Here is a 54657-nt window from a genome sequence, read left to right on the forward strand (position 1 = left end):
CCCGTTCCGCCCCTTGACGGAGGCATGTTCCGGCTCCACGGCCAAACAGTACAACTTCCCGCCATCTTGCGGCAGTTCAAGGAGAGATGGTTATAGGCCGCTTCCAAGCGGAAATAAGTACAGTGAAGTTGGCTGCCAACTTCCACAACATGGTCAAACTTCCAGACGGTTGGCCAGCCGGGCCCCCTTCCGGAGGGGAGCCGGGAGCCCGGACGGCCGACACCGACGCACAGCCACAACTTCAGAGCGCCGCACAGCCACAACTGAACAGCCGTACCAGCACAGCCACAACTGAACAGCTACGGACGCACGACCGCACAGCCGGCAGGGAGGAGCACTCAGAACATGTCCGGGCACCACGGGCGCCCGGACGTACGCAGCAGGGCGTCGGCCTCCAGGGCGGCGCCCGCTCGTTCTTCTCCCAGCCGCCCCAGCGCCGCCAGCCGCGACGCCGACGTGTCGCCCAGCCAGAGCGAGGCCAGCGCGGCCACGTCCAGGGTGAGATCGGCGCCGCGGCCGGTCGGCGTGCAGGACGCCCCGTCCGGACCGGCCTCCAGCAGGAAACGGCCCCCGGTGTACCCGGCGCGGTCGGTCACCTCCAGCACCAGCGACCCCGCCCCGGCGTACGTCCGCGCCTCCAGGGCCCGCACGACGTCCAGGATCCGCACCCACAGCCAGTCCGCCTGCGTGGTGATGCCCGCCGCCCGCGGGTCCGGCAGGAAGTGCGGGAGCAGGTCGTCGGGGGAACGCGGGCCCGACTTGACCCGCGTCACCCAGTCGATCGAGCAGAGGTAGCGCCACAGGGCGCGCTCCGCGGCCGGGGTGGTCGCGATCAGCCAGTCCACCGTCGCCGTGTTCAACGGCTGCTTGGCGTCACCCCAGTTGTCGTCCGACTTGTAGGAGACCAGCCCCTGCACCTCGCCGTCCACCGAGCGGTAGGCGGCGTAGAACGGCTCGGTCCAATCGCCGAACACGCGCAGCACGCCGGTGTCCGACTCCCACCACACGTCGGTACGGCTGACCGCGCCGGGCAGGCCGCGGCGCAGCCGCTCGTGCAGCTCGGGCCCGATCTTGCGGACCTCCTCCGTGTCGACGAGGTCGACACGGCCGCCGTCCTCGGGGCCCGCCCGGTTCGGGTCGAGACCGGTGCGGGGTACGTCGATCGTCCACTCGGCGGCGCTGGTCGCCGGCCCGAAACCGTAGCGGCCGTAGATGCGGTACTCGGCGGCGATGAGGGTGGCGACGACGTCACCGCGGTCCTTCGCGGCGGTCAGGTCCTCGGCCATCAGACGGCTGAGGATGCCGCGGCGCCGGTGGGTGGGGAGGACGGCGACGTTGGAGATGGCGTCGGCGGCGACGGCGGTGCCGCCGACCGCCGTCAGCTCCTGGGGGAAGGAGCGGAAGGTGGCCACACACCGGCCGGCGTCGAAGGCACCGTAGGTACGGGAGCCGACGTGGGCCGTGCGGCGGGCCGCGATGTCGGCCTCGGTGACGGTCGGGGGGCGGAGGAAGCCGGTCTTCGCGGTCCGCATCCAGGCGGGGAGTTCGGCGTCGGTGATCCGGCGTACGTCTATGCCGACGGGGGTGGTGGTCATGACGCCACGGTAGGTGGGGCGGCGCGGGGGTGCGGGGTATTTTCTCCGGCCCCCGCCCCACCCCTCCCGTCCCGCCTCGGCCACCGCGCCCCAGCCCCGCTCGCGGCGCTTCGCGCCGCGTCCCGCGAACGTCCGGAGAGGCGCGAACGGTCACACCAGGAGGTCGTCCACCTGGGCCTCGCCGTCCCGGTAGCGGCGGGTGATCTCCTTGCCGCACCTGTCGGCCGTGTGCTGGAGATGCTGACGGCGGCGGGAGACCTGGTGTTCGTAGCCGACGAGGCGGGCCATCGCCTCGTTCAGTTCGGGGTCCGTGCGGGCGCCGAGGTCGGAGAGTTCGACCTCGGAGAGCATCTCGGACGCCAGACGCCGGTACTCCTCGCTCTGCGGGGTGCCCAGCGTGACGTGGCGCGCGGAGGAGCGGTGCCGGGCCGGGGCGTCGGTGAGGATCTCCGGCAGGCGGTCCACGACGGACGCGGCACCGGCGGGAGAACGCCGGGCCAGCTCCGCGCGCAGGATGTCGATACGGCCCTGGAGCAGCCGTCGTACGTAGCTGAGATCGGCCTCGTCGCGCTGGGCGTCCCGGCGCAGGGTGCGCAGTTCGGGCAGGCTCAGCCGGGGCAGGTCGTGTGCGGGCGGCTCCGTGGGCGGCGGACAGGATGGACTGTCCGTGCGCTGCACGGGCGGACGCTGGGTGGTCAGGCCCAGCTGCCCGGTGGTCGGTGTGCTCATGTGCTCAACCCGTCCCCTCGACCGGCGTGTGGGAAGCATCGTGCCACCCCAAGTGGTCCCAAGGTGACCGAGTGCCCCCGAACGGCCCAGATGGTCGCTTAAGGAGCGAAAAAGAAGCCCCCTCAGGGGTCGGACGGCGGCACGGCATGATGGGGGGCATGCGTGCGGTGGTGCAGAGAGTGGACGGCGCGAGCGTCGTCGTGGACGGCGAGACCGTGGGGTCGATCGAGGGCGAGGGGCTGTGCGTCCTCGTCGGCGTCACCCACGAGGACACCGAGGAGAAGGCGGCGCAGCTGGCCCGCAAGCTGTGGTCGATCCGCATGCTGAGCGAGGAGCGGTCGTGCAGCGACGTCGACGCCCCGCTCCTCGTGATCAGCCAGTTCACGCTCTACGGCGACGCGCGCAAGGGCCGCCGCCCCACCTGGAACGCGGCCGCCCCCGGCTCCGTCGCCGAGCCGCTCGTGGCCGAGGTGGTCGCCCGGCTGCGCGCGCTGGGCGCGACGGTGGCGACGGGCCGCTTCGGCGCGCAGATGCGGGTGTCGCTGACGAACGACGGCCCCTTCACCGTACTCATCGAGATGTGACCCGGGCGCACATCGAGATGTGACCCGGGGGCTACGGCTCGACGACGACCTCCTGTGCCGCCGCCGTGGTGTCGGCGAGCAGCGGCGCGTCCAGCGGGACGTTCCGCTTCACCAGGGCCAGCGCCACCGGGCCCAGCTCGTGGTGGCGCGCGGACGTGGTGATGAAGCCGATCCTGCGGGCGTCGGGGCCCTCGTCGGCGCGACGCAGTTCGGTGCCGGCGGGCGGCAGGTGGACCTCGCTGCCGTCCAGGTGCAGGAAGACCAGCCGGCGTGGCGGCTTGCCCAGGTTCTGCACACGGGCGACCGTCTCCTGGCCGCGGTAGCAGCCCTTCTCCAGGTGCACGGCGGTGCCGATCCAGCCCAGTTCGTGCGGGATGGTGCGGTGGTCGGTCTCGAAGCCCAGGCGCGGCCGGTGCTGCTCGACGCGCAGCGCCTCGTGGGCGAGGATCCCGGCGGCGGGGCCGGACGCCGCCGCGTAGGTCTCCAGGTCCGCGCGCGGCAGGAACAGGTCGCGGCCGTACGCCGTCTCGCGGACGACGACCCCCTCGGGGACCTCGGCGATGGAGCCGGCGGGCAGGTGCACGACCGCGGTGTCGGCCGTCCGGTCGGCGACCTCGACACGGTAGAAGAACTTCATCGACTCCAGGTACGCGATCAGCGCCTCCTGGGTGCCGGGTTCGACGTGGGCCCAGACCGTCGCGCCGTCGTCCACCAGGTAGAGCGCGTGCTCGATGTGGCCGTTCGCGGAGAGGATCAGCGCCTCGGTGGCGCGGCCCGTGGGCAGATCGCTGACGTGCTGGGTGAGCAGGAGGTGCAGCCAGCTCAGCCGGTCGTCACCGGAGACGGTGACGACTCCGCGGTGCGAGAGGTCGACGAAACCGGTGCCCTCGGCGAGGGCGCGCTGCTCGCGGAACAGGTCGCCGTAGTGGCCGGCGACGCATTCGTCCACGCCCTCGGCGGGGACGGCGCCGGGCAGGGACAGCAGAGGGCTCTTCATGGGGTAAGCCTACGACTCGGCCGGCGGACTCTCTCCGGTCGCACCCTCGGCAGCCCCGGCCGCGCAGTCCTGGCAGCGGCCGAAGATCGCGAAGTGCTTCATGTCGGTGTCGAAGCCGAAGGTCGCGCGGAGCTTGGCCGTGAACTCTGCGGCCACGTCCACGTCCGCCTCGATCACATTGCCGCAGTCACGGCAGACCAGGTGGATGTGGTGGTGCCGGTCGGCGAGGTGGTACGTGGGCGCCCCGTGCCCGAGGTGGGCGTGGCTGACCAGCCCCAGCTCCTCCAGCAGCTCCAGCGTGCGGTAGACGGTGGAGATGTTGACCCCCGACGCCGTCTTCCTCACTTCCACGAGGATGTCGTCGGGGGTCGCGTGCTCCAGGGTGTCCACGGCTTCGAGCACGAGTTGCCGCTGCGGGGTCAGCCGGTAACCGCGCTGCCGCAGATCGCTCTTCCAGTCGGTGCTCACCACACCGGAGAGTCTAGGACCCTTTCGGCGCGGGCCCGCCTACTTGAAGAAGGCGATGCCGTCGTCCGGCATGTCGTCCGGGAGGGCCTTCGCCCAGCGTTCGACCTCCTCCGGGGTGACGACCTTCTTCAGGTGGGCCGACATGTACGGGCGCAGCTCGACCTCGGGGGTCTGCTTCTCGCCGACCCACATCAGGTCGCTCTTGACATAGCCGTACAGGCGCTTGCCGCCCGTGTACGGGCCGGAGGCGGCCGTGCGGGCCACCGCGTCCGTGACCAGGTCGATCTGGGGCTTCTTGTCGGCCATCTCGCCGTACCAGATCTCGACGACGCCGTCGTCGCGGACCATCGTCACCTCGACCTTGCGGTCGGCGTCGATCCGCCAGAAGCCGGACTCGGACTCCAGGGGGCGGACCTTGCCGCCGTCCTGGTCCAGGACCCAGGTGTGGGAGTGGTACTCCAGGAAGTCCCGGCCGTCGTGCGTGAAGGTGACCTCCTGCCCGAAGTTGCACTTCTCGGAGCCGGGGAAGTCGTGCACGCCCGCGCCCGCCCAGGTGCCCAGCAGGAAGGCGAGGGGGACGAGGTCCTTGTGGAGGTCGGACGGGATCTCGATCATCGATGGCACTTCCTAGACGTGGGTCAGCGCTGGCCCTGGTACAGCTTCTTCACGGTCAGCCCGGCGAAGGCGAGGACGCCGACGCAGACAAGGACCAGCAGGGCTTCGAAGAAGATCTCCACGGGGTGCTCCTCGGATGAGCGTGGTTCGGGATGGCGTACAACAGGGCCGGGCCCCAGCTTACGCGGCCGGGGACCGGCCCTCCTGGCGAGGTGGGCCCTCGCGGGCGTCACCCCAGCAGCTGACCCTGCAACGTCACCGTCTGCTGGAAGGGGACGGCCGCGGCGCCACCCTTGCGGGACTGGATGATCAACGCGTACACGTCACCGGCGGCCAGATGGGCGAACCGCACCTGCTCCGGCCCGTACGGCTTGTTCTCGGCGTAGGGGAAGCGCTGGACGCCCGACACCGCGGCCCGCTCCGGGAAGGTCTCGTCGTACACCGCCTCGGCGGCGCCCCGCACCTGGTGGACGGGATCGGCGAAGGCGACGGCCTCGGTCGCGATCAGCTTGTCCACGACGGCGGCGGTCCTGAACTGGAGCAGGTAGACACGGGTGCGGGTGCCGTCCTCGGTGGTCCAGCCGCGGGCGGCGATGTGCCGCAGCCCGCGGTCGAGGAGCTTCTGGTCCAGCTCCTCGCGGTCCTCCTTCAGTTCGTACTCCGCGAGGAAGTCCTTCGTCGCCAGCCAGCCGTCCCTCCCGCGCAGCGCCCGGTCCTCGGTGGCGCCCCGCGGCGCGGGCAGGAGAAGGGCGCGCAGGTCGGCGTGGTGGGCGCCGGCCACGTTGGTCGCGGCGAACGGTCCCGGGCTCCCCGACGGCAGCGGCGGCCTGCTGAGCACCGGATAGGGCCAGCGCCCGTCCGACCCGGTCGCCAGCCCCGGCACGTCCGTCCGCTCCATCCCGACGATCCCGTACGCCGACCCGGCACCGACCGCCGCGAAGACGGCGACGGCGGCGGTCCACCGCAGCACGGCCCGCAGGACCCGGCGGTCCTTGGGAGCCGGGACGCGGGGCGGGGTGGCGGACGCCCCGGTGGGTTCCTCGGGGACGCGCTCCGGCTCGGGGGGACCCAGGACCTCCGGGGCCTTCGGAGCCTCCGCTCCTTCCGGAAGCTGCTGTTGCTCGGTCATACCGCCTCCCCGGGCTCCGCGATGCGGTCGAGCTGCGTGCGCAGGAACTCCGCGACGTCCTTGGTGTCGAGCGGCTCCACTCCGTCCGCCGTGGCGCTGACCAGGATGTTCCCGACGTAGGCGGAGCAGAGCATGGTGGTGAGGCCGCTGTCGTGGCCCTTGGGCGGGAGGAAGCACTTGGCGTTCTTGTGCCCCTTGATCTCCGGGCCGTCGCGGAAGACGTCCAGGGCGTCCAGGAACTCGCTCTGGAACGTGGCCGTCTCGCGGACGGCGGCCCTGCTCTCCATCTGGGACAGCACGACGCTCACCGTGTAGATGTCCGCGTTGTCCGAGTAGGTGTCGGCCGCGTGGTTGTAGTAGCTGCGCATCGCCATGCCCTTGATGCGCTGCTTGTCGATCTGCTTCTCCAGCCGCCTGCGCTGGGACCGGGGCAGATCGCTCAGCGACTGCTTGCGCAGAGCCGTGGCCTGGGCCCCGCTGAGCTGGACGTCGGAGCCGAACTCGCCGAGGTCGGGACCCCGCCTCCAGCCTCCGGTGCCGCCGTACGGCACGAGCATCCCGGCGAGGCCCTGCCGGCGGGCCGCCTCGGGCTCGTCCGCCGTGGCCTCGGGGAACTCCCAGGTCGGCGTGCCCGCGTCCCGGTCGGCGTCCCGGACGACGACGACCGTGGTGCCGACACCGGCGACCACGGCCCCGGCGAGGAGCACGGACCCGGCGACCAGGGCGCCCCGACGCGGGCTCAGCCGCCGCCTGCCGGGAGCGGATGCCTCTGTCGGCGGTGCCGCCGGGACCGTCTCGGACGGCCCGCACGCCGGGGGCTCCACGGACGCGGCGGGCTCCACGGAGACGGCGGGCTGTCCGGACGGGGCGGGCTCCACGGATGCTACGGGCGGCACGGATGCCGCGGGCTGTCCGGACCCAGGGGTCGCCGTGGCCACGGCGGCGTCCGGCGACCCGGCCGCGTCCGGGGACCCGGATATCCCGGAGGGCCCGGCAGGTGCCGCGGACGTGGGCGTTCCGGCGGAGGCCGGGGTCGGCGCGCACGCGGGCGTTCCCGGGGACGCCGGGGTCTGCGGGGGCGTCTCCGGGGGCGGCTCCGTCGCAGACGTCTCCTGCTCGCTCACAGCTGCTCCATCTGTCTCTCGGCGAGGTCCATGACGAACTTCTTGGTGATGGGCTTGGAGCTGTAGATCCACAGCTCCATGGCGATGTCGCCCCGCCAGGCGTGCGCCGACGCGGACCGCAGGCGCGTGTCGTCGACCGCCTTGTAGACGTACGCCCTCCCGTCGCCGGTGCCCGGGATCACCCAGCTGTCGGACTCGCCCTCTTCCTCGGCCCAGTACTGGCCGTCGATGCTCGCGTCGGCGGCGGCCAGCTTCTCCTCCTGCCGGAACTGGACCAGCCGGATCTCGACGCTGTACTCGCTGTCCATCTCCCAGCCGGTGACGGCCGCCCGGCGGAACTCCTCGCCGACCAGGTTGGCGAAGGCGCCGTCGGGGCTCTTGAAGTTGTTGGCGTAACCGGGCAGGTTCTGCCACCCGTCGCCGTCCGTCCACGCGGCGTCCTTCGCCCCCTTGGGCTTCTTCAGCAGCAGCTTGCGCAGGTCACCGTCGGTCCGCAGGCCGCTGTCCCGCGCGGCGGAGAGCGGTTCCGGACCGGGCCCCTTCGCCTGGGCGAGCACCGGCTGGGACAGCGGCGGCAGCTTCGTCGGCTCCCGGCCGGCCTGGACCAGGTAGCCGGTGCAGGTGCCGGCGACGACGCCGAGCACGGCGGCGGCGGCGATCAGCAGCGTGGTACGGCCCCGGCGGCGGGGCCGGGGCGCGGGAGCGGCCTCGTCGGCCGGCTCTCCCTCCGGTTCCGCAGCCCCTACGGGTTCTTCCACAACGTCCCCCCTCAGAACGTGAAGCGCGCGTTCCGTATGCGCGCTCCACAGATGACTCGTCGTCAACACGGGGAGTTGTAGTGGGGGTGATTACGATTCGGGCATGGCCAAGAAACTCGTGATCAAGGTGACGGCGGGGGCCGATGCCCCCGAACGGTGTTCCCAGGCGTTCACGGTGGCGGCGGTGGCGGTGGCCAGCGGGGTGGAGGTCTCCCTGTGGCTGACCGGGGAGTCCGCCTGGTTCGCGCTGCCCGGCCGGGCCGCCGAGTTCGAACTGCCGCATGCCGCCCCGCTGCCCGACCTGCTCGACTCCCTCCTGCGGGGCGGCCGGGTCACGCTGTGCACGCAGTGCGCGGCCCGGCGGGACATCACCGAGAAGGACGTCCTGGAGGGCGTACGGATCGCCGGGGCGCAGGTGTTCGTGCAGGAGGCGCTGGCGGACGAGACCCAGGCGCTCGTGTACTGAGGCGTCTCCACCCACCGGCGGAACGGGGTGGCCCGAGGGGGCGAGCAGCACCCGTACGTCGTCCTGGGGCCGGTACTCGGCGAGCCGCGCGCCCTCGGCGCCGGCCCGCCCCGTCTCGGACCCCGTCGGGTGCCTCGGCGCACACCTCGTGTCCGAGCGGACGCGGGGAGCACCCGGTCGGCTCGTGCGCGTCGAGCAGCACGGTGGACGACCTCGTGGGGGGCAAGCCCGTCTGCCTACTGGTGCCGCTTCTTCCCGTCCAGCTCGTCCCACCACTCGTCGGACTTGGGATCGCCGGACGGGTCGTCCCACCAGCGGTCCTCGGGGCCGCGCCGGTTGGCGACGATCGCGGCGAGCGGCGGGATGACCATCGCGACCACGCACATCCCGACGGCCACGGGAACCGACCAGAGGCGTACGACGCCCCAGGCCAGGACGAACAGCGCGACGCAGGTGCCCATCATGGCGAAGTAGGCGTGCCGACGGCGGGCGTACATACGTCCAGGGTAGGTCGGACGGGGCGGTCCGGCACGGTTCGCACAGGTGTCGGGCAGGCCGCGGGGCAGGAGCCCGGACAGGCCGCAGGGCCGCACCCCAGGTGTCCAACCCGAGAGGTGCGGCCCTGCGGCCTGTCCGCGTGCGGCTGTGTCGCTCGCGTCCGTCTCAGACGGCGATCGCGACCTCCGCGAGGCCGCCCTGCTGGGCGACGACCGTGCGGTCGGCGGTGCCGCCGGGCACGAGGGCGCGGACGGTCCAGGTGCCTTCGGCCGCGTAGAAGCGGAACTGTCCGGTGGCGGAGGTGGGGACCTCCGCGGTGAACTCGCCGGTCGAGTCGAGCAGCCGGACGTAGCCCGTCACCGGCTCGCCGTCGCGGGTCACCTGACCCTGGATGGTGGTCTCACCGGGCTTGATCGTCGAGGCGTCCGGGCCGCCGGCCTTCGCTCCGCACATGTCTCTCTCCAGAGGGGGTCTGACCAGAAGGTCGGGTCGGTGGGGTTACTTGTTGGCGCCCAGCTCGATCGGCACGCCGACGAGGGAGCCGTACTCGGTCCAGGAGCCGTCGTAGTTCTTGACGTTCTCGACACCGAGCAGCTCGTGCAGCACGAACCAGGTCAGGGCCGAGCGCTCGCCGATGCGGCAGTAGGCGATGGTGTCCTTGGCCAGGTCCACCTGCTCGTCGGCGTAGAGGGCCTTCAGCTCCTCGTCCGACTTGAAGGTGCCGTCGTCGTTGGCGTTCTTCGACCACGGGATGTTGCGGGCGCTCGGCACGTGGCCCGGACGCTGCGACTGCTCCTGTGGCAGGTGGGCCGGGGCGAGCAGCTTGCCGGAGAACTCGTCGGGCGACCGGACGTCGACCAGGTTCTGCGAGCCGATGGCCGCCACGACGTCGTCGCGGAAGGCACGGATGGCGGTGTTCTGCGGCTTGGCCCGGTAGGTGGTCTCGGGGCGCTCGGGCACCTCTTCGACCAGCTCGCGGGCGTCCAGCTCCCACTTCTTGCGGCCGCCGTCGAGGAGCTTGACGTTGTCGTGGCCGTAGAGCTTGAAGTACCAGTAGGCGTAGGACGCGAACCAGTTGTTGTTGCCGCCGTACAGGATGACCAGGGTGTCGTTGCCGATGCCCTTCGCCGACAGGAGCTTCTCGAAGCCCTCCTGGTCGATGAAGTCACGGCGGACCGGGTCCTGGAGGTCCTGGGTCCAGTCGATCCGGATCGCGTTCCTGATGTGGTTCTTCTCGTACGCGGACGTGTCCTCGTCGACCTCGACGATGGCGATGTCCGTGTTGTCGAGGTTTGCCTCGACCCAGTCGGCGTCGACCAGGACGTCGCTGCGGCTCATGCTCGTTCTCCTCCGGGGCAGTTACGGCGGGGTGCAAGAAAGGAGGGTGCGCGGTCGGGACTCGCCGGCGGCCGACGCACGGACGCTCCTCGATGGAGGGCGTCGGGAGGGCGCGGAAGGCCGGCTGGGCTTCCGCTCAGACAGGGCGACAGAGCATGGCGGCGACGCGGCACAGGTCTACTGCCCGCCGCTTCGTGAGATCCGCCTGTCGCTGCTTCATGCGGTCGATCGTAGGGACGTAGGGGTGGACGTGTCACCAGTGCTCCGCATGGTGAGACGTCATCGTCCGCATAGTGAGAAACGCAGAGCGCCCGGGCCGTCACCGCACGGCTTCCGGGCGCTCCTGGTCATCGGTGTCGGTCAGCACACCTGTGCCACGGACGGGGCGTCTCGCCTGTCGGACACCGCCGTCCATCGGTGGTGGACTACCCGGCGAGACGGACGTGGGAACCCTTCACCGTGATCTCCACACCGTTCTTCGCGGCCTCGACCTTGTCGAGCTGGATGCCGCCGGGCAGGTCGTCGATCTTCTGCTCGAAGTCGGTGATGCCGCGCACCTCGTCCTCGGCGACCTGGAACGGACCGAAGCTGGGCAGCGAGTCGGCGTGCACCCGTACGGTGTCGCCCTCGGCGGTGACCGTGCTCAGCACGGAGACGGGCTGCGGCAGCTTGGTGCCGCCGATGCTCGCCTCGACGGTGACCTTGATCTTGCCGTTGCCGCCGTCGGAGAGACCGATGACCCGGGCCGTGGCCGGGCCGATCTCGGTGGGCTCGGACTTGGCGGTCTTCAGCAGCTCCGCGTAGCTGATCGACGCGGTGCCGGTGGCGCGGGACGCGGTGGCGGAACTGTAGTCGCCGGAGAACTCGACGCCCTTCATGTTCGCCTCGAGATCGTCGATGCGGATCTTCTGGCCGTCGGCGCCGGCGACGGCCTCGTAGCCGTCGATGCCGACCTCGACGTCGTCCAGCTCACCGCCGGCGACCTGGGTGAGGAAGGGGAAGCCCTTGATGGACACGTCCGGGGTGGTCGCCAGGTTCTCGTTGGCCCGGAGCTTGTCCGCGACCTCGCCCTCGGCGAAGTTCACGGCGAGGCGGTCGGCGAGCACGAACAGGCCGCCCAGGACCACGACGACGACCAGCAGTATTCGAAGCGCTCGCATGCGGTGGTTCCCCCACGATCATCGGACGGTCATTGACCACTCACGGTAACTCCGAACGCGGAGGGTGGCCGGAATTGTCGATCACCTGTGACACGGGCGGACGCCCGGGTCCCTACCCCAGCGCTCGTCCCAGCACGTACACCGCCGGTGCCGCGGCGGCCAGCGGCAGGGCCACACCCGCCGTGAAGTGCACGAAGCGCGACGGGTAGTCATAACTGGCCACCCGGTGGCCGATCAGCGCGCAGACCGCCGCTCCCGCGCCGAGCAGCGCCCCCTCGGCACCCAGTCCGGTCATCCCGCCGACCGCGATGCCGGCGCCCGCCGCCGCGAGCAGCGCGACGACCACCGAGGCGGGCGTCGGCAGCGGCAGCGCCCGGGCCACCACGGCGACGGCGACGGCGGTGGCGCCGACCGCCACGGCGTCCGGGTCGGCCCCGAGGTGGCCGGTGGCCAGGATCGCCAGGGCGGCCGAGACGACCGTCGCCATCAGGCCGTACATGCGCTCGTCGGGGTCGGCGTGCGAGCGGAGCTGGAGGACGAGGCAGAGCAGGACCCAGACGCCGAGGCTGCCCAGGATCGCGGCCGGGGCGTTGTCCCGGCCGGCCGCGAGGAGCGCCACGTCGGAGACCAGCGCGCCGAGGAAGGCCAGCGCGATGCCCTGCCGGGCGGGCCACATGCCGTTCAGCCGGAACCAGCCGGCCGCCGTGACGGCCTGGAGGACGACGAGCGGGACGGCCAGCGCGTAGGTGCCGATCGCCGCCGTACCGGCCAGGAGCAGGCCGAGGAGCGCGGTGAGCGCGGCGGGCTGCATGCCGGGTTCGATGATCGGCGAGCGGCCTTCGAGGCGGGCCCGCTGCGCGTCGGTGACGCGGGCGTTGCCGGCCATGGTGGCGGGCCCGTAGGACGGCCCGCCCTCACCCTCCGGCGGCGCCTCGGGGACGGCGGGCGCGGGGACGGGGGCGGGGGCCGGCACGGGCGGTGCGGCATGGGCCACCGGCTGCTCACCGTACGACGCCTGCTGACCGTACGAGGCCTGGTGCCCGTACGACGGCCGCGGGTCGTACGACTCCTGGTACCGCGCCTGCTGCTCGTGCGAGGGCTGCTGGTACTGGCCCTGCTGGTACTGGCCCTGCTGGTACTGGCCCTGCCCGTACTGATCCGGTGGGTACTGCTCCTGCTGGTACTGGCCCTGCCGGCCCTGCTCCTGCTCCTGCTGGGATCGGGGGGCCTGCTGCCGCCAGGCCGGGGCCTCGCCCGTCTGCGGGGGCAGGTAGGCCGTCTCCGCCGGGTCCGCCGCCGCGACGGGCGGCTGCACGCTGGTCTCCCAGGTCTGTCCCTGCCACTGCTGGGTGTGCTGGACATGGGCCTGCGGGTCCTCGTACCCGTGGTCCCGCCGGGCGGGCCACTCCTGCTGCTGCGGGGTCTGCTGCTGGTACGGGTCGTACCCCTGCGGGTACTGCCCCTCGTACGGCTGGTCGCTCATCTCACCCTCCTGCGAACGGCGGGAGCACCTCGACCGTGCCGCCGTCGGCCAGCCGTACCGTCTCATGTCCGCGGGTGCCCACGGGGTCACCGTCGACGAGGAACGAGCACCGCTGAAGCACCCGCGCGAGTTCGCCGGGGTGTCGCTCGCGCGCGGCCCGGAGCGCCTCGGCGAGGGTGTCCGCGTCGTGCGGCTCCTCGGCTACTCCGGCCGCGGCCTTGGCGGCCGCCCAGTAGCGCACCGTGACCTTCGCCATCTCGTCCCTCAGTCAGTCTCTTCGGTGGTCGACGGGATCAGGCTAGCCCGCCCGCGCGGCCGTCCAGGTACCGATGCGGGTGAGGAGGTCGTCGGTGGCGGCGTGCTCGGCGTGGCCCATGCCGGGCTCCACCCAGAGTTCGCCGTGGTCACCGGCGGCCTCGGCCAGCATGCGGGGGTGATCGAGGGGAAAGTAGCCGTCGCTGTCGCCGTGGACCAGCAGCAGGGGCGTGGGCGCGATCCTGGGGACCGCCTCCACCGGGGAGAGCGGAACCGGGTCCCAGTCCCGGTGGTGGATGCGGGTGCGGAAGCCGTAGCGGCCGACCAGGCGGCCCGCGGGGCGGGTGACCAGCCAGTGCAGCCGGCGCATGGGGGCCGTACCCCGGTAGTACCAGCGGGCGGGGGCGCTGACGGAGACCACCGCGTCGACCGTGCCGGTGTGCAGGGCCGCGTGCCGCAGCACCACCGAGCCGCCCATGGAGAAGCCGACGGTCGCCACGCGCGTGTGCCCGAGCCGGCGGGCCAGGGCCACGGCCGCGTCGAGGTCGAGGACCTCGCGGTCGCCCACGGTGGAGCGGCCGCCGGAGCGTCCGTGCCCGCGGAAGGAGAAGGTGACGACGGCCCCGTGGCGGGCGAGCGCCGAAGCGATCCGGCGCACGTGCGGGCGGTCCACGTCGCCGGTGAAGCCGTGCGCCACGACGAACACCAGGCCGCGGGAAGGGGACGCCGAGGTGTCGTCCACGGCCGCACCCGGGTCGTACACGGAATCGATGGAGACGCCGTCGGCCGTGGGCAGGAACGTCCGCGACGGTGTCCTCGTGCCCGTCTCAGCACTCGGACGAACGGTGGAACGTGCCACATGACCTGCCGGACCGTTGCTCATGTGGGCTATTCTGCTGGGCAGAGGACTCGGGCAGCGTAGCCCCCGGGTCCTTTTGTGCTTTCGGAAGCGTTGTATACGAAGCGGGAAACAGCAGGTGACCGCAGGTGTACGGGCCCCGGGACGCGCAGCGCAGTGCCGCAGTGCCGCAAACGTCCTCGCAGGGACCGAGGAGGAACCAGACGTATGAGTTCTCTGCTGCTCCTGACCAACGCCCTCCAGCCGTCGACGGAGGTGCTGCCCGCGCTCGGACTTCTGCTGCACAACGTGCGGGTGGCTCCCGCGGAGGGCCCCGCCCTCGTCGACACCCCGGGCGCCGACGTCATCCTGATCGACGGGCGCCGTGACCTCCCGCAGGTCCGCAGCCTGTGCCAGCTGCTGCGCTCCACCGGCCCCGGCTGTCCGCTCATCCTGGTCGTCACCGAGGGCGGCCTCGCCGCCGTCACCGCCGACTGGGGCATCGACGACGTCCTGCTCGACACCGCCGGCCCGGCGGAGGTCGAGGCACGGCTTCGGCTGGCGATGGGCCGCCAGCAGATCGTCAACGACGACTCCCCCATGGAGATCCGCAACGGCGACCTGTCGGTCGACGAGGCGACCTACTCCGCCAAGCTCAAGGGCCGCGTCCTCGACCTCACCTTCAAGGAGTTCGAACTCCTGAAGTACCTGGCGCAGCACCCGGGCCGCGTCTTCACCCGCGCCCAGCTCCTCCAGGAGGTCTGGGGCTACGACTACTTCGGCGGCACCCGGACCGTCGACGTGCACGTACGACGGCTGCGCGCCAAGCTCGGCCCGGAGCACGAGTCGCTGATCGGAACCGTCCGCAACGTCGGTTATCGATTCGTTACCCCCGAGAAGGTCGACCGCGCCGCCGAGGAGGCCAAGGCCGCGGCGGACCGGGCAAAACCGGAGGATGGGGACACCGAGGCGTCCGTGGGCGCCGAGGAGATCTCCGCCGAGGCGTAGCCGCCGCTCAGGCGGGGCGTCGCTTCCGCACAGGGAAGCCGTGAGACGCCCTGCCCCGGGCGGATCCATCCGCGTAGACTCCGCGCGTGGCCAAGGTAACCAGGGATGACGTGGCACGGCTGGCGGGGACGTCCACCGCCGTCGTCAGCTATGTCATCAACAACGGACCCCGGCCGGTCGCCCCGGCCACGCGCGAGCGTGTCCTCGCCGCCATCAAGGAACTGTCGTACCGGCCCGACCGGGTCGCGCAGGCGATGGCGTCACGGCGGACGGACCTCATAGGCCTGATCGTGCCGGACGCGCGCCAGCCCTTCTTCGGGGAGATGGCGCACGCGGTCGAACAGGCCGCGTCCGAGCGCGGAAAAATGGTGCTGGTCGGCAACTCCGACTACGTCGGCGAGCGCGAGGTCCACTATCTGCGCGCCTTCCTGGGCATGCGGGTCTCCGGCCTGATCCTCGTCAGCCACGCGCTGAACGACAACGCCGCCGCCGAGATCGACGCCTGGGACGCCCGGGTGGTGCTGCTGCACGAGCGCCCGGAGGCCATCGACGACGTCGCCGTCGTCACCGACGACCTGGGCGGCGCCCAGCTCGCCGTCCGCCACCTCCTGGAGCACGGCTACGACTACGTGGCCTGTGTGGGCGGCACCGCGGACACGCCGTCCGTCGGCGACCCGGTCTCCGACCACGTCGAGGGCTGGCGGCGGGCCATGGACGAGGCCGGCATCCCCACCGAGGGCCGGCTGTTCGAGGCCCCCTACAACCGTTACGACGCCTACCAGGTGGGCCTGGAGCTGCTGTCGGGCCCGGACCGGCCGCCGGCCGTCTTCTGCTCCACCGACGACCAGGCGATCGGCCTGCTGCGGGCGGCCCGCGAGCTGCGTATCGACGTGCCCGGCGAACTGGGCGTGGCCGGCTTCGACGACATCAAGGAAGCCGCGCTCGCCGACCCTCCGCTGACCACGGTCGCCTCCGACCGCTCGGCGATGGCCCGCGCGGCCGTCGACCTCGTGCTGGACGACGGGCTGCGGGTCGCGGGCTCGCGCCGCGAGCGGCTCAAGGTGTTCCCGTCCCGGCTGGTGGTCCGCCGCTCCTGCGGCTGCGAGTGAGCCCGTAAGGCCCTGATCAGCCTCCGGCCACCCCATGTGAGAGGTCTCCGAGAGCGACCGGCTTCCTGCCGGTAGCGTCTTCACATCGGGCGTACGAGGTTCTGCCGGGCTTCTCAGGGAGCACTCAGGCGGCTCTCATGGTCGGGGGGAAAGCTCTGTTCCATGACCGAGAGCTTCCGCCGCAGCGGCGAGTACGAGAACCACGAGAACCCGTACCAGGGCGCCCCGCAGCACGCTTCCGCCCCGGTGAACCCGGAGTGGCCGCCCCCGCCGGCGTACCGGCCGGCCGCGCCGCAGCCGGTCGGAGCGCAGCCGGTCGAGCCGGGCGCCGGGTGGGGGTCGCCGGCCCAGTCCGGCGGCGCCCGGGACACCGCGGCCGCCGGCGACGGCAACGGCGGCGGGACCGCTCTCCTGACCCCCGTGGCCGCCGAGCCCGCACCCGTTCCCCCGAGGAGGCGCGCGACGCGCGGCCCGATGGCGCTGCTCGCCGCCGTGGCGATCGTCGCCGCCGCGATCGGCGGCGGCACCGCCTACGGCATCCAGGAGCTGACCGGCAAGGACCAGGTCGTCGCCTCCTCCACGACCACCAGCGTGGTGCCGGCCAGCAAGAGCGGTGACGTGGCCAGCATCGCCGCCGCGGTCAGCCCGAGCGTCGTCGAGATCAACGCCACCCTCAGCGGCGGCTCCTCGACCGGCTCCGGCGTGATCATCACCAGCGACGGCGAGATCCTCACCAACAACCACGTCATCGCCGGCGCCTCCTCGATCAAGGTGTCCACCAGCGACGGCAAGGAGTACACCGCCAAGGTCGTCGGCACCGACAGCAAGAAGGACCTGGCACTGATCAAGCTGGAGAACGCCTCCGGCCTGAGGACGGCCACCCTCGGCAACTCCGACGGCGTCAAGGTCGGCGACACGGTCGTGGCGATCGGCTCCCCCGAGGGCCTCACCGGCACCGTGACCAGCGGCATCGTCTCCGCCCTCGACCGGGACGTGACCGTCTCCACCGACGAGAGCCAGGGCCAACAGCAACAGCAGCAGGGCGGCGGCTGGCCGTTCGAGTTCGGCGGCCGGCAGTTCAACGGCGACACCGGCTCGTCCACCACGACGTACAAGGCGCTCCAGACGGACGCCTCCCTCAACCCCGGCAACTCCGGCGGCGCCCTGATCGACGCCAACGGCGACATCATCGGCATCAACTCCGCGATGTACTCCGCCGCCGACGCCACCTCCTCCACCGCCGGCAGTGTCGGCCTCGGCTTCGCCATCCCGGTCAACACCGTCAAGGCCGACCTCGCCACCCTGCGGGCCGGCGGCTCCGACAGCTGAATCCCCTTCCAGCACTCAGGGAGTACGTCATGATCAAGCAGGTTTCGCACCCGGTGACCGGCGTCGGCCCGGCCGACCTCGCCCTGGCCCTCGACGTGGCGTACGCACTGCACGCCCCGACGGCACCGGCCCGCCCCGCCGAGGTCGCCGTCCCGCAGCTGATGGGTCTGCGTACCGGTGCCACCCGCCCGCACCGCCGCAAGGTGCCGTTGAACCGGCTCACTACGATGCGAGGCTGAGAGCGACACCGCCCGCAGCACCCGCCCCCCCCACCGCACCCGAGGATCCACGCCATGAGCCCCGCCGAAGGCGACCGTGACACCCAGCGCATCCTGATCGTCGACGACGAGCCGGCGGTGCGCGAAGCGCTCCAGCGCAGCCTCGCCTTCGAGGGCTACGCCACAGAGGTCGCCGTGGACGGCGCGGACGCCCTGGAGAAGGCGACCGCCTACCGGCCCGACCTGGTCGTCCTCGACATCCAGATGCCCCGCATGGACGGCCTCACCGCCGCCCGCCGCATCCGCGGCGCCGGGGACACCACCCCGATCCTCATGCTGACCGCCCGCGACACCGTCGGCGACCGCGTCACCGGGCTCGACGCGGGCGCCGACGACTACCTGGTCAAGCCCTTCGAACTGGACGAGCTGTTCGCCCGCGTGCGGGCCCTGCTGCGGCGCAGCTCCTACGCGGCGGCGGCCGGCGCGAACACCGACGACGACGCCCTCACCTTCGCCGACCTGCGCATGAACCTCGCCACCCGGGAGGTGACGCGCGCCGGACGGGCCGTGGAACTGACCCGTACCGAGTTCACCCTGCTGGAGATGTTCATGGCGCACCCGCGCCAGGTCCTCACCCGCGAGCAGATCCTCAAGGCGGTGTGGGGCTTCGACTTCGAGCCCTCGTCCAACTCCCTCGACGTGTACGTCATGTACCTGCGCCGCAAGACGGAGGCGGGCGGCGAACCGCGCCTCGTGCACACCGTGCGCGGCGTGGGATACGTGTTGCGGCAGGGCGGCGCGGAGTGAACAGGGTCGTACGACGGTTCCGGACCCTTCCCATCAGGGCCCGGCTGTCGATGCTGGTCGCCGCGGCGGTCGCGTTCGCGGTGGCGGCGGTTTCGGTGACCTGCTGGTTCATCGTGCAGGGGAAGTTGTACGAGCAGGTCGACGGCGATCTGCAGCACGGCATGCGGGCGCCCAAGATGGAACTTCTGAACGCCCTCAACAACTGCACGGACAGCCCGGAGGGCACCACCACCCCGTTCCGGAACAACTACATCCAGGTGGTCAAGGAGGACGGGACCGCCTGTCTCGTCCAGGACTCCATCGGCAAGGTCAAGGTCAGCCAGTCCGACAGGCGGCAGATCGAGGACGGCAACACCGACGAGCTGTACTTCCGTGACGGCACGGACTCCGACGGCGAATCCGTCCGAGTCATGGTCCAGCCCCTGGGCGGCACCACCACCGTCAGCGGGGAGCCCGGCCCCAACGTCGGTCTGATCGTCGCACTCTCCCTGAAGGGCACCGAGAAGACCCTCAACGAACTCGCCCTCGTCCTCCTCCTCGTCTCCGGGATCGGAGTCCTCGGCGCCGGCGCCGCGGGTCTGGCCGTGGCCCGCGCGGGTCTGCGGCCCGTGGACAAGCTGACCGAGGCCGTCGAGCATGTGGCCCGCACCGATGACCTCGGCATCCGCATCCCCGTGGAGGAGGACGCCGAGGACGAGGTGGCCCGCCTCTCCCGCTCCTTCAACTCGATGACGGCCTCCCTGGCCAACTCCCGAGCACTGCAACAGCAGTTGATCGCGGACGCGGGCCACGAACTCCGCACCCCCCTCACCTCCCTCCGCACCAACATCGAACTCCTCAGCCGCAGCGAGGAGACGGGCCGCCCCATCCCGGAGGCGGACCGCAAGGCGCTCCTCGCGTCCGTCAAGGCGCAGATGACCGAACTGGCCGCGCTCATCGGTGACCTCCAGGAGCTGTCCCGCTCGGACGCCCAGCGGGGTGAGCGGGTCCAGGTGGTCTCCCTGGAGGACACCGTGGAGTCGGCCCTGCGCCGGGCACGGCTGCGCGGCCCGGAGCTGACGATCACGGCCTCGCTGGATCCCTGGTACGTCCGGGCGGAGCCGGCCGCGCTGGAGCGGGCGGTGGTCAACATCCTGGACAACGCGGTGAAGTTCAGCCCGGTGGGCGGCTCCGTCGAGGTCGGTCTCGCCGACGGTGTCCTGACCGTCCGCGACCACGGCCCCGGCATTCCCGAGGACGAACTCCCGCACGTCTTCGACCGGTTCTGGCGCTCCCCGAGCGCGAGGGCCCTGCCGGGCTCGGGCCTCGGCCTGGCGATCGTCGCGCGCACGGTCCGGCAGGCGGGCGGCGAGATCACGCTGGCCGGCGCGGAGGGCGACGGCACGCTGGTGACCGTACGTCTGCCCGGGGCGCCGACGCCTCCGCCCGAGCTGCCGTAGGACGTGCGCGGCCGTACTCCCCGGGAGAGTGCGGGAGTTCGGCAACCTTTCCGCCGTGGGCGGCGACCATCCCGTGACCCGCATCTCTTCCGGGTGGTCCCCCTCCCACGGAAACGGAACCCCACACATGACCGACATCCGTCGCAAGCCCCGGCACCGCAGGCGCAGGACCGCCGTGGCGGTGGGCGTGCCCCTCGCCCTCACGGCCGCCGGCACCTTCGCCTACGGCACGGACCTCGGACTGTTCGGCGCGGACGCGCAGGCCAGCGCGTCCGCGGCCACCGCCGCACCCGCCTGGGCGACCGCCACCGCGGACGGCTTCGCGTCCGTGAACGCGCTCGGCCAGAACGGGACGTACGGCGGCCGGGACGGCAGGACCGTCACCGTGAAGACGCTCGCCGATCTGGAGAAGTACGCGACCGCCGCGGAGCCGTACGTCATCGTCGTCGCGGCGACGATCGACATGAAGCCGGTCGGCAAGGAGATCAGGGTCGCCTCCGACAAGACGATCGTGGGCTCCGGAACCTCCGGGCAGATCGTCGGCGGCGGGTTCTTCCTCGGCACCGGCGTCCACAACGTGATCATCCGGAACCTGACCATCCGGGACGCGTACCAGGGCGTGTGGAACGACAAGGAACACGACTTCGACGGCATCCAGATGGACGGCGCCCACCACGTCTGGATCGACCACAACGACATCCGGCACATGGCCGACGGGCTCATCGACAGCCGCAAGGACACCACCTACCTGACCGTCTCCTGGAACAAGCTCAGCCAGGAGAACAAGGCCTTCGGCATCGGCTGGACCGAGAACGTCACCGCGGACATCACCATCCACCACAACTGGATCCGCGAGACCGAGCAGCGCAACCCCTCCACGGACAACGTCGCCCACGCGCACCTCTACAACAACTTCCTGGAGGACGTGGCGGGGACGGACATCAAGTCCTCGTACGGCAACTACAGCCGCGGCGGGACGAACATGATCCTGGAGAACTCCTACTTCCAGGGCATCACCAACCCCGTCGTCCGGGACGCCACCGCCACCCTCGTCCAGCGCGGCAACGTCCTGGCCGGGACCACCGGCAAGAACGAGAGCGGCGGCACGGGCGCGGCCTGGGACCCGAAGAAGTACTACGCGTACACCCTCGACAAGGCCGCCGACGTGCCCGCCCTCCTCAAGTCGGGGGCGGGACCGCGCGCTTCCCTCGGCACGACGGCGGCCACGACCGCCACCACCAAGGCCGCCGCCACGACGCTCACCGTCGCCGCCGACGGCTCCGGGCAGTACAGGACCGTGCAGGCGGCCGTGAACGCCGTACCGGTGAACAACCCCTCGCGCGTCGTCATCTCCGTGAAGCCGGGGACGTACCGCGAACTGGTCAAGGTCCCCTCCAACAAGCCGCACGTCACCATCCAGGGCTCGGGCGGCAGCCGCAAGGACACGACGATCGTCTACAACAACGCGTCCGGCACGCCGAAGCCCGACGGCTCCGGCACGTACGGCACCGGCGGCAGCGCCACCGTCGCCGTGGAGGCGGACGACTTCCAGGCCCGCAACCTGACCATCTCCAACGACTTCGACGAGGCCGCCCACCAGGACATCGCCGGCCAGGCGGTGGCCCTGCGCACCGCCGCCGACAAGGTGCTCCTCGACGGCGTCATCGTCAGCGGCGACCAGGACACCCTGCTGGTGGACACCGCGTCCAAGGACAAGCTGGGCCGCGTCTACATGACGAACTCGTACGTCGTCGGCAACGTCGACTTCATCTTCGGCCGGGCGACCGCGGTGATCGACAAGTCGGTCATCACCCTGAAGAAGCGCTGGAACGGCACCTCCGCCGGCTATGTCACGGCCCCGAGCACGGCGGCCGGCCGCAAGGGCATCCTGATCGCCAACTCCACGGTGAACGGAGACGTCTCCGACCGCACCTTCTACCTCGGCCGCCCCTGGCACGCCGGTGGCGACGCCACCCTCGACCCGCAGACCACGGTCCGCAACACCACCCTGAGTGCCGCGATCCGCACCACGCCCTGGACCGACATGAGCGGCTTCTCCTGGAAGGACGACCGCTTCGCCGAGTACAAGAACAAGGGCGCGGGCGCGGCCACGGGTTCCACGAGCACCGACCGCCCCCTCCTGACCGACGCGCAGGCCGCCAACCAGGAGGTCGCCGACTGGCTGGGCGACTGGACGCCGTCGGCCTAGCCGCGCGACGTGTGAGTCAGGAACGCGGCCCACGAGGCCGCGCCGAAGACGAGCACCCCTCCGTCCGGGACCTTGCTGTCCCGGACGGGGCCGGAGCCGGGGACCGTGTGTTTCATGGTGTCTGTGCTCCTTGCAGCCCTCTGACCGACCGGCCGCCGTCGCTCGTGACTGCGAGCACCGATGTGTCCTCCCCGCTCTCCGGCCCGGGCCCCGCCAGCCCGGCGTACGTCCCGCCCCGCGCCATCAGCTCAGCGTGTGTTCCCGTCTCCACCGGTCGGCGTACGCGCACACGCGGAGAGGCGGCCGCGTCGATGACGCGACCGCCTCTGCGGTGGGAGGACCTCAGGGCCCTCAGGGTCCCGAGGTCCCGGGTCAGTTCAGGATCGTGATGCGGTTCGGCACCGGCGGCGCGATCGGGGCGGTGGCCGAGGAGTTGGCCAGCAGGTACTGCTCCAGGGCGGACAGGTCGTCGAGGCCGACGAGGTCGTTCGTGCCCTGGCCCAGGGTGGTGAAGCCGTCGCCGCCGCCCGCGAGGAAGCTGTTCGTCGCGACGCGGTAGGTGGCGGCCGGGTCGATGGCCGCGCCGTTCAGCTTGATGGAGTCCGTGACGACGCGGTCCGCGCCGCTCTTGGTCAGGTCCAGCGTGTACGACAGGTTCGCCGAGGGCTGGAGGATCTTCGGCGCGCTCGCGTTCCCCCCGCTCACCTGCTCCTTGAGCACCTGGACGAGCTGGGCGCCGGTGAAGTCCTGGAGGTTCACGGTGTTGGCGAACGGCTGGACGGTGAAGCCCTCGGCGTAGGTGACCACGCCGTCGCCCTCGGCGCCCTTGGCGGCGTAGGTCAGACCGGCCCGCACCCCACCGGGGTTCATCAGCGCGAGGTCCGCCTCCGCGTCCAGCTTCTTGCCGTACCAGAGCTGCGCGTCCGCGATCAGGTCGCCCATCGGGGACTCGGTGCCCGTGTTGGGGACGTCGGCGGAGACATGGGCGATCGCACGGTTGCCGATGGGCGCGGCCAGCGTGTTCCACCTGCTGATCAGCTCGGTCATGTCCGTCGCCTTGGGGACGGTCCGGGTGACCACGTGGTTCGCCGACTTCACCGCCGTACGGGCGATGTCACCCGTGAAGCGGTCGTACGTCAGCGTGGTGTCCGTGTAGAGGCGGCCGAACGAGGCGGCCGAGGTCACCGTGCGCGGCTTGCCCGACGGGTCGTTGATCGTGCAGGCGTACGCGGCGTGCGTGTGGCCCGTGACCAGGGCGTCCACCGACGGCGAGATGTTCTTCGCGATGTCGACGATCGGACCGGAGATGCCGTCGCCGGCGCCCGGCGAGTCACAGTTGTAGTTGTAGGAGGTGGAGGCCGGCAGGCCGCCCTCGTGGATCAGCGCCACGATCGACTTCACGCCCTGGCGCTGGAGCTCCTTGGCGTACTTGTTGATCGTCTCGACCTCGTCCTTGAACTTCAGGCCCTTGACGCCCTCCGCGGAGACGATGCCCGGCGTGTCCTCCAGGGTCACGCCGATGAAACCGATCTTGACGTCCTTCTTCTTCCAGACCCAGTACGGCTTCAGGATCGGCTTCCCGGACTTCTCGTCCAGGACGTTCGCCGCGAGGTACGGGAAGTCGGCGCCGCCGAACTCCTCGTCCGTGTAGCAGCCGTCCGTCGGGTGGCAGCCGCCCTTCTGGAGGCGTGCCAGCTCCTTGGCGCCCTCGTCGAACTCGTGGTTGCCGACGGAGGTGACGTCGAGGTCCAGCTTGTTGAGCGCCTCGATGGTGGGCTCGTCGTGGAAGAGACCGGAGATCAGCGGGGAGGCGCCGACCATGTCACCGCCGGCCGCGGTGATCGAGTACTTGTTGCCCTCGCGGGCCTGGCGCAGGTGCGTGGCCAGGTACTCCACACCGCCCGCGTCGATCGTCTTCGTCGTGCCGTCGGCCTGGAGTTCGGTGACCCGGCCGGAGGAACCGCTCGGCGGCTCGAGGTTGCCGTGCAGGTCGTTGAACGACAGCAGTTGCACGTCCTGGTAACGGCTCGGCAGCGGCTTCCCGTGCCTGCCGTCGTGCGCGCCCGCCGGCAGCGCGGCGACCAGCGCGCCGGCGGTGGCCAGACCGGCGGCCGCCGCGAGCAGCCCGTACGTACGGCGTCTGCGGCTCGGATGCGATTGGGCAGTGGCTGGCATGCGCCCCCCTGTGGTGTCTGCTGTGGTGTCGACGTCCTCGGGGCCGGGGAGGCCCTGCGAGGCGTCTGAGGGAGTGGCCCCGTCGGGCCGCAGCCTAGAGTCAACGCGCGTAGCGCGACAGGGGGTTCTTGGTTACATCCTGGTTTCCCTTTGCCCTTTCCTTGTCGTCCGCTGTGCCCCCACCCCCTTCGCCCTCCCTGCCACCGGTACGTCACCGTCCTCCCTTTCCGGATCGAGCCCCGTCCCCTTTCCCGGTGCCGCCACTTTGCCGAGCCCGCCCTTTACCCTCGTACGCATGACCAGCGACGACCCCGTAGCGGCCCCCGGTTCCCGATCCATCGAGACCCTCTCCGCGCTCTCCCCCGCACAGACCGAGGCCGTCCTCGAACTGCTCGCGGAAGCCGCCCACAGCGACGGCCGGCAGGCGGTGTCCGAACAGGGCCGGCTGCAACTGCGCGGTGGCCCTCGCGAGGGCGTCTCCCACCTCCTGCTCTCCGTGGCCGACGAACTCGTCGGCTACGCCCAGCTGGAGGACACCGACCCCGTCGAGGCCCCGGCCGCCGAGCTGGTCGTCCACCCCGCGCACCGCGGGCACGGGCACGGTCGGGCCCTCGGCTCCGCCCTGCTCGCCACCTCCGGCAAACGCCTGCGGGTCTGGGCCCACGGCGGCCACTCCGCCGCCAGGCACCTCGCCCAGGTGCTCGGGCTGACGCTGTTCCGCGAACTGCGCCAGATGCGCCGGCCCTTGACCGACCTCGACCTGCCCGACCCGGTGCTCCCCGAGGGAGTGACCGTCCGGACCTTCGTCTCCGGTCAGGACGACAGCGCCTGGCTGGCCGTCAACGCCGCCGCCTTCGCCCACCATCCCGAACAGGGCTCCCTCACCCAGCGCGACCTCGACGACCGCAAGGCCCAGCCCTGGTTCGACCCCGCCGGCTTCTTCCTCGCCTTCCGCGGGGAGCGGCTCATCGGCTTCCACTGGACGAAGGTCCATGCCGAGGAGGGGCTCGGCGAGGTCTACGTCCTCGGTGTCGCCCCCGGTGCCCAGGGCGGCGGCCTCGGCAAGTCCCTCACCACGATCGGCCTGCGGCATCTGGCGGCCCAGACGCTGCCCACGGCCATGCTCTACGTCGACGCCGACAACAAGGCGGCGGTGTCGGTCTACGAGCGGCTGGGGTTCGTCACGTACGAGACGGATCTGATGTACCGGACGGAGACCTGACGGTCCCGACGCTCATCGCACTCCCCGAGAGGGGGCGCCCCCGGACGGACGGAGCCGCACTGCCCTGCGTCTCAGAGGCTCCGGCGTGCACAGCGCCGTCGACACCAGCGTCACCACCAGGAGCACCGCCCATCTCAGATGGGTCTCCTCCCACCAGCGGTGCCCCGGCAGGGCCAGCAGTCCCCAGCGCGCCGGGAGGAGGACGGCCACCGCGGCCGCCGCGCCGAGCCAGGTCGCCGCTCGCCTTCCCACCTGCGCGCCGTCGGTGAGGCGCACGGCGGCGGTCGCGAGGGCGATGGCGCCGCCGGCCGTCGCCAGGGCCTCCAGGGTGGCCGGGGCCACGGGCGGGCGGGTCGGTCCGGGCAGCAGAAGCAGGGCCGCCGTCCACCACAGGCCGAGGAGCGGGACGGCCATCGCCAGGCGCAGGCCGGCGCGGAGGGGGCGGCCGAGCGGGGTCGCGGCGGTCGTGTGCCGGGCCGGGTCGTCGAGCAGGAAGGCCGCACCCACCGCGCCGGTCAGCGCGGTCAGCCGAAGCACCACCAGGCCCAGGTCCTCTCCCGGTGCCCGGTCCGGCAGCCGCGTACTCGCCGCGAGCAGCAGGCCCGATCCCGCCGTGGCGGTCAACGTCAGCCGGGGCAGGGACCGCCACACCGGCGGGGCGAGGGACCGGAGCAGGGCGCGGAGTCGGGGGCGCGAGGTCGGGCCGTGGCCGTCGGGGTCGGTCACCCGTCGCACGGCTCCACCGCCGTGGCCGTCGGTGCGGGTCAGACGTCGCACGACTCCACCCCCCGCGGCACCGCGACGCCCAGCAGCTCCGCCGCTTCGGCCGTCGAGGTCCGTGCGGAGGTCAGCTCCGCCCAGTGCGCCTTGACCCGGGCGGTGACCTCGGTCCGGGGCCGGGCGAGCAGTTCGCCGATGACCGTCGTCTGGTGGGCCGTCAGGCCCAGTCCGTTCGTGGGGGCCAGGACCTCACCGGAGCCGGTGGTGCTGTCGTCGAGCCGCACGTCCCCGAACGTGGTCGTCGGGGTGGGGTCGGTGCCGAGCACGAGCCACATGATCGTCACCGCGCGGGCGTCGCACATGCCCTTCGTCGTCGCGTCCTCGGTGCCCGCCACCAGGACGGTGGCGACTCCCACCGCGAACTCGGGGACGCGGTTGCCGCCCCAGCGGGTGCCGACCGTCACCTCGCCCGGGGTGGCGGAAGGGGTCAGCGCGGAGTCGGCCTCGATACCGCCGCTGGTGTCGATGCGCTGGCGCACCGTCAGGCGTGCCTCGGCCGCGCTGCCGCCGGCCGCGGACCGGAGCCGGTCGACGACCGCCGCCCAGTCGTCCCGCACACCCTGCCACTCGGGGAAGGAGCAGTACGTCGATCCGTCGTACCGCGTGCACGACTGGACCTTCTGCGGAGTCGTGGACGCCGTCTTCCGGGCCGCCTCCAGGGCTGCCGTGTCCTGCGGGAGCTGACCGATCGCGCCGGCCGCGGTGACCGTGAGGGCGAGGGCGGTCGCCGCCTTGACGGCACGGGTGCGGCCGCCGGACAGCAGGAGGGCCGCGCAGCTCAGCAGGGCGCACAGCCCCAGCAGATAGAGCGCGTGCCAGGCGGAGGGGCGGCCGAGGAGGTCGCTGGGGACCGGGTCGCCGCCGGAGATGCCGGAGAAGACCATCGGGGAGAGCCAGCCCGCCCCCGGGTCGTCCGACTCGGTCCCTTCGCTGGCGAGGACCATCAGCAGGTACGCGGCGACCACGAAGAGCATGGGAGCGAAGGACGTGGGCGCGAGCCGGGCCAGCAGGACGCCGGTGACGCCGGCCATCAGGACGACCAGCGGGCCCACGGCCAGTTCACCGATCGCGCCGTGCCCGATCGCGCCGGGCTTCAGCGCTTCCCGGGTGTACTCGACGGCGACGACGACCGCGGTGAGCGCCCCGAACGGCACCGCGGAGAGCATGTGTGCGAGGACGCGCCGCCAGGGCTCCATCGCCATGACGTCGAACTGCTGGGCCGTGCCGTGCTTGCGCGAGCGCAGGGCGGCGGCGTTGGTGCAGACGAGCAGGGCGATGGCGAGGAGCAGGGGCGCCGTCTGGGTGCCGCGGTCGACCGTGTTGAGGACGGGGTGGTCGCTCATGCCGTCCTGGAACAGCATCCGCGCGGCGGTGAAACCTACGTAGGCCAGCAGGAAGACGAGGACGGGGACCTGGAGGAGGAGTTCGCGGGCCTCGAAGCGGGCCAGGGCGAGAACGGGGCCGGTGCGGCGGCCGCCGGGCTCCTGGGGTTCCGGGAGCCCCGAGGCGGATTCCCGGAGCGTCGTGATCGTGGTGCTCATGCGGTCACCGTCCTGCTGTCGCTGTCGAGGGTGAGCAGATAGCCGTCCTCCAGGGTGGGTTCCACCAGGTCCGCGCCCTCCGGCGGAGTTCCGATGTTGCGGAAGGCGCCGGTGCCGGTGCGCCAGCCGGCCAGGGCGGCCGGATCCCGGTCCGGGCTGCTCCAGACCCGGCCGGCCGCGCGGCCGGTCAGCTCGGCGGGGGTGCCCTCGAAGCGGACGCGGCCCTGCGCGAGGACCACGACCCGGTGGCAGAGCATCGCCACGTCCTCGGTCTGGTGCGTGGACAGCAGGACCGTGCGCCCCTCGCCGGCCTCGGCGATCAGAGCGCGGAAGCGCATCCGCTGTTCCGGGTCGAGACCGACGGTCGGTTCGTCCAGGACGAGGAAATCGGGGTCGCCGACGAGCGCGGCGGCCAGCGCGACACGCTGTCGCATCCCACCGGACAGTCTCTTGATCCGCTTGCCCCGTACGTCGGAGAGGTCGACGGCGTCCAGCACCCGCCGCACCTCGCGGAGCCGGGCGGCACGGTCGGTCAGCTCCTTCAGGATCGCCACGTAGTCGACGAACTCGAAGGCCGTGAAGTCGGGGTGGAATCCCGGTGTCTGGGGGAGGTAGCCGAGCGTGCGGCGCAGGGCGAGGCGGCCGGCCGAGGTGCCGGGGTCGTGGCCCAGGGCGGTGAACTCTCCCCGGTCCGGTGGCACAGCCGTGGCCAGCACCCGCAGCAGGGTGGTCTTCCCGGCGCCGTTCGGGCCGAGCAGTCCGGTGACGCCCCGCGTCAGGCGCAGCGAGACGCCGTCCAGGGCGTGGGTTCCGCCGTAGCGCAGGGAGAGGCCGGTGGCCGTGACGGTCGGGGGCGGGGTGGTCATGCGGGACTCCTGGGATTCCGGTCGGTGGGTGGGGGCCGGCTGGGGCGTCATCCGGCGCCGCCGTCCGTGAAGCCGCCCACGGGACGCGCGTCGAAGCGGTCCCGGGTCTGGTGGAGCAGCACGGTGGCGAGAACCGCGACGGCCGCCGCGACCGACTGCCCGGCCGCCGTGAAGGGCACGAGCGTGGTGGCGGAGTGCGCCTGAGCCTGCGCCACCACCAGCAGCGTCAGCCAGACACCGCCCACCAGGACGGGCGCGAGGACCGGACCCAGCCGGGGGGTCAGCGCCAGTCCGGTGGCCGTCAGGGCGAGCGCGGGCAGCAGCCAGGCCAGGGCCAGCAGTCCGTACCCCGGCAGAGCGAGGGTGGCCAGGCCGTTGAAGGCGAGGCCCGCGGTCAGCACCGCGACCGTCCGGATCATCAGCAGGCGGAACCCGTGCATCGGCGCGACGAGGGCCATCTCGTACGACGGGTCGAGGGCCGGCCCGTACGACAGGGCGACTCCGCCGAGCGGGAGCAGCGGGGCGAGGGCGAGGAACAGCGCGGGCCGGTCCACCACGTGCACCGTCACGACCGTCATGACCAGGAGCGACATCACGGCCAGCAGCCACGACCGGCGCAGCACCGGGGTCGCCGTCAGCAGCCGTGCGGTGTGGTCGGCCACGCCGAGCCGCACCAGCAGCCGCTCGACCGGACTCGGCCGGGGCGCGTCCAGTTCGGCGTCCAGCCGCTCCCAGGCCGCGTCCAGTGCGACCGGGTCGACGGCTCCCGCGAGCCGCGACCGGCATTCGGCACACCCCGTGAGGTGGGTGTCGGCGGACCACAGCAGGGGCGCCGCCAGCTCGCCCCGCGCGTAGGCGCGCAGGTCTTCCTCCGCCACGTGCCACGTCATGCCGGCCCCTCCTTCAGTCTGTCGGCCTCCGCGCGTGCGCGCAGGCGCCCTTCCGCCACGTACCGCCTCATGCCAGCGCCTCCCGCAGGTGCTTGCGGGCCCGCTGGGCCCGCGTCTTGACCGTGCCCGGGGGGATGCCGAGCAGGACGGCGGCCTCCCGGGTGGTGAGTCCGTCGATGACGGTGGCCTGGAGGACCGCCCGCAGCTCCGGCGAGAGACGGGTGAGGGCACCGGCGAGATCTCCGTGCTCCACCCCCGCGAGCACGCGCTCCTCCGCCGAGGCCTCGTCGCGATGGCGGAACCTGGCCAGGGTCTGGCGCAGCCGCCCCCGCGCCCCGTCACCGCGCACGGCGTCGACGAGGCGGCGGGCTCCGATGCGCCACAGCCAGCCGGCCGCGTCCTCGCCGTGGCCCTCCTCACGGAAGCGGGCGGTACCGCGCCACACCGCGAGGAACGTCTCCTGGACGACGTCGTCGACTATCGCGGCGTCGGCGCAGCGGCTGCGCATCCGCGCGGTCAGCCACGGCGCGTAGCGCCGGTACAGCTCCTCGAAGGCGTGACGGTCCCCGTCTGCCGCGATGGCCCGCAGCAGCTCCCCGTCGCTTCTCGTTTCGCTCACATCCCCTCATCGGACGAGCGCCGTCGATCGGTTCACGATCCGGCACCCCAATTTTTTTCCGCCCACGGCCCCCACCGTCGCCCACCGCTCCCCACGCTCGCGCCCCTGCCCCTGCCCCCGCCCCCACGGTCGCCACCGCCTCCCGCTCCCCGCGCCCGCACACGGGCCCCGCCCGGCTCCCGACACCTCCCGACAGCTCCCGGGCTCCCGGCTCCGCACCCCCGCTCCGGCCCCACCCGTCACAGCGCGCCCCCTCGCCCCGCACCCGCTCCCCGTCTGCCGCCGTGCCTCCTGCGCCTACACCGCCCCGACCTGCTCACCATCCCGGTCGCCCTCGCTCTGGCCGCCCCGCCGCCGGTGCCCGCAGGGACCTGCCGTGGCGCCGTAGGCTGCCCGCCGCCGCCACGGTCGCCCCCGCCCCCGCCCGCGCCGCCCGACGCTCGCCGCCCCGCCCTGGCCGCCCCGCCGCCCGCACGGACCCGTCGTGACGCCGTAGGCTGCCCGCGCCGGTCGCCCGACCGGGCGTGACCGTCGCCCCGGGCTCGCCGCCGACCTGGCCATGCCGCATCCGAGGCCGACCGTCACCCGGGTCTCCGGCCTCGCCGGTCACCGGCCTCGACACCGGCTACGTCACGGAGGGCATCGAGGTCGACTCGGGCCTGGTCACCGCCGGTGGGGCGTACATCTCCGACCCCGGCTGCGGGCCGTCCCACCTGAGTGCCGTGCCGAGACGTACGCCAAGCTCGACGTCACCGGCTTCTCGCGGCACGGCGGCGGCCGGCTCAAGGACGCTGGTGGTCAGCTGGAGGCGGCCTCACCGTCGTCGCCTTCGCCCTGCTCACGCGGTCGCCGGCCACGACGGGCACCACCAGCCGCATCCCGACGCCCGCCCCCGAGGCGGCCACCGCCCGACCACCGTCATCACCGCACACGCCCGCCCTGCGAAGCCCCCACCCGCCTCAGCGAACCCCCGCCGGCCCTGCGAAACCCCCACCCGCCTCAGCGAACCCCCGCCACTCCGGTGAGCCCCACCACCTCGGCAAGCCCGCCCCCCGAAGCCCCCACCGCACCCCCGCAGGCCCCCAGTAGGCCCCCAGTAGGCCCCCCGCAAGCTCCCACAGGCCCCCACAGGCCTCCGCAGACCCCCCGAGCCTCACCCACCCGCAGCCGTCAGCCAGCCCCACCCACCCCCGCAGGCCGCCGCCAGATATCCCGCACGCCATGTCTCCGTAACCACCGGTTCAGACGGCCTTGCGAGGCTCGGGCAATGAACCGCGCCGTGCCCGAGCCCTCGCCGCCCCCCGAGGACGAACTCCGCGCCGGGAACGCCGCCGCGCTCCCCCGCGCGCGTTCCGACGCGCCTGTGTCGCTGTCGGCGCGGAAGAATAGGTCCATGAGCCAGTCGAACGCCCAGGCCAAGGTCCAGCACGAGCAGCCCTCCGTGGGCTCCATAGCCGCGCACCGCCCGCACACGGTGGCCGCCGTGGTCTCCGATCTGGAACCCGACATCGACGCCGACCTCGACGGCTACGAGGAGTCGCCGTACGACGGGCCCCAGCTTCCCCAGGGTCGCTTCCTCGACCGGGAGCGCAGTTGGCTGGCGTTCAACGAGCGGGTTCTCGAACTCGCCGAGGACCCCAACACGCCCCTGCTGGAACGGGCCAACTTCCTCGCCATCTTCGCGAGCAACCTCGACGAGTTCTTCATGGTCCGGGTGGCCGGCCTCAAGCGCCGTATCGCCACCGGCGTGGCCACCCGCTCCGCCTCCGGCCTCCAGCCGCGCGAGGTGCTGGAGATGATCTGGGCCCGCTCCCGCGAGCTGATGGCGCGGCACGCCGCCTGCTACCACGAGGACATCGCGCCGGCCCTCGCCCAGGAGGGCATCCACCTGGTCCGCTGGGGAGAGCTGACGGAGAAGGAGCAGGCCCGCCTCTTCACCCTGTTCCGGCACCAGATCTTCCCGGTGCTGACGCCCCTGGCGGTCGACCCGGCGCACCCCTTCCCGTACATCTCGGGTCTCTCCCTGAACCTCGCGGTGATCGTGCGCAACCCGGTCAGCGGGCACAAGCACTTCGCGCGCGTGAAGGTGCCGCCGCTGCTGTCCCGCTTCCTGGAGTGCTCCCCGGGCCGTTACGTCCCCGTCGAGGACGTCATCGCCGCCCACCTGGAGGAGCTGTTCCCGGGCATGGAGGTGCTGGAGAGCCACGCCTTCCGCCTCACCCGCAACGAAGACCTCGAGGTCGAGGAGGACGACGCCGAGAACCTCCTCCAGGCCCTGGAGAAGGAACTCATGCGGCGCCGCTTCGGGCCGCCGGTGCGCCTGGAGGTGGAGGAGTCCATCGACCGCGAGGTGCTCGACCTGCTGGTGCGCGAGCTGAAGATCGGCGAGGCCGAGGTGTACCCGCTGCCGGGCCCCCTGGACCTCACCGGCCTCTTCCGCATCCACGGCCTGGACCGGCCCGAGCTGAAGTACCGCAAGTTCGTCGCGGGCGTCCACCGCGACCTGGCGGAGGTCGAGTCGGCCTCGGAGCCCGACATATTCGCCGCGCTGCGCAACCGTGACGTGCTGCTGCACCACCCGTACGACTCGTTCTCCACCTCCGTGCAGGCGTTCCTCCAGCAGGCGGCCGACGACCCGGACGTCCTCGCCATCAAGCAGACCCTGTACCGGACCTCCGGCGACTCCCCGATAGTGGACGCGCTCATCGACGCCGCCGAGTCCGGCAAGCAGGTCCTCGTCCTGGTCGAGATCAAGGCCCGCTTCGACGAGCACGCCAACATCAAGTGGGCGCGCAAGCTGGAGGAGGCCGGCTGCCACGTCGTCTACGGCCTCGTCGGCCTGAAGACCCACTGCAAGTTGTCCCTGGTGGTCCGCCAGGAGGGTGAGACGCTACGGCGTTACAGCCACGTCGGTACCGGCAACTACCACCCGAAGACGGCCCGCCTGTACGAGGACCTCGGCCTGCTCACCGCCGACCCGCAGGTCGGCGCGGACCTCTCCGACCTCTTCAACCGGCTCTCCGGCTACTCCCGCCGCGAGACCTACCGCCGGCTGCTGGTGGCCCCCAAGTCCCTGCGCGACGGCCTGATCTCGCGGATCGACAAGGAGGTCCAGCACCATCGCGCCGGACGTCCCGCCCACGTCCGCATCAAGGTCAACTCGATGGTGGACGAGGCGATCATCGACGCCCTCTACCGGGCCTCGCAGGCCGGTGTCCCGGTCGATGTCTGGGTGCGCGGCATCTGCGCCGTGCGGCCGGGCGTGCCGGGCCTGTCGGAGAACATCCGGGTCCGTTCGATCCTCGGCCGTTTCCTGGAGCACTCGCGGGTGTTCGGCTTCGGCAACGGCGGCGAGCCCGAGGTGTGGATCGGCAGCGCCGACATGATGCACCGCAACCTCGACCGTCGCATCGAGGCGCTGGTCAGGGTCGTCGACCCGGCCCACCGCGCGGCCCTGAACCGGCTCCTGGAGACCGGCATGTCGGACTCCACCGCCTCCTGGCACCTCGGTCCGGACGGCGAGTGGACCCGGCACGCCACCGACGCGGACGGCCAACCCCTGCGCAACGTCCAGGAGATGCTCATAGACGCCCGGAGGCGCCGGCGTGGCACAGCGACACCATGACCTGACGGACCGTGCGGCCGGGCCCACCGCCCGGCCCGTGACCGGGGAGGCCCTCGCGGGCTATCTCCGGGGCCAGGCGACCGAGTTCCTCCGCGCGCTGCGCCTGCACCGGGAGGCCGGCGGCGGGCCGAACGGCTCGGGAGGCGGCACGGCGGACGCCGTCGACGCGGCGCGCGCCCTGCGCCGCTCGGCCCGCCGGATCAGCGGCAGCCTGCACACCTTCCGCCCGCTGCTCGACCCCGGCTGGACGGAGGAGATCCGTCCCGAACTGGCCTGGCTGTCGGGCACCCTGGCGGTGGAGCACGCCTGCGAGTCCCGCCTGGAGCGGCTGCTGCTCGCACTGCACCGGCTGTCGGGGACGACGGCGGTACCGACGCAGGCCCTGGGGACGGGAGGGGGAACAACCCCCGCGACGGCGCTGTCCGTGGCGATGGCCCCCGAGCCGGCCGTCCCCGCGGGAACGGCCCCCGCCACAGCCCTGGCCGCGGCCGCGGCCCCCGGCACAGCCGCGTCGGCGGCGACAGCCACGGCCTCAGCCCCGGCCACGGCACGGAAAGCCGGCGCCACGCCCGACCGCGCCACCCCCGACCACGCAGCCCCCGACCGCGGCAACCTCACCGTGGGCGCGGCCAAGGCGGGCGCCCTCCTCGACCGTCAGCTCACCCTCGCCCGCACCCGGGCCCACTCCACCGCTCTCCAGGCCCTCGGGTCCTCCCGCTTCCACGCCGTCGCGGACAAGGTCGCCGTCCTGGCCAGCGAGGTCCCCCTCCTGCCGCGGGCCGCCGGCGCCGATCCGCGCCCGCTGGCCGCCGCGGCCGAGGAGCGCCTCGCGGAAGCGGTGGCCGCGCTGCCCCTGGTGACCGCGGGCCATCCGTACAACGCGGAGGCGCTGGTCCACGGGTTGTCCCCGGACCCGTCCCCGCACCCGCAGGACGCCCCCTGGCACCAGGTCCGCCTCCTGCTGCGTCTGCACCGGTACGCCCTGGAGGCGCTGCACGGCGACGACGCCCCGCCGGACGTCCGGCTGCTCTCGGCGGGCCGGGCCCTCGACCGTCACCGCGACGCCTCGGAGGCCGCGGCCGCGGCGGCCCACGCGGCCCGTACGCCCCGCATCGCCCCGGCCACGGCGTACGCGCTGGGCGTGCTGCACGCGGACCAACGGCACGAGGTGGAGGCGGCCCGTTACGCATTCCAGCGTGCGTGGCAGACGCAGACCGTCGCCACCGGCCCGTCGTAGCCCGCGCGGGCCCAGCCGGCCCGTCGTAGCCCGCGGGCCCAGCCGGCCCGTCGTAGCCCGCGCATGCCCAGCCCTCCAGGAGGCGGTGACCGGTGAACCATCCCGACAGCACTCCCGACGGCAGCACTTCCGACGGCACTCCCGACAACCCTCCCGACGGCGGCTGCGGCGCGACTCCCGTCCGGGCGGCCGGCTGCGTCCTGTGGCGCCGGTCCCCGTCCGACGGCGAGCTGTTGATCTGCCTCGTCCACCGGCCGAAGTACGACGACTGGTCGCATCCCAAGGGGAAGCTCAGGCGCGGCGAGGACTGGCTGGCGTGCGCCGTGCGGGAGGTGGCCGAGGAGACGGGACGTACGGCGCGCCCGGGAGCCCGGCTGCCCACGGTCCGCTATCTCGTCCAGGGCCGCCCCAAGGAGGTCCGCTACTGGGCGGCCGAGGCAGGCGCCGGCCGGTTCGTCCCGAACGACGAGGTGGACCGCGTGGTGTGGCTGTCCCCGTCGGCCGCCCGTGACCGCCTCACCCGGCCGAGGGACCGCGACCTCGTGGACGCACTGCTCAGCGCTCTGGGCCTGGCCTAGCCGGGGCCCGGACCGGAATCACGCTGTGTCCCCGACGTGAGCGTTCCGTGACCTAACCACACCGCCTCCAGGGGTTCACCCCGCGTTCATTCAGGCCCATAGGCGGCTTCACCTGTTCTGCCTAGTTTCGGCCTTACCCGGTGCGGTGCGCGTCCTCGCGGAAGCGTTCGCGCCGCCCAGTCTTCGCACGCCGCCGGATTCAGGACGGCGGCTTCTGGAAGGATCTCCCCAAGTGACGCTTCAGCGCATGAACCGGCGGGCCCTCACCCTCGGTGCTCTCGCCGTCTCCGGCGCCCTGGCCCTCACGGCGTGCGGCTCGGACGACACCGGCTCCGGCAGCGGCGCCAGCTCCGCGGCCGCCACCGGCGCCAGTGACATCAAGTGCGACGACGCCCAGGGTCAGCTCCTCGCCGACGGCTCCTCCGCGCAGAAGAACGCGATCGACGCCTGGGTCAAGAACTTCACCCAGGCCTGCAACCGGGTCCAGGTCAACTACAAGGGCTCCGGTTCCGGCGCCGGCATCACCGCGTTCACGCAGGGCACGGTCGCCTTCGCCGGCTCCGACTCCGCGCTGAAGCCCGAAGAGGTCACCGCCTCCAAGAAGGTCTGCGCCGGCGGCCAGGGCATCGACCTGCCGATGGTGGCGGGACCGATCGCCGTCGCGTACAACCTGTCCGGTGTCGAGAACCTCGTCCTGGACGCGCCGACCCTGGCGAAGATCTTCGACGGCAAGATCAAGAACTGGAACGACGCGGCCATCGCCAAGCTCAACCCCGGCGCGAAGCTTCCCGACCTCCAGATCCAGCCGTACCACCGCTCGGACGAGTCCGGCACCACGGACAACTTCACGAAGTACCTGATCGCCGCCGCCCCGAACGACTGGAAGTACTCCGGCGGCAAGGCCTGGCAGGCCAAGGGCGGCCAGTCCGCGTCCGGTTCCTCCGGTGTCGCCCAGGGCGTCAAGCAGACCAACGGCGCCATCGGCTACATGGAGCTGTCGTACGCCAAGGACGGTCTGGGCACCGTCGCCCTGAACACGGGGGCCGCCGCCCCGGTCAAGGCCTCCTCCGACGCCGCCACCAAGGCCGTCGCGGCCGCCAAGGTCGTCGGCACGGGCAACGACCTGGCGCTGAAGATCGACTACACCAGCAAGGCCGAAGGCGCCTACCCGATCACCCTGGTGACGTACGAGATCGTCTGCGACAAGGGCAACAAGGCCGACACCCTGCCCGCCACCAAGGCCTTCCTGCGCTACCTGGCCAGCGAGCAGGGCCAGGGCATCCTCTCGGGCATCGACTACGCGCCGATCCCCGACACCATCATCACCAAGGTCCGCACCACCGTCGAGGGCCTGAGCTGATCTGAAGGCGCGGTCCGGCGCCGAGGTCATCACCCGGCCCGGACCGCGCCGTCCGGTGCACCGCCGCCAGGGGCCGCACGCACACCCGGCCCCGCCCGAGCCGCCCACCCACGAGCGGCTCCGCAGACCGGAGAACCCCATGGACGCAACGACACAGACGACCGAAGCACCTCCACCCACGGCCCCGCCCGCCACCGCCGAGCACAAGCGCGCGGCACGCGGCGCCACCCGACCCGGTGACCGGATCTTCCTCGGTCTCTCCCGCGGGTCGGGCATCCTGCTGCTCGCGATCATGGCCGCGATCGCGGGCTTCCTCGCGTACCGGGCCTCGCTGGCCATCAGCGAGGACGACGCGAACTTCCTCACCGCCTTCGAGTGGAACACCAGCCTGGTCCCGCCGCGGTTCGGCATCGCCGTCCTCGCCTTCGGCACGGTCGTCTCCTCGATCGTGGCCATGGTCCTCGCCGTCCCGATCGCCGTCGCCATCGCGCTGTTCCTCACCCACTACGCCCCGCGCAGGCTGCGCAACCCGATCTCGTACGTGATCGACCTGCTCGCCGCCGTGCCGTCCATCGTGTACGGCCTGTGGGGCGCCCTGATCCTCGTACCGCACATGGACGGCCTGTTCGGCTGGCTGGACGACTACCTGGGCTGGACCGGGATCTTCTCCTGGGACCGGGGCGCCCCGCGTTCGATGCTCACCGTCGGCATCCTCCTGGCGATCATGATCCTGCCGATCATCACCAACGTCAGCCGCGAGGTCTTCCGCCAGGTCCCGCAGATGCACGAGGAGGCCGCCCTGGCCCTCGGCGCCACGCGCTGGGAGGTCGTGCGGATGTCCGTGCTGCCGTTCGGCCGCTCCGGTGTGATCTCCGCGTCGATGCTGGGCCTCGGCCGCGCCCTCGGCGAGACGATGGCCGTCGCCACGGTCCTCTCCCCCGACTTCGACATCCACGCCAGCCTGCTCAACCCGGGCGGCGGCACCTTCGCCCAGAACATCGCCAGCAAGTTCAACGAGGCGAACGAGTTCGGCCGCGACGCGCTCATCGCCTCCGGTCTTGTCCTGTTCGTCATCACCCTGCTGGTCAACGGCGCGGCCCGAGCGATCATCGCCCGCCGCAAGGAGTACTCGGGGGCCAACGCATGAGCCACGCCGTCGTCGACGACCAGCGCCCCAGCAGCCTGCGCGGCGCCAGCCTGCCCACGTGGTCCCCGTGGGCCATCGCGGGCGGTTCGATCGCCCTGGCCGTGGTCATCGGCTGGGCCGGGGGCCTCGGCAGCCGCGTCCAGTGGGGCCTGATCGCCGGCCTCCTCTTCCTCCTGGCCACCTACGGCATCGCCGCCCGCGTCGAGGGCCGCCGCCAGGCCAAGGACCGCATCGCCACCGCCCTGGTCTGGGTCGCCTTCCTGATCGCCGTCGTCCCGCTCGCCTCGCTGGTCTGGGCGACCGTGCAGCGCGGCACGAAGGTCCTGGACGTCTACTTCCTGACGCACTCGATGGGCGTCGTCGCCGACTCGGAGCCCGGCGGCGGTATCTACCACGCCATCCTCGGCAGCCTGGAGCAGGTCGGTCTGGCCACCGTGATCGGCGCCCCGATCGGCATCCTCACCGCGATCTACCTGGTGGAGTACGGGCGCGGCAACCTCGCGCGCGCGGTCACCTTCTTCGTGGACGTCATGACGGGCATCCCGTCGATCGTCGCGGGTCTGTTCATCCTCAGCCTCATGCTGATGTTCGACATGCAGCCCTTCGGCTTCGCGGGCTCCCTGGCGCTGGCCATCCTGATGATGCCGGTCGTCGTGCGCTCCACGGAGGAGATGCTCAAGCTCGTGCCCAACGAGCTGCGCGAGGCCTCCCTCGCCCTGGGCGTGCCCAAGTGGCGCACGATCCTGAAGGTGGTCGTCCCGACCTCGATCGGCGGCATCATCACCGGCGTCATGCTGGCGGTGGCCCGTATCGCGGGTGAGACCGCGCCCGTCCTCCTCCTCGTGTTCGGCAACCCGTTCATCAACTCGAACCCGTTCGAGGGGGCGCAGGCGTCCCTGCCGCTGTACATCTACCAGCAGTACTCGCAGAGCGCCGGTTCGCAGGCGGCGTACGACCGCGCCTGGGCGGCATCGCTCACGCTGATCGCCTTCGTGATGATCCTCAACCTGGTGGCCCGCGGCATCGCCCGTTGGAAGGCCCCGAAGACCGGTCGCTGAGCACCGACGTGCGGCTGCCGCCGCGCGGAACCCCCCGGCGACCCTTCAGACTTCTGGAAGTGAAGTAGCAGACATGGCGAAGCGAATCGACGTAAGCGGACTGACCGCGTACTACGGCTCCCACAAGGCGATCGAGGACATCTCGATGACGGTCGAGCCGCGCTCGGTGACGGCGTTCATCGGCCCCTCCGGCTGCGGCAAGTCGACGTTCCTGCGCACCCTGAACCGCATGCACGAGGTGACCTCCGGTGGCCGCGTCGAGGGCAAGGTGCTCCTCGACGACGAGGACCTGTACGGCCACGGCATCGACCCGGTGTCGGTGCGGCGCGAGGTCGGCATGGTGTTCCAGCGCCCGAACCCCTTCCCCACGATGTCGATCTTCGACAACGTGGCCGCGGGCCTGCGGCTGAACGGCAGCTACAAGAAGAACGCGTTGCAGGACGTCGTGGAGAAGTCCCTCAGGGGCGCGAACCTCTGGAACGAGGTGAAGGACCGCCTGAACAAGCCGGGCTCGGGCCTCTCCGGCGGCCAGCAGCAGCGGCTGTGCATCGCGCGCGCGATCGCGGTGGAGCCGAACGTCCTGCTGATGGACGAGCCGTGCTCCGCGCTCGACCCGATCTCCACCCTCGCCATCGAGGACCTGATCGGCGAGCTGAAGGAGCGCTTCACGATCGTCATCGTGACGCACAACATGCAGCAGGCGGCCCGCGTCTCCGACCGCACGGCCTTCTTCAACCTGTCGGCCGTCGGCCGGCCCGGCCGGCTGATCGAGATCGACGACACCGAGCGCATCTTCTCCAACCCGTCGGTCCAGGCCACCGAGGACTACATCTCGGGCCGCTTCGGCTAGGCCTCCCGTCCCACCCTTCCCCCGGGTCCGGCCTCTCCTCCGGCCCTTCCCCCGGATCCGGCCTCTCCTCCGGCCTCTCCTCCGGCCTCTCCTCCGGGCCTTCCCCGGGTCCGGCCTCTCCTCCGGGCCTTTCGTACGGCCTTTCTCCGGACCGGGTCGGCCCCGATCAGGGCGGAGGGGTCCGGAGGGCCAAGACCCCTCGCGGTGCTGCATGGCGGTGCCACCGCGAGGACGCAGAGAGCCCGCCCCCTGGCTCCCGGGGGGCGGGCTCGTGCGTGGTGTGTGGGGGGGGAGGGCCGGGGCCTACAGAACCGCCAGGTCGACGATCCAGAAGGCGCAGGCCGCGACGGCCGCCGCCGCCGGCATGGTGATGAACCAGCCGAGCACGATGTTCTTGGCGACGCCCCAGCGCACGGCGTTGACCCGCTTGGTCGCGCCCACGCCCATGATCGCCGAGGTGATGACGTGCGTCGTCGAGATCGGCGCCTTGAAGAGGAACGCGGAGACGAACATGATCGAGGCGCCGGTCGTCTCGGCCGCGAAGCCCTGCGGCGGGTCCAGCTCGATGATCTTGCGCCCCAGCGTCCGCATGATCCGCCACCCGCCGGCGTACGTGCCGAGTGACAGCATCACCGCACAGGCGATCTTCACCCACACCGGAATCGGGTCGTCGGCACTCTGCACATCGCCGATGACGAGCGCCATCACCACGATGCCCATCGTCTTCTGGGCGTCCTGAAGACCGTGCCCGAGCGCCATCCCGGCCGCCGACACCGTCTGCGCGATCCGGAAACCACGCTTGGCCTTGTGCGGGTTGGACCGGCGGAACAGCCACATGATCGCGCACATCACCAGGTATCCGGCGACCAGTCCGACGACCGGCGAGACGAACATGGGGATGACGACCTTGTCCAGCACGCCGGACCAGATGACCTCCGTACCGCCCGCCAGCGCCGCGCCCACCATGCCGCCGAACAGCGCGTGGGAGGAGGACGACGGCAGACCGAAGTACCAGGTGACGAGGTTCCAGACGATGGCGCCGACGAGCGCCGCGAAGAGGATGCCCATCCCCTTCGAGCCCTCGGGCGTCTCGATCAGGCCCTTGCTGACGGTGTGCGCGACCCCGCTGCCGAGGAACGCGCCCGCGAGGTTCATCACCGCGGCCATGGCGAGCGCCGCCCGCGGGGTCAGCGCCCGCGTCGACACCGACGTGGCGATGGCGTTCGCCGAGTCGTGGAAGCCGTTCGTGTACGTGAATCCGAGCGCGACCCCGATGGTCACGATCAGTGCGAAGGTGTCCATGAAAGGGTCAGGACTCCTTGACCGCGATGGTCTCCACCGTGTTCGCCACGTGCTCGAAGGCGTCCGCGGCCTCCTCCAGCACGTCCACGATCTGCTTGAGCTTCAGCACCTCGATCGCTTCGTACTTGCCGTTGAAGAGGTGGGCGAGCAGCTTGCGGTGGATCTGGTCGGCCTGGTTCTCGAGCCGGTTGACCTCGATCCAGTACTCGGTGAGGTTGGACATGGTCCGCAGGTTCGGCATGGCCTCGGCGGTCAGCTCGGCCGCCCGCGCCAGCACCTCGATCTGCTGCTCGACGCCCTTGGGCAGTTCCTCGACGTTGTAGAGGACGACGAGGTCGACGGCCTCCTCCATGAAGTCCATGATGTCGTCGAGGGACGACGCGAGGTTGTAGATGTCCTCGCGGTCGAACGGCGTGATGAAGGAGGAGTTCAGCTGGTGGAAGATCGCGTGCGTCGCGTCGTCACCGGCGTGCTCCGCGGCCCGCATACGCTCCGCGATCTCGGCCCGGCCGGCGGTGTCCGCCCCGAGCAGTTCCATGAGGAGTTTCGAGCCCGTGACGATGTTGTCCGCGGACGCGGCGAACATGTCGTAGAAGCTCGTCTCCCTGGGGGTCAGACGAAAGCGCACGTGGGGTCCTCAGGATGCATGGGTTTCGGTCAGGCTGATGCTAGGCGCATCATCCGGCCACGGCTAATGGGCCGTCCACCAGTGTCGCCCATCGAGCACGGCGACCGGCAGCGGGGCCGCCCGGTGGTCCGGTCCACGGTCCGCCGACAGCGGCGGGCACAGGCCCTATACCCTGCGAAGTTCGGTACCATATACCCAGTAGGGGTATACGTCTGGAGGATGCGATGACGACCACCGAGGCCGGGGCGGCCACCGAAGAGGTCGTGACCGACCACGACCGCGGTGTGCACGGCTACCACCAGCAGAAGGACGAGCACCTCAAGCGCCTGCGCCGCATCGAGGGCCAGATCCGGGGTTTGCAGCGCATGGTCGAGGAGGACACCTACTGCATCGACATACTCACCCAGGTGTCCGCCTCCACCAAGGCGTTGCAGTCCTTCGCGCTGCAACTGCTGGAGGAGCACCTGCGCCACTGCGTCGCCGACGCGGCCGTCAAGGGTGGCGACGAGATCGACGCGAAGGTGGCGGAGGCCACGAAAGCCATCGGCCGCCTGCTGCGCACCTGACCCGCGCGCCGGCCGGACCCTCGCCTCAGCCGGCGCGGGCCTCCCGCTCCTCGGCCACCCTCAGCACCGCGTCGATGCTCTCCAGACTGAGCCGGTCCTCGGCGGCGGAGGCCGCGATGATCAGCTCCCCGCACAGTTCGATCTCGGCGAGGGCCACGTGGTCCTGAACCGCCGTACCGCCGACCGGAGCCACGCGCATCACCTCGTCCCTGCCGTCACCGGCTTCCTAGAGTAGGGAGCGGCGTACAGCCCGCGCATGGCACGGACGGGCTAGTCCTCATACCGGTTCCATGGCCGGATCCGGCCCCCACCGGACGGCCGGGCCGGGTTCCCGCCCCGGCGCCGGCCCCGTTCACTCCTCGGCGATCCGCCCGGCGTAGATGTCCGCCGCCGCCGGCAGCCGTACGTCGACCGGGGCCCCGAAGTCGTAGAGCAGCGTCGTCGAGGCCACCACGACGGCCTCCTTGCGCCGGCCGTTGACGAAGCTGAACCGGTGCCGGACCTTGCGGATGCGCCCCTCGTCGTCGAGGTAGACGTCGAAGGGGACCCGGGCGGTGGCGAACCCTTTCGCCGCCGCGCCCAGCGCGTCCCGCCCGCCCGCCGAGGCGCCCCTCGCGGCCACCGCGAGGTCGGCGACGCCGCGGAAGTGCCGCACCTCGGTCCCCGCCAGCCGGCTCCGGCCCACATAGGTGGCGGTCCGTGTCCCGCGCAGCACCTCGGCGGCGGCGTACGGGTCGGTCGCGCCGCCGGTCACCAGGTTCCCGTCGGACAGCGTCGCCGTGTCCACCCGCACCCATTTGTCGGCGGGCACGCCCGCGCCCCGGTTCTTCATGAACAGCGCTCCGGGCGCGAGGAGTTCGAGGATGGGCCGGTGCTCACTGGTCCCGGCCGGATCCTGCGGGAGGACCACCTTCAGCCGTCCGAGCCGCTGATGGTAGTCGTAGACGCCCTCGCCCCTGATCGTCACGCGGGTCCCGCCGGTGGCCATCTCCATCGACGTCCGGGCCTTGGAACTGCCCGCCGTCACCAGCGCGTCAGCCGCCCGGCGGAGCGTCTCGACCGGGTCCGCGGCGCGGGCGTCCTCGGCGGCCTCCCCGGGACCGGCGCATCCGGCGGCGCCGGCGCAGACCCCGGCCACCAGCCCCGCGACGACCGCCGTACCCCACCGTCGCTGCTGCCGCTGAGCCATCGCCTGTCACTCCCAGCCGGTACGTCCGTCACGGGCCCCGTGTCGTTCCCGATAACGACGGCCGGGTGGCACGCGTCACGCGTGACCGGGGCCGACGGTGGCCGCAGGCGTCGTTTCGCCGAGGCTGGGTACGGTTGTCCGCGTGACCCAGAAGGACCGTCCGGCCCCCTCCCCGCACGCCGGGGAACCCCACACCACGACGACCGTCGAACGCGGCCCCTTCTGCCTGGCCCGCTGCACCTGCGGCTGGCGCGGCCCGGCCCGCAGGGCGAGAAGCCTGGCCCGAGCCGACGCGGCGGGCCACACCCACGACTGACCGTTCCGTTTCCCTCTTCCGGGAACCCGCGGGCCCACGGCCCCGTCTCGCTCCATGAAGGCGACGCAAGGCACAGGCGGTCAGATATGCAACGGCGTACGTTCATCGCAGGCGGCACGGCCGCCGTCGCGGCAGTCGCGACGGCCGCGTGCCGGTCGGACACCGACGGCGGCGGCTCCTCCGCGACCGCGACCGGCTCCGGGACCGGCTCCGGGACCGCGGACGGCAAGATCCCGCTGCGCACCACGAGCGCCGCGACGGCCGCGAACTGGGCCGCCCTCGGACGCTCCCTCGACGGCCCCCTGATCCGTCCGGGCGACGCCTCCTGGACGGCGGCCCGGCAGCTCTACAACACCCGCTTCGACACCCTGAGACCGGCAGCGGTCGCCTACGTCGCCCACACCGACGACATCCGTACGGCCCTCGCCCACGCCCGCGCCCACGGCACGAAGGTCGCCATCCGCAACGGCGGCCACTCCTACGGCGGCTGGTCCTCGGGCAACGGCCGGCTGGTCCTCGACGTCTCCCGGCTGAACCGGGTGCGCGCGAGCGGCGACTCCGCCGTCGTCGGCGCCGGCGCCAAGCTGATCGACGTCTACCGCGCGCTCGCCGCCAAGGGCACGACGATCCCGGCCGGCTCCTGCCCGACGGTCGGCGTCTCCGGGCTGGTCCTGGGCGGCGGCCACGGCGTGGTCTCCCGCGCCTACGGCCTGACCTGCGACAGCCTCACCCGGGCGGTGATCGTCACGGCGGACGGCAGGCAGCGCACCGTCGACGCCACCCACGAGAAGGAACTGTTCTGGGCGCTGCGCGGAGCCGGCAACGGCAACTTCGGTGTCGTCACCGAACTCCACTTCACCACCCACCCGGCCCCCCAGGCGGTGACCGGCCACCTCTCCTGGCCCTGGTCGAAGGCCGCGGCGGTGGTGAGGGCCTGGCAGGAATGGGGCCCGTCCCAGCCCGACGAGATCTGGTCCGCCCTCCATCTGGCGAGCACGCCCGGCGGCACCCCGAAGATCTCCGTCTCCGCCTTCTGCATCGGCACCCACGGCCAGCTCCAGAACGCCGTAGACCGCCTCGCCGGCCGGGTGGGCGCCTCCGCGACGAGCGTGTCACTGCGCCGCCGCTCCTACGAGGAGGCCATGGAGATCTACGCCGGATGCTCCTCCTTCGCCACCGACGCACAGTGCCACCTGCCGGGTTCGACCCCCGGCCGCTCCCCGCGAGGCGCCCTGGGCCGCGAGACGTACGCGGCCCGCTCCGACTTCTTCGACCGCTCCCTCTCGGCGGCCGGCATCCAGACCCTGCTCCAGCAGCTGAGAACCGTCCGCGGCGGCTCGGGCAGCATCGCGCTCACCGCCCTGGGCGGCGCGATCAACCGGGTCTCCCCCACGGCCACCGCCTTCGTCCACCGCCGTTCCAGGATGCTGGCCCAGTACCTCGTGTCCTGGCCCGCGGGCACCCCGGGCACGACGGCCCAGTCCTGGCTCACCACGGCCCACCGCTCCATGGCCCCCCACGCCTCGGGAGCCGCCTACCAGAACTACGCGGACCCCACCCTGACCACGTGGAAGAAGGCGTACTACGGCCCCGCGCTCCCGCGCCTGACCCAGCTGAAACACCGGTACGACCCCGACGGCTTCTTCACCTACGCCCAGTCGCTGTAGACCCGGCGCCGGCGTGCGGCCCGGCGGGGAAGGCATGGCCGCCCGGTCCAGCCCGTCGGCGCGGGGCCACTTCCCGGCCTAGGCGGCCAGATCCCGCTCCTCGGCAGCGGCCTCCAGCCGGGTCCCCGGCACCACGGCGTCGTGGCCGCCCCCGCGAGCGGAACGCGCCCGCACGAGCCACCCCGCCCACCCGGAGCCGTCGACCGCCCTCAGCACGGGCGTCAGCAGCATCGACGCCACCGGCGACAGCAGCAGCGCCACAGCCGTACCGAGCGCGAACCCGCCGACCACGTCCGTCGGGTAGTGCACCCCCATGTAGACCCGGCAGAACCCCTCCGCCAGCCCCAGCCCGAGGCCGACGAGTCCGAACCTGCGGTTGGCGACGAACAGCGCGACCCCCATCGCCATGGTGATCGTCGCGTGGTCGCTCACGAAGGAGTAGTCGGTCTTGCCGGAGACGAGGACCTCGAGCCCCTGGTGATCGAGGAAGGGCCGGGGCCGCTCCACGAATCCGCGTATCGGCACGTTCACCAGCACGGCGACCCCGGCGGCCAACGGCGCCCACACCAGCGCGGCCACCGACGAGGCGGCCTCCTCGGCCGACGCGGGCCGCCGCCGCACGGTCCACCAGCACCAGACCACGAGCAGCACCATCGCCAGCAGCAGCCCGTACTCGCCGACGAACTCGACGATCCGGTCCAGCCAGTGCGGTGCGTCCTTGGCGAGGCCGTTGATGTCATAGAGCAGGTCGACGTCGGGGTTCGACCCGGATGCGGCGAGTCCAGCCATGGTGCTGCGGCCCCTTCGTCGTGTGCTGTGCCCGGCGCGCCTCACGCACGCCGCTCGTACCCATGCCCGTGCTCGCGGATCCGCGTTCGCCGGTCCGTCGGTCACAGGCATCGCTCGGCTACGTCAACAGGAACGCACGGCTCCCGTTGATACGTTCCACTCTCCACCGAATGATCACGCAGACGTTACCGAAGAGAGACACATCACCGCAGCTCAGCGGGCGGGTCGCCGTCCGGTTCAGACCCTGGTGGGGAGTGCTTTCGCGCCATCTTCGGTGACCCGCGTGGCACCGAAGTACTTCCGGGTGTCGATCGGGTCGAACCGGATGACGGCCCCCGTGCGGGGCGCGTCGATCATGTACCCGCCGCCGACGTAGATGCCGACGTGGTCGATGGCCCGGGAGTTGGTGGGATCGGTCGAGAAGAACACCAGATCGCCCGGCAGCAGCTGGTCCCGCGAGGGGTGCGGCCCCGCGTTGTACTGGTCGTTGGCCACCCGGGGCAGGGGGATCCCGACACTCTCGTAGGCCGCCTTCGTCAACCCCGAGCAGTCGAACCGTCCGCCCTGCTCAGGCGTACCGTTCCCGCCCCACAGATACGGCGTCCCCAGCTTCTTCTGCGCGTAGTAGATGGCCCCGGCGGCCTGCTCGGACGGATCGACCCGTGTGACCGGCGCGGCGAAACTCTTCGCCAGCGTGGTGATCGTCTTCACGTAGTTCTGGGTCTCCCGGTACGGCGGCACACCGCCGTACCTGATGACCGCGTAGGCCCCCGCGTTGTAGGACGCCAGCATGTTGTGGGTGGGGTCGCCGGGCACTTTCTCGACGTACGAGGCAAGCTCGCAGTCGTACGTCGCGGCCGATGGAATCGCGTCATTCGGATCCCACACGTCACGGTCGCCGTCCCCGTCGCCGTCGATGCCGTGCGTGGCCCACGTGCCGGGGATGAACTGCGCTATTCCCTGGGCTTTCGCGGGGCTCCTGGCCTGCGGGTTGAATCCGCTCTCCTGGTACAGCTGGGCGGCGAGCAGCGCGGGATCGATGGCGGGGCAGAGGTTGCCCCATTTCTGCACGAGCGCCTGGTACGCGGCGGGCACGGCGCCCTTGGCCAGCCCCACGCTCCTGCCGCCGACGCCGTTGGAGAGGTTCCCGGCGATGACGTACACGCCGATGACGAGCAGCATCACGAAGCTGAGCCCCGCCGCCGTCCCGGCACCCGCCAGGATCCATGCCTTACGCACCGTCAACCGCCCCTCCGGGCCAGGGTTTCCGCCCGCGTCAGTCTAAGAGCTTCCCCCACGGAATCGCTGGCAACCGACGCCCTCACCGCCGGTCGGGCCGCTCCCGCGGGGCGCCGCCTCCCACCGTCACCGCCCCCGGCCCTCTGAAGACACGTCAAAACCCGTCATGGCGCGCGCCAAGCTTTGCCCAACGTTCGGTCGCGGGTTCCCCATCCCCTCCCATGATTGGGCAACCACCGCACCGGATCCAGGACTCGCGCATACGTTCCCCTCCGTGATCCCTGACGCTGACGCCACCCCCCGCTCGCTCCCCGCCCGCCGCGCGCTGCTGCGCGGCAGCCTCGTCGGTGCGATGGCGGCGGGCGGCGCCGCCCTCACCGCGACCGCCGCCAACGCCACCGCCTCCCCTTCCGCCTCGCCCACCCCGCACGCCCCCGCGCCCGCCCGCCCCACGACCGCCGCCGAGGCCCTGCGGGAACTGGCCGCCGGCAACCGCCGCTGGCGCGCCTTCCGGGAGCGGCACCCGGACGAGACCCCGGCGGTCCGGCAGAGCCTGACGCAGGGACAGCACCCGTTCGCCGTCGTCCTCGGCTGCATCGACTCCCGCGTCCCGCCCGAACTGGTCTTCGACCAGGGCCTCGGCGACCTGATGACCGTCCGCACGGCCGGCGAGGTCCTCGACGAGGCCGTCCTCGGCAGCGTCGCGTACGGCGTGCTGGAGCTGGGCATCCCCCTGGTCGTGGTCCTCGGTCACCAGTCCTGCGGAGCCGTGCGCGCGGCCGTCGCGGCGGACCTCTCCGGCGAACGGCTGCCCGCCCACATCCAGTACCTGGCCGACCAGATACGCCCGGTCATCGACCGCACGCGGGAGGGCGACGCCCGCATCGACGCCACCATCGACGCGAACGTGCTCGCCGTCCGCGCCCGGCTCGCCGCCGAACCGGACCTCGCCGCGAAGATCACGGCCGGTCGACTGGCCGTCGTGGGCGCCCGCTACGAGCTGACCACGCAGACCGTCCACCGCCTCTCCTGACCGCCCCTCGGGTCGGAGGACGCCTCCCGGTACAGCGCCGCGGCCTCCGCCCCGAGGACCACGCTGTACGAGACGTCGTCCGTGGCACCCCCCTCCTCATGACCCCCCAGCACCCCCACGACCTCCCCGTACCCGTTGACCCACGGACTGCCGCTGGTGCCCCCGCTGAAGTCCGGGCAGTCGATGCGCTGCTGGGTACGGCTGAGCCGAAGCGGCCTGTTCGTGCAGGTGAGCGGCGCTTCGCGGGAGTCGGGGTAGCCGGTGACGGTCACGTCCGTGGCGCCGACGTCCGTCCGGGTCACGAACCGGTCGGCCCCGACGACATCCTCGACGCGCCTGCCGCCCACCTCCCCGGCCACCGCGAACGCGACGTCGCTGTCCTCGTCACGCCCCTCGGCCCACCCGTCGGGCAGGAAGTCCCGCCGGACGCTCCACACCCCGTAGGGGGCCTTCCCGTCCCGGTATCCGGGGACGAAGACGAGGGCGCCCTGCCCGGCGAGACAGTGCGCGGCGGTGACGAGGAGATCGCGGTGCGGGCTGTGGACCACGGACGCCGTACAGAAGTGCGCGCCGACGAACCCGCCGGCACCCGCCGCGTCGTCCGCGTCGTCCGCGTCGTCCGCGTCGTCCGCGTCGAACAGTGCCCCCACCCGCGCCGCCCCCGACGGCGCCCGCGCGACGACCGTCACCCCGAGCGGACCGGGCCCGTCCCCGGCCGCCGACTCCGATGCGGAGGTGGCCGCCAGCAGTACGAGGCCGAGCAGGGCGGCGTAGGGACGCGGGCTGCGCTTCATCGCACCCACGGTGGCCCACGAAGGTGAGAGCCAGGTCAGACCCGGCTATCGTCCACCTGTCGTCGAGGCCCGTGCGGAAGGAACTCCCCCGTGACCGACATCCCCCCCGACCTGACGTGGGTGCGCGCCGCCCCGCCGGAGGCCACCGGTCCCGGCCCCTGGATCGAGATCGCCTTCGGCGAGGGCGAGGACGGAGAGGCCCCCGTCTACCTCCGCGAGACCAGCGACCCGGACAACGTGGTCACGACCAACCGCCGCAAGTGGGACGCCTTCGTACTGGGCGTACGGGCAGGGGAGTTCGACCACTTCGTACAAGAGGCGGAGCACGCCGAGGGCCCACTCGACGACGGCCTCGCCACGCCCTGACACCAGGTCGGAGAGGAACGCGCACCGGACACCGGCTCCGCCGCCCGTTCGCCGTCAGTCATGAGAACATCGAAGCGGACCCTCACCCGACCAGCCGTCAGAAACGGCCCACGGCCGTGAAGTGGGTAAACGACGGAACCACACGACAGGTTCCGCTCCGACCTCATTGCCCGGCGTGACCCGTCGTGATACACAGAGTGACGAGTGCGTGCTATTCGTATGAATCCCGCCCGTCAATGGCGCCAAGTCGACATACGAAGGCGGCGTTGTCGGCGACAATGAGTCCTGACCTCTGCACACCGCAGGGGCCTCTCGGAACTACCCACCAGGGGCGGTGACTTACATGCTCTTTGCGGCCGACAAGGGAGACATCAACACCATCATCGGCGGGATCGCTCCGGACTGGGGCCCCTTCGGCAGCCTGGGCAACGAGGCCAAGGTGATGATCGAGGTGGTGATGGCCGTCGCCATCCTCCTCTGCCTCGGCATCGCGATCTGGGGCGCCGCCAAGCAGCGCATCGGCGCCACGGCCCTGCGCGACACGTTCAGCGCGGAACAGGGCAAGGGCCTCATCATCGCCGGACTGACGGGCGTCTTCATCATCGGGTCCCTCGGCACCCTGTTCACGATCGTGTACGGCATGGCCGTGTAGCGAACCTCGCCCACCGCCACTCCGCTCCGGGCACTCCCGGCCCTCTCCACCCCACCCACCCGTCGTGCCCACCGGCTGAGGTTGCGTTTCCCTGATGTCGAGTCACCACACCGCGCCCGCGCGGGAACCAGCACGGCTACCGTCGTACCACCACGCGTTCCGGTACGGCAGCGAGGGGGCGTACACGGCATGAGTCCCGGAGACGAACACGACTACGGCGAGCCGGCGGGTACCCGCATGCGCCTCCCCGAAGCCGACCCCTACGGCGGCGCCCGCCGCCCCGCCCGCTCCTCCTCACGGAGCCTGGTCATGGTCGTCGGCGTCGTCGTCCTGCTCATCGCCGCGATCGCCTTCGCGAACCGTGGGGGAGACGATTCCCCCTCCTCCGCGGCCACCGGCGCGGGCAACGGCGACAAGCCGAGAACCGCGTCGACCGCGGCAAGCGGCACGAAGCCGGTGGAGTCCAGGACCGGCGGCATCCCGTCCGGGTTCCCCCGGACCCAGCAGGGCGCCGAGTCGGCCGCCGCCAACTACGCCGTCGCGCTGGGTTCGACCGGCATGTTCCAGAGGGACAGCCGGCACGCCCTCGTCGGCACCGTCTACACCGCCGCCGCGGCGAGCAGGCTCCAGACCCCGATGGACCAGGCCTACTCGGCCGACTTCCTCGCCAAGCTGGGGCTCGACGCCAACGGCAACGCCCCCACGGGCAACACCTTCGTCTCCCGCGTCGTCCCGGTCGGGACCACGGTCCAGTCCTACGACGGCACCACCGCCAAGGTCGCCGTCTGGTACCTCGGTCTGATCGGCATGTCCGGGGAGACCTCGACCGACCCCGTCACCTCGTCGTGGAAGACCTGGACCTTCGACCTCCAGTGGGTCGAGGGCGACTGGAAGGTCGCCGCCGACGCGCAGCACGACGGCCCGGCCCCGGTTCCGGGCGACGACAAGGCCGCCGCCTCCGACGAGATCAGCAAGGCCATCGAGGAGTACGGAGGGTTCACGTATGCCCGGTAACCCGCACCGCGTGCTCCGGCTCGCAGGAGTCGTCGCCGCCGTCCAGGCGTCGGCCGTACTACTGGCCACCCGCGCCTTCGCCGTGCCCACGCCCAGCGCGTCCCCCACGCCGTCGACGTCCCCTTCTCCGTCTCCGTCGGGCAGCCTCGACTGCCACCTCATCTCCGGCGAAGCCAAGAAGTACTGCGAGAAGGGCAACACCCCCTCCGGCACCACCACCCCCGGCGTCTCCGACACCCTCGACCCGCTGTCCTCGCTGGCCAAGGGCTGTGCCGACGCCGCCGCCTGGACCGTGGAGAGACTCAGCGTCGCCGTGCAGGACACCGCGAACGTCGACTTCACCAACGCCCGGTTCCTCCAGCAGTACGCCGTCGTGTTCGCCGCGTCGACCGTCCTGACCCTCCTGCTGTGGCTGCTGGCCGTCGCCAAGCGAGCGGTCCGGGGCGTCCCCCTCACCACCGCCATCGGCGAGGCCGTCGGCTTCCTCTGGCTCACCGTCCTCGCCTCCGCCTTCACCCCGCTGATCCTCTACACGGTCGTCTCGGCCACCGACGGCATCAGCGAGGTCCTGGCGAAGACGACGGGCAACCAGACCGACACCTTCTTCGGCACCTTCTCCGCCGCCCTGGCGAAGGGCGAGGACATCGGCGGCGGCCCGATCATGCTGATCGTCGTCTCCCTGGTGTCGATCCTCGCCGCCGGCGTCCTGTGGCTGGAACTGGTCCTGCGGGCCGCCCTGCTGTACGTCGGCGCCCTGCTCGGCACGGTCGTCTACGCGGGCCTCGTCGACAAGAACCTGTGGGGCCACGTCCGCCGCTGGGCCGGCATCATGATCGCCGTCATCCTGGTCAAGCCGGTCATCGTGATCGTCCTCGGCCTGGCCGGTGCGCTCTCCGCCGACGACGGCCCCAACGCCTTCGGCGCCGTCGTCTCCGGCCTGTCCATCATCCTGCTGGCCATCTTCGCCAGCGCGATGATCTACCGCTTCGTGCCCGGCTTCGGCGACGAGATCGCCAACTCGCGCAACAACCGCATCATGCAGGGCGCCGAGGGCAAGGCCGCGGCCGTCATCAGCTCCCCGGCGAGCCTCGTCGCCCAGGGCATCAAGACCCACAGCAGCCGCGCCGACAGCAACGGCGGCGGTGCGCCCTCCTCCAGCGGCCAGCGCCCGGCCAACCAGGCCGCCGGCGGCGTAGCGGCGCACAGCTCGCGCACCTCGAACGGAGGCGGCGGATCTGTCCCCTCCGCCGCCCCCGCGCCCCGCGCGAGCAGCCCGCTGAACACCCCGCACGCAGGCAACACCCGCAACAGCAGTACGAACCGCCCAGGAGGTGAAGGGCGTTGACGACCGAGTCCCACGTGTCCCACGTGGTCACGCCCCGCCGTACATATCTGATCGGCCGCGCCCGGCCGAACGCGATCGTCGGCCGCAACCGCGAGTCCGGAGAGATCGCGCTCATCGTCATCGGCGCGTTCCTCGGCATGATGTGCGGGCTCCTCGTCCCCGTCCTGGCCCTGCGGATCGTCCTGCTCGCCGGCTTCCCGATGATCGCGCTGGCCGCGGTCTACGTGCCCTACAAGCACCGCACGTTCTACAAGTGGTTCGAGATCAACCGCAGCTACAAGCGCACCCTGCGCCGTGGCACGGTCTACCGCTCGACCGCCATGGAGGCGGGCACCCGGATCGACGGCCAGGAGATCGAGGTCGGTCCGCCGCCCGGCATCGGCCGGATCAACTGGCTCGCCGCCCCCTTCGGCCCCGACGAGATCGCCGTCCTGCTGCACGCCGACCGCCGCACGGTCACCGCGGCCATCGAGATCGAGGGACCGGGCGTCGGCCTGCGCGACAGCGAGGACCAGGAAGCCCTCGTCGACCGCTTCGGCACCCTCCTCAAGCACGTGGCCAACGGCGACGGTTTCGTCACCCGCATCCAGATGCTCGCCCGCACCCTCCCGGCCGACCCCGACGCCCACGCCAAGGACGTCTCCCAGCGCGGCGACGAGAAGTCACCGCCGTGGCTCCAGTCGTCGTACGACCAGCTCCAGTCGATGGTCTCGACGAGCAGCGAGCAGCACCGCGCCTACCTCGTCGCCTGCATGCACTACACGCGCGAACTCGCCGCCGAGGCGAACGCCATGGCCCGTGCCGCACGCCCGCAGAACGGCCGCAAGCTGGACCGCGACGCCGGTCTCGCCGTCGTCATGGCCCGCGAGCTGACCGACATCTGCTCCCGCCTCCAGGAAGCGGACATCCGGGTCCGCCAGCCCCTCGGCCAGGGCCGGCTCTCGTCGCTGATCCACTCCATGTACGACCCGGACCACCCGATCGACCACATCCAGGCGATGACCCGGCGCAACGCCTGGCCGGCCGAGCTGGACGCCATGGAGCCGACCTACCTCAAGGCCAAGACCCGCGAGTCCTCCACCCGCGCCCCCTGGTGCCACGCCACGGCCTGGGTGAAGGAATGGCCGATGACGCCCGTCGGCGTGAACTTCCTGGCCCCGCTCCTCGTCCACACCCCTGACGTCATCCGAACGGTCGCCGTGACGATGGACCTCGAACCCACCGAGGTGGCCATCGAACGCATGCTGACGGAGAAGACGAACGACGAGGCGGAGGCGAGCCGGGCCGCCAAGATGAACCGTACGGTCGACCCGCGGGACGTGGCCGCCCACTCCCGTATCGACCAGCGCGGCGAGGACCTGGCGAGCGGCGCGGCCGGCGTCAACCTCGTCGGCTACATCACGGTCTCCTCCCGCAATCCGGAGGCATTGGCCCGCGACAAGCGGACGATAAGGGCGTCCGCGGGCAAGTCGTACCTCAAGCTGGAGTGGTGCGACCGAGAGCACCACCGCGCGTTCGTGAACACCCTCCCGTTCGCCACCGGCATCCGAAGGTAGGGCTTTACATGCGGGACCCGATGTCCGTCCTCACCGACGCCTTCACGTCCTTCCTCTTCGGCAAGGTCGAGACGACCCGCCTGCCCGTGCGCACCTC

Annotated in this window: 58 protein-coding genes (2 of these 58 cut by a window edge); 27 read left to right on the forward strand and 31 right to left on the reverse strand. The window is 71.8% G+C overall.

Going from position 1 to position 54657, the window contains the following annotated elements:
- The 3 genes from ACFYO5_RS31305 to ACFYO5_RS31315 form a co-directional block, all read right to left on the reverse strand.
- On the reverse strand, positions 1-45 hold the 5' end (the start) of the coding sequence (locus ACFYO5_RS31305; protein ID WP_356569046.1) for a GntR family transcriptional regulator. Its footprint begins 879 nt before the window's first position; 45 of the gene's 924 nt are visible here — the first part of the coding sequence; the start codon lies at positions 43-45; the stop codon falls past the left edge of the window.
- A 293-nt stretch (positions 46-338) separates the two neighbouring features.
- Positions 339-1595: a GNAT family N-acetyltransferase gene (locus ACFYO5_RS31310; protein WP_388715149.1), complete on the reverse strand. Its 1257-nt coding sequence runs from the start codon at positions 1593-1595 to the stop codon at positions 339-341.
- 150 nt (positions 1596-1745) lie between these two features.
- Complete coding sequence (locus tag ACFYO5_RS31315; protein ID WP_388715152.1) at positions 1746-2324, reverse strand: aerial mycelium formation protein; 579 nt, start codon at positions 2322-2324, stop codon at positions 1746-1748.
- 158 nt (positions 2325-2482) lie between these two features.
- Between ACFYO5_RS31315 and dtd the strand changes: the two genes are divergently transcribed.
- Positions 2483-2908: a D-aminoacyl-tRNA deacylase gene (gene dtd / locus ACFYO5_RS31320; RefSeq protein WP_356569040.1), complete on the forward strand. Its 426-nt coding sequence runs from the start codon at positions 2483-2485 to the stop codon at positions 2906-2908.
- A gap of 31 nt (positions 2909-2939) precedes the next feature.
- Here dtd and ACFYO5_RS31325 read toward each other — a convergent pair whose 3' ends face one another.
- The 6 genes from ACFYO5_RS31325 to ACFYO5_RS31350 all read right to left on the reverse strand — a co-directional run bounded on the left by ACFYO5_RS31325 (position 2940) and on the right by ACFYO5_RS31350 (position 7999).
- On the reverse strand, positions 2940-3905 hold the full coding sequence (locus tag ACFYO5_RS31325) for a YgfZ/GcvT domain-containing protein (protein WP_388715155.1): 966 nt from the start codon (positions 3903-3905) through the stop codon (positions 2940-2942).
- Between the two features lie 9 nt (positions 3906-3914).
- Positions 3915-4376, reverse strand: coding sequence for a Fur family transcriptional regulator (locus ACFYO5_RS31330; RefSeq protein WP_356569036.1), 462 nt, complete (start codon positions 4374-4376; stop codon positions 3915-3917).
- A 36-nt stretch (positions 4377-4412) separates the two neighbouring features.
- Positions 4413-4988 (reverse strand): FABP family protein, encoded by a 576-nt coding sequence (locus ACFYO5_RS31335; RefSeq protein ID WP_388715159.1) that lies wholly within the window; start codon positions 4986-4988, stop codon positions 4413-4415.
- 229 nt (positions 4989-5217) lie between these two features.
- Positions 5218-6117, reverse strand: a complete 900-nt coding sequence (locus ACFYO5_RS31340) for a hypothetical protein (RefSeq protein WP_388715162.1) — start codon at positions 6115-6117, stop codon at positions 5218-5220.
- Positions 6114-6995, reverse strand: a complete 882-nt coding sequence (locus ACFYO5_RS31345; protein ID WP_388715165.1) for a hypothetical protein — start codon at positions 6993-6995, stop codon at positions 6114-6116. The genes ACFYO5_RS31340 and ACFYO5_RS31345 overlap by 4 nt, the downstream gene beginning before the upstream one ends.
- Before the next feature lie 242 nt (positions 6996-7237).
- Positions 7238-7999, reverse strand: a complete 762-nt coding sequence (locus ACFYO5_RS31350; protein ID WP_388715168.1) for a hypothetical protein — start codon at positions 7997-7999, stop codon at positions 7238-7240.
- A 103-nt stretch (positions 8000-8102) separates the two neighbouring features.
- Between ACFYO5_RS31350 and ACFYO5_RS31355 the strand changes: the two genes are divergently transcribed.
- Positions 8103-8465, forward strand: a complete 363-nt coding sequence (locus ACFYO5_RS31355; RefSeq protein WP_356569032.1) for a DsrE family protein — start codon at positions 8103-8105, stop codon at positions 8463-8465.
- Between the two features lie 236 nt (positions 8466-8701).
- Here ACFYO5_RS31355 and ACFYO5_RS31360 read toward each other — a convergent pair whose 3' ends face one another.
- From ACFYO5_RS31360 to ACFYO5_RS31395, 8 genes are all read right to left on the reverse strand, one after another.
- Entirely contained in the window at positions 8702-8962 is a 261-nt protein-coding gene (locus ACFYO5_RS31360) for a DUF3099 domain-containing protein (RefSeq protein ID WP_388715171.1), read from the reverse strand.
- Positions 8963-9128: 166 nt separating this feature from the next.
- The gene (locus tag ACFYO5_RS31365) at positions 9129-9416 is read right to left on the reverse strand and encodes a DUF1416 domain-containing protein (RefSeq protein ID WP_004986406.1); all 288 of its coding nucleotides are present in this window, start codon (positions 9414-9416) and stop codon (positions 9129-9131) included.
- A gap of 45 nt (positions 9417-9461) precedes the next feature.
- Positions 9462-10301, reverse strand: a complete 840-nt coding sequence (locus tag ACFYO5_RS31370; protein ID WP_356569028.1) for a sulfurtransferase — start codon at positions 10299-10301, stop codon at positions 9462-9464.
- A gap of 136 nt (positions 10302-10437) precedes the next feature.
- Positions 10438-10521, reverse strand: a complete 84-nt coding sequence (locus ACFYO5_RS31375) for an Ms5788A family Cys-rich leader peptide (protein WP_353850233.1) — start codon at positions 10519-10521, stop codon at positions 10438-10440.
- Positions 10522-10726: 205 nt separating this feature from the next.
- Positions 10727-11461: a DUF2993 domain-containing protein gene (locus ACFYO5_RS31380; protein ID WP_356569026.1), complete on the reverse strand. Its 735-nt coding sequence runs from the start codon at positions 11459-11461 to the stop codon at positions 10727-10729.
- Positions 11462-11573: 112 nt separating this feature from the next.
- Complete coding sequence (locus ACFYO5_RS31385) at positions 11574-12944, reverse strand: hypothetical protein (protein ID WP_388715176.1); 1371 nt, start codon at positions 12942-12944, stop codon at positions 11574-11576.
- Between the two features lies 1 nt (position 12945).
- Positions 12946-13200, reverse strand: coding sequence for a MoaD/ThiS family protein (locus tag ACFYO5_RS31390; RefSeq protein ID WP_356569022.1), 255 nt, complete (start codon positions 13198-13200; stop codon positions 12946-12948).
- Between the two features lie 42 nt (positions 13201-13242).
- Positions 13243-14082, reverse strand: coding sequence for an alpha/beta hydrolase (locus ACFYO5_RS31395; RefSeq protein WP_388715179.1), 840 nt, complete (start codon positions 14080-14082; stop codon positions 13243-13245).
- Between the two features lie 183 nt (positions 14083-14265).
- Between ACFYO5_RS31395 and ACFYO5_RS31400 the strand changes: the two genes are divergently transcribed.
- The 7 genes from ACFYO5_RS31400 (at position 14266) to ACFYO5_RS31430 (ending at position 22156) form a co-directional block, all read left to right on the forward strand.
- The gene (locus ACFYO5_RS31400) at positions 14266-15045 is read left to right on the forward strand and encodes a response regulator transcription factor (RefSeq protein WP_356569018.1); all 780 of its coding nucleotides are present in this window, start codon (positions 14266-14268) and stop codon (positions 15043-15045) included.
- Positions 15046-15131: 86 nt separating this feature from the next.
- Positions 15132-16154, forward strand: coding sequence for a LacI family DNA-binding transcriptional regulator (locus tag ACFYO5_RS31405; protein WP_388715182.1), 1023 nt, complete (start codon positions 15132-15134; stop codon positions 16152-16154).
- Between the two features lie 162 nt (positions 16155-16316).
- Positions 16317-17483: a S1C family serine protease gene (locus ACFYO5_RS31410; RefSeq protein ID WP_388715186.1), complete on the forward strand. Its 1167-nt coding sequence runs from the start codon at positions 16317-16319 to the stop codon at positions 17481-17483.
- Positions 17484-17512: 29 nt separating this feature from the next.
- Complete coding sequence (locus ACFYO5_RS31415; protein ID WP_388715189.1) at positions 17513-17722, forward strand: hypothetical protein; 210 nt, start codon at positions 17513-17515, stop codon at positions 17720-17722.
- Positions 17723-17776: 54 nt separating this feature from the next.
- The gene (locus ACFYO5_RS31420) at positions 17777-18508 is read left to right on the forward strand and encodes a response regulator transcription factor (RefSeq protein ID WP_388715192.1); all 732 of its coding nucleotides are present in this window, start codon (positions 17777-17779) and stop codon (positions 18506-18508) included.
- Positions 18505-19947 carry a sensor histidine kinase gene (locus tag ACFYO5_RS31425; RefSeq protein ID WP_388715195.1) on the forward strand — a complete coding sequence of 481 codons (1443 nt, stop codon included), beginning with the start codon at positions 18505-18507 and terminating at the stop codon, positions 19945-19947. Before ACFYO5_RS31420 ends, ACFYO5_RS31425 begins: the two co-directional genes overlap by 4 nt.
- A gap of 127 nt (positions 19948-20074) precedes the next feature.
- The gene (locus ACFYO5_RS31430) at positions 20075-22156 is read left to right on the forward strand and encodes a pectinesterase family protein (protein WP_388715198.1); all 2082 of its coding nucleotides are present in this window, start codon (positions 20075-20077) and stop codon (positions 22154-22156) included.
- Here the strand turns inward: ACFYO5_RS31430 and ACFYO5_RS31435 are convergent.
- Together ACFYO5_RS31435 and ACFYO5_RS31440 are read right to left on the reverse strand one after the other, a co-directional pair.
- Positions 22153-22272, reverse strand: coding sequence for a DUF397 domain-containing protein (locus tag ACFYO5_RS31435; RefSeq protein ID WP_388715201.1), 120 nt, complete (start codon positions 22270-22272; stop codon positions 22153-22155). The two genes, ACFYO5_RS31430 and ACFYO5_RS31435, sit on opposite strands and share 4 nt — an antisense overlap.
- 256 nt (positions 22273-22528) lie before the next feature.
- On the reverse strand, positions 22529-24331 hold the full coding sequence (locus tag ACFYO5_RS31440; protein ID WP_388715203.1) for a bifunctional metallophosphatase/5'-nucleotidase: 1803 nt from the start codon (positions 24329-24331) through the stop codon (positions 22529-22531).
- 295 nt (positions 24332-24626) lie between these two features.
- Here ACFYO5_RS31440 and mshD point away from each other — a divergent pair, with 295 nt between their 5' ends.
- On the forward strand, positions 24627-25553 hold the full coding sequence (mshD, locus tag ACFYO5_RS31445) for a mycothiol synthase (protein ID WP_388715206.1): 927 nt from the start codon (positions 24627-24629) through the stop codon (positions 25551-25553).
- 12 nt (positions 25554-25565) lie between these two features.
- Here mshD and ACFYO5_RS31450 read toward each other — a convergent pair whose 3' ends face one another.
- The 5 genes from ACFYO5_RS31450 to ACFYO5_RS31470 form a co-directional block, all read right to left on the reverse strand.
- Positions 25566-26330 carry an ABC transporter gene (locus tag ACFYO5_RS31450; protein WP_388715209.1) on the reverse strand — a complete coding sequence of 255 codons (765 nt, stop codon included), beginning with the start codon at positions 26328-26330 and terminating at the stop codon, positions 25566-25568.
- On the reverse strand, positions 26318-27874 hold the full coding sequence (locus ACFYO5_RS31455; RefSeq protein WP_388715212.1) for an ABC transporter permease: 1557 nt from the start codon (positions 27872-27874) through the stop codon (positions 26318-26320). Before ACFYO5_RS31455 ends, ACFYO5_RS31450 begins: the two co-directional genes overlap by 13 nt.
- Positions 27871-28740 (reverse strand): ABC transporter ATP-binding protein, encoded by an 870-nt coding sequence (locus tag ACFYO5_RS31460; RefSeq protein ID WP_388715215.1) that lies wholly within the window; start codon positions 28738-28740, stop codon positions 27871-27873. The genes ACFYO5_RS31455 and ACFYO5_RS31460 overlap by 4 nt, the downstream gene beginning before the upstream one ends.
- A 47-nt stretch (positions 28741-28787) precedes the next feature.
- Complete coding sequence (locus ACFYO5_RS31465) at positions 28788-29630, reverse strand: zf-HC2 domain-containing protein (protein ID WP_388715218.1); 843 nt, start codon at positions 29628-29630, stop codon at positions 28788-28790.
- 67 nt (positions 29631-29697) lie between these two features.
- Positions 29698-30249: an RNA polymerase sigma factor gene (locus tag ACFYO5_RS31470; protein ID WP_388715220.1), complete on the reverse strand. Its 552-nt coding sequence runs from the start codon at positions 30247-30249 to the stop codon at positions 29698-29700.
- Positions 30250-31642: 1393 nt separating this feature from the next.
- Here ACFYO5_RS31470 and ACFYO5_RS31475 point away from each other — a divergent pair.
- From ACFYO5_RS31475 to pstB, 7 genes are all read left to right on the forward strand, one after another.
- A complete protein-coding gene (locus ACFYO5_RS31475; RefSeq protein ID WP_356568989.1) occupies positions 31643-33874 on the forward strand; it encodes an RNA degradosome polyphosphate kinase in 2232 nt (743 codons plus the stop codon).
- Positions 33855-35111 (forward strand): CHAD domain-containing protein, encoded by a 1257-nt coding sequence (locus ACFYO5_RS31480; RefSeq protein ID WP_388715224.1) that lies wholly within the window; start codon positions 33855-33857, stop codon positions 35109-35111. Before ACFYO5_RS31475 ends, ACFYO5_RS31480 begins: the two co-directional genes overlap by 20 nt.
- Positions 35112-35203: 92 nt before the next feature.
- Positions 35204-35689 carry an NUDIX hydrolase gene (locus ACFYO5_RS31485; protein ID WP_388715227.1) on the forward strand — a complete coding sequence of 162 codons (486 nt, stop codon included), beginning with the start codon at positions 35204-35206 and terminating at the stop codon, positions 35687-35689.
- 232 nt (positions 35690-35921) lie between these two features.
- Positions 35922-37049, forward strand: a complete 1128-nt coding sequence (pstS, locus tag ACFYO5_RS31490) for a phosphate ABC transporter substrate-binding protein PstS (RefSeq protein WP_388715230.1) — start codon at positions 35922-35924, stop codon at positions 37047-37049.
- 139 nt (positions 37050-37188) lie between these two features.
- On the forward strand, positions 37189-38196 hold the full coding sequence (gene pstC / locus ACFYO5_RS31495; protein WP_356568981.1) for a phosphate ABC transporter permease subunit PstC: 1008 nt from the start codon (positions 37189-37191) through the stop codon (positions 38194-38196).
- The gene (gene pstA, locus ACFYO5_RS31500; protein ID WP_356568979.1) at positions 38193-39254 is read left to right on the forward strand and encodes a phosphate ABC transporter permease PstA; all 1062 of its coding nucleotides are present in this window, start codon (positions 38193-38195) and stop codon (positions 39252-39254) included. The genes pstC and pstA overlap by 4 nt, the downstream gene beginning before the upstream one ends.
- Before the next feature lie 73 nt (positions 39255-39327).
- Positions 39328-40104, forward strand: coding sequence for a phosphate ABC transporter ATP-binding protein PstB (pstB, locus tag ACFYO5_RS31505; protein WP_388715234.1), 777 nt, complete (start codon positions 39328-39330; stop codon positions 40102-40104).
- 303 nt (positions 40105-40407) lie between these two features.
- Here the strand turns inward: pstB and ACFYO5_RS31510 are convergent, their stop codons facing one another.
- Together ACFYO5_RS31510 and ACFYO5_RS31515 are read right to left on the reverse strand one after the other, a co-directional pair.
- The gene (locus tag ACFYO5_RS31510; RefSeq protein WP_356568975.1) at positions 40408-41406 is read right to left on the reverse strand and encodes an inorganic phosphate transporter; all 999 of its coding nucleotides are present in this window, start codon (positions 41404-41406) and stop codon (positions 40408-40410) included.
- A 7-nt stretch (positions 41407-41413) separates the two neighbouring features.
- Positions 41414-42034 (reverse strand): DUF47 domain-containing protein, encoded by a 621-nt coding sequence (locus ACFYO5_RS31515; RefSeq protein WP_073496855.1) that lies wholly within the window; start codon positions 42032-42034, stop codon positions 41414-41416.
- 224 nt (positions 42035-42258) lie between these two features.
- Here ACFYO5_RS31515 and ACFYO5_RS31520 point away from each other — a divergent pair, with 224 nt between their 5' ends.
- The gene (locus ACFYO5_RS31520; RefSeq protein ID WP_356568973.1) at positions 42259-42600 is read left to right on the forward strand and encodes a metal-sensitive transcriptional regulator; all 342 of its coding nucleotides are present in this window, start codon (positions 42259-42261) and stop codon (positions 42598-42600) included.
- A gap of 25 nt (positions 42601-42625) precedes the next feature.
- Here ACFYO5_RS31520 and ACFYO5_RS31525 read toward each other — a convergent pair whose 3' ends face one another.
- On the reverse strand, positions 42626-42799 hold the full coding sequence (locus ACFYO5_RS31525; RefSeq protein ID WP_356568971.1) for a hypothetical protein: 174 nt from the start codon (positions 42797-42799) through the stop codon (positions 42626-42628).
- 153 nt (positions 42800-42952) lie between these two features.
- Positions 42953-43789, reverse strand: a complete 837-nt coding sequence (locus ACFYO5_RS31530) for a hypothetical protein (protein WP_388715239.1) — start codon at positions 43787-43789, stop codon at positions 42953-42955.
- Positions 43790-43931: 142 nt separating this feature from the next.
- Between ACFYO5_RS31530 and ACFYO5_RS31535 the strand changes: the two genes are divergently transcribed.
- A complete protein-coding gene (locus tag ACFYO5_RS31535) occupies positions 43932-44105 on the forward strand; it encodes a hypothetical protein (RefSeq protein WP_388715242.1) in 174 nt (57 codons plus the stop codon).
- An 86-nt stretch (positions 44106-44191) separates the two neighbouring features.
- The gene (locus tag ACFYO5_RS31540) at positions 44192-45772 is read left to right on the forward strand and encodes an FAD-binding oxidoreductase (RefSeq protein WP_388715244.1); all 1581 of its coding nucleotides are present in this window, start codon (positions 44192-44194) and stop codon (positions 45770-45772) included.
- Between the two features lie 78 nt (positions 45773-45850).
- Here ACFYO5_RS31540 and ACFYO5_RS31545 read toward each other — a convergent pair whose 3' ends face one another.
- Together ACFYO5_RS31545 and ACFYO5_RS31550 are read right to left on the reverse strand one after the other, a co-directional pair.
- The gene (locus ACFYO5_RS31545) at positions 45851-46561 is read right to left on the reverse strand and encodes a phosphatase PAP2 family protein (protein ID WP_356568964.1); all 711 of its coding nucleotides are present in this window, start codon (positions 46559-46561) and stop codon (positions 45851-45853) included.
- 237 nt (positions 46562-46798) lie between these two features.
- Positions 46799-47806 (reverse strand): bifunctional lytic transglycosylase/C40 family peptidase, encoded by a 1008-nt coding sequence (locus tag ACFYO5_RS31550; protein WP_356568962.1) that lies wholly within the window; start codon positions 47804-47806, stop codon positions 46799-46801.
- A 268-nt stretch (positions 47807-48074) separates the two neighbouring features.
- Here ACFYO5_RS31550 and ACFYO5_RS31555 point away from each other — a divergent pair, with 268 nt between their 5' ends.
- Positions 48075-48833 carry a carbonic anhydrase gene (locus ACFYO5_RS31555; RefSeq protein WP_388715248.1) on the forward strand — a complete coding sequence of 253 codons (759 nt, stop codon included), beginning with the start codon at positions 48075-48077 and terminating at the stop codon, positions 48831-48833.
- Here the strand turns inward: ACFYO5_RS31555 and ACFYO5_RS31560 are convergent.
- Positions 48794-49627: a trypsin-like serine peptidase gene (locus ACFYO5_RS31560; protein WP_388715251.1), complete on the reverse strand. Its 834-nt coding sequence runs from the start codon at positions 49625-49627 to the stop codon at positions 48794-48796. The two genes, ACFYO5_RS31555 and ACFYO5_RS31560, sit on opposite strands and share 40 nt — an antisense overlap.
- Positions 49628-49717: 90 nt before the next feature.
- Here ACFYO5_RS31560 and ACFYO5_RS31565 point away from each other — a divergent pair, with 90 nt between their 5' ends.
- The 6 genes from ACFYO5_RS31565 to ACFYO5_RS31590 all read left to right on the forward strand — a co-directional run.
- Positions 49718-49993 carry a DUF397 domain-containing protein gene (locus tag ACFYO5_RS31565; RefSeq protein ID WP_388715254.1) on the forward strand — a complete coding sequence of 92 codons (276 nt, stop codon included), beginning with the start codon at positions 49718-49720 and terminating at the stop codon, positions 49991-49993.
- A gap of 343 nt (positions 49994-50336) precedes the next feature.
- Complete coding sequence (locus ACFYO5_RS31570; RefSeq protein WP_003991275.1) at positions 50337-50645, forward strand: hypothetical protein; 309 nt, start codon at positions 50337-50339, stop codon at positions 50643-50645.
- Between the two features lie 189 nt (positions 50646-50834).
- Positions 50835-51659, forward strand: a complete 825-nt coding sequence (locus tag ACFYO5_RS31575; protein ID WP_388715257.1) for a hypothetical protein — start codon at positions 50835-50837, stop codon at positions 51657-51659.
- Positions 51649-53004 carry a hypothetical protein gene (locus ACFYO5_RS31580; RefSeq protein ID WP_388715260.1) on the forward strand — a complete coding sequence of 452 codons (1356 nt, stop codon included), beginning with the start codon at positions 51649-51651 and terminating at the stop codon, positions 53002-53004. The genes ACFYO5_RS31575 and ACFYO5_RS31580 overlap by 11 nt, the downstream gene beginning before the upstream one ends.
- Entirely contained in the window at positions 53001-54560 is a 1560-nt protein-coding gene (locus ACFYO5_RS31585; protein WP_388715263.1) for an SCO6880 family protein, read from the forward strand. Before ACFYO5_RS31580 ends, ACFYO5_RS31585 begins: the two co-directional genes overlap by 4 nt.
- An 8-nt stretch (positions 54561-54568) precedes the next feature.
- A protein-coding gene (locus tag ACFYO5_RS31590; RefSeq protein ID WP_356568950.1) for an ATP-binding protein crosses the window boundary here: on the forward strand, positions 54569-54657 show its beginning. Its footprint extends 1336 nt past the window's final position; 89 of the gene's 1425 nt are visible here — the first part of the coding sequence; its start codon is at positions 54569-54571; its stop codon lies off the right edge, out of view.

The sequence above is a fragment of the Streptomyces sp. NPDC006259 genome (genome assembly GCF_042870975.1).
Taxonomy (GTDB): Bacteria; Actinomycetota; Actinomycetes; order Streptomycetales; family Streptomycetaceae; genus Streptomyces.

What these genes read in the sequence shown, in the direction of transcription:
- ACFYO5_RS31310 (WP_388715149.1), bottom strand. Translation starts at nt 1,595, where the DNA reads ATGACCACCACCCCCGTCGGCATAGACGTACGCCGGATCACCGACGCC.
- ACFYO5_RS31315 (WP_388715152.1), bottom strand. Translation starts at nt 2,324, where the DNA reads ATGAGCACACCGACCACCGGGCAGCTGGGCCTGACCACCCAGCGTCCG.
- dtd (WP_356569040.1), top strand. Translation starts at nt 2,483, where the DNA reads ATGCGTGCGGTGGTGCAGAGAGTGGACGGCGCGAGCGTCGTCGTGGAC.
- ACFYO5_RS31325 (WP_388715155.1), bottom strand. Translation starts at nt 3,905, where the DNA reads ATGAAGAGCCCTCTGCTGTCCCTGCCCGGCGCCGTCCCCGCCGAGGGC.
- ACFYO5_RS31335 (WP_388715159.1), bottom strand. Translation starts at nt 4,988, where the DNA reads ATGATCGAGATCCCGTCCGACCTCCACAAGGACCTCGTCCCCCTCGCC.
- ACFYO5_RS31340 (WP_388715162.1), bottom strand. Translation starts at nt 6,117, where the DNA reads ATGACCGAGCAACAGCAGCTTCCGGAAGGAGCGGAGGCTCCGAAGGCC.
- ACFYO5_RS31355 (WP_356569032.1), top strand. Translation starts at nt 8,103, where the DNA reads ATGGCCAAGAAACTCGTGATCAAGGTGACGGCGGGGGCCGATGCCCCC.
- ACFYO5_RS31360 (WP_388715171.1), bottom strand. Translation starts at nt 8,962, where the DNA reads ATGTACGCCCGCCGTCGGCACGCCTACTTCGCCATGATGGGCACCTGC.
- ACFYO5_RS31365 (WP_004986406.1), bottom strand. Translation starts at nt 9,416, where the DNA reads ATGTGCGGAGCGAAGGCCGGCGGCCCGGACGCCTCGACGATCAAGCCC.
- ACFYO5_RS31370 (WP_356569028.1), bottom strand. Translation starts at nt 10,301, where the DNA reads ATGAGCCGCAGCGACGTCCTGGTCGACGCCGACTGGGTCGAGGCAAAC.
- ACFYO5_RS31375 (WP_353850233.1), bottom strand. Translation starts at nt 10,521, where the DNA reads ATGAAGCAGCGACAGGCGGATCTCACGAAGCGGCGGGCAGTAGACCTG.
- ACFYO5_RS31380 (WP_356569026.1), bottom strand. Translation starts at nt 11,461, where the DNA reads ATGCGAGCGCTTCGAATACTGCTGGTCGTCGTCGTGGTCCTGGGCGGC.
- ACFYO5_RS31385 (WP_388715176.1), bottom strand. Translation starts at nt 12,944, where the DNA reads ATGAGCGACCAGCCGTACGAGGGGCAGTACCCGCAGGGGTACGACCCG.
- ACFYO5_RS31390 (WP_356569022.1), bottom strand. Translation starts at nt 13,200, where the DNA reads ATGGCGAAGGTCACGGTGCGCTACTGGGCGGCCGCCAAGGCCGCGGCC.
- ACFYO5_RS31395 (WP_388715179.1), bottom strand. Translation starts at nt 14,082, where the DNA reads ATGAGCAACGGTCCGGCAGGTCATGTGGCACGTTCCACCGTTCGTCCG.
- ACFYO5_RS31400 (WP_356569018.1), top strand. Translation starts at nt 14,266, where the DNA reads ATGAGTTCTCTGCTGCTCCTGACCAACGCCCTCCAGCCGTCGACGGAG.
- ACFYO5_RS31410 (WP_388715186.1), top strand. Translation starts at nt 16,317, where the DNA reads ATGACCGAGAGCTTCCGCCGCAGCGGCGAGTACGAGAACCACGAGAAC.
- ACFYO5_RS31415 (WP_388715189.1), top strand. Translation starts at nt 17,513, where the DNA reads ATGATCAAGCAGGTTTCGCACCCGGTGACCGGCGTCGGCCCGGCCGAC.
- ACFYO5_RS31420 (WP_388715192.1), top strand. Translation starts at nt 17,777, where the DNA reads ATGAGCCCCGCCGAAGGCGACCGTGACACCCAGCGCATCCTGATCGTC.
- ACFYO5_RS31430 (WP_388715198.1), top strand. Translation starts at nt 20,075, where the DNA reads ATGACCGACATCCGTCGCAAGCCCCGGCACCGCAGGCGCAGGACCGCC.
- ACFYO5_RS31435 (WP_388715201.1), bottom strand. Translation starts at nt 22,272, where the DNA reads ATGAAACACACGGTCCCCGGCTCCGGCCCCGTCCGGGACAGCAAGGTC.
- ACFYO5_RS31440 (WP_388715203.1), bottom strand. Translation starts at nt 24,331, where the DNA reads ATGCCAGCCACTGCCCAATCGCATCCGAGCCGCAGACGCCGTACGTAC.
- mshD (WP_388715206.1), top strand. Translation starts at nt 24,627, where the DNA reads ATGACCAGCGACGACCCCGTAGCGGCCCCCGGTTCCCGATCCATCGAG.
- ACFYO5_RS31455 (WP_388715212.1), bottom strand. Translation starts at nt 27,874, where the DNA reads ATGAGCACCACGATCACGACGCTCCGGGAATCCGCCTCGGGGCTCCCG.
- ACFYO5_RS31460 (WP_388715215.1), bottom strand. Translation starts at nt 28,740, where the DNA reads ATGACCACCCCGCCCCCGACCGTCACGGCCACCGGCCTCTCCCTGCGC.
- ACFYO5_RS31465 (WP_388715218.1), bottom strand. Translation starts at nt 29,630, where the DNA reads ATGACGTGGCACGTGGCGGAGGAAGACCTGCGCGCCTACGCGCGGGGC.
- ACFYO5_RS31475 (WP_356568989.1), top strand. Translation starts at nt 31,643, where the DNA reads ATGAGCCAGTCGAACGCCCAGGCCAAGGTCCAGCACGAGCAGCCCTCC.
- pstC (WP_356568981.1), top strand. Translation starts at nt 37,189, where the DNA reads ATGGACGCAACGACACAGACGACCGAAGCACCTCCACCCACGGCCCCG.
- pstA (WP_356568979.1), top strand. Translation starts at nt 38,193, where the DNA reads ATGAGCCACGCCGTCGTCGACGACCAGCGCCCCAGCAGCCTGCGCGGC.
- pstB (WP_388715234.1), top strand. Translation starts at nt 39,328, where the DNA reads ATGGCGAAGCGAATCGACGTAAGCGGACTGACCGCGTACTACGGCTCC.
- ACFYO5_RS31510 (WP_356568975.1), bottom strand. Translation starts at nt 41,406, where the DNA reads ATGGACACCTTCGCACTGATCGTGACCATCGGGGTCGCGCTCGGATTC.
- ACFYO5_RS31520 (WP_356568973.1), top strand. Translation starts at nt 42,259, where the DNA reads ATGACGACCACCGAGGCCGGGGCGGCCACCGAAGAGGTCGTGACCGAC.
- ACFYO5_RS31525 (WP_356568971.1), bottom strand. Translation starts at nt 42,799, where the DNA reads ATGCGCGTGGCTCCGGTCGGCGGTACGGCGGTTCAGGACCACGTGGCC.
- ACFYO5_RS31530 (WP_388715239.1), bottom strand. Translation starts at nt 43,789, where the DNA reads ATGGCTCAGCGGCAGCAGCGACGGTGGGGTACGGCGGTCGTCGCGGGG.
- ACFYO5_RS31540 (WP_388715244.1), top strand. Translation starts at nt 44,192, where the DNA reads ATGCAACGGCGTACGTTCATCGCAGGCGGCACGGCCGCCGTCGCGGCA.
- ACFYO5_RS31545 (WP_356568964.1), bottom strand. Translation starts at nt 46,561, where the DNA reads ATGGCTGGACTCGCCGCATCCGGGTCGAACCCCGACGTCGACCTGCTC.
- ACFYO5_RS31560 (WP_388715251.1), bottom strand. Translation starts at nt 49,627, where the DNA reads ATGAAGCGCAGCCCGCGTCCCTACGCCGCCCTGCTCGGCCTCGTACTG.
- ACFYO5_RS31570 (WP_003991275.1), top strand. Translation starts at nt 50,337, where the DNA reads ATGCTCTTTGCGGCCGACAAGGGAGACATCAACACCATCATCGGCGGG.
- ACFYO5_RS31575 (WP_388715257.1), top strand. Translation starts at nt 50,835, where the DNA reads ATGAGTCCCGGAGACGAACACGACTACGGCGAGCCGGCGGGTACCCGC.
- ACFYO5_RS31580 (WP_388715260.1), top strand. Translation starts at nt 51,649, where the DNA reads ATGCCCGGTAACCCGCACCGCGTGCTCCGGCTCGCAGGAGTCGTCGCC.